General features: G+C 62.4%; 60 protein-coding genes (1 of these 60 only partly in view). 41 read left to right on the top strand and 19 right to left on the bottom strand.

What is annotated here, in order from left to right; translation table 11 throughout:
- The 3 genes from NKJ73_RS25480 to aspS all read left to right on the top strand — a co-directional run.
- Nucleotides 1-468: the 3' portion of a carbohydrate ABC transporter permease gene (locus tag NKJ73_RS25480; protein WP_352571506.1), read on the top strand. It extends 405 nt beyond the left edge of the window; only the last 468 of its 873 coding nucleotides appear in the window; its start codon lies off the left edge, out of view; its stop codon occupies nt 466-468.
- Nucleotides 469-487: 19 nt separating this feature from the next.
- The gene (locus NKJ73_RS25475; RefSeq protein ID WP_352571485.1) at nt 488-1,312 is read left to right on the top strand and encodes a carbohydrate ABC transporter permease; all 825 of its coding nucleotides are present in this window, start codon (nt 488-490) and stop codon (nt 1,310-1,312) included.
- Between the two features lie 214 nt (nt 1,313-1,526).
- A complete protein-coding gene (aspS, locus tag NKJ73_RS25470) occupies nt 1,527-3,317 on the top strand; it encodes an aspartate--tRNA ligase (protein ID WP_352571505.1) in 1,791 nt (596 codons plus the stop codon).
- 80 nt (nt 3,318-3,397) lie between these two features.
- On the opposite strand, the gene NKJ73_RS25465 is transcribed toward aspS, so the two are convergent.
- On the bottom strand, nt 3,398-4,591 hold the full coding sequence (locus NKJ73_RS25465) for an aq_1923 C-terminal domain (protein ID WP_352571484.1): 1,194 nt from the start codon (nt 4,589-4,591) through the stop codon (nt 3,398-3,400).
- A gap of 371 nt (nt 4,592-4,962) precedes the next feature.
- On the opposite strand from NKJ73_RS25465, the gene parC reads away from it, so the two are divergent.
- A complete protein-coding gene (parC, locus tag NKJ73_RS25460) occupies nt 4,963-7,215 on the top strand; it encodes a DNA topoisomerase IV subunit A (RefSeq protein WP_352571483.1) in 2,253 nt (750 codons plus the stop codon).
- 248 nt (nt 7,216-7,463) lie between these two features.
- Nucleotides 7,464-8,684 carry an AI-2E family transporter gene (locus tag NKJ73_RS25455; protein WP_352571482.1) on the top strand — a complete coding sequence of 407 codons (1,221 nt, stop codon included), beginning with the start codon at nt 7,464-7,466 and terminating at the stop codon, nt 8,682-8,684.
- On the opposite strand, the gene NKJ73_RS25450 is transcribed toward NKJ73_RS25455, so the two are convergent.
- The 3 genes from NKJ73_RS25450 to NKJ73_RS25440 form a co-directional block, all read right to left on the bottom strand.
- Complete coding sequence (locus NKJ73_RS25450; protein WP_352571480.1) at nt 8,672-9,568, bottom strand: DMT family transporter; 897 nt, start codon at nt 9,566-9,568, stop codon at nt 8,672-8,674. The two genes, NKJ73_RS25455 and NKJ73_RS25450, sit on opposite strands and share 13 nt — an antisense overlap.
- Before the next feature lie 121 nt (nt 9,569-9,689).
- Nucleotides 9,690-10,454: an arginyltransferase gene (locus tag NKJ73_RS25445; RefSeq protein ID WP_352456566.1), complete on the bottom strand. Its 765-nt coding sequence runs from the start codon at nt 10,452-10,454 to the stop codon at nt 9,690-9,692.
- Nucleotides 10,455-10,592: 138 nt separating this feature from the next.
- On the bottom strand, nt 10,593-11,063 hold the full coding sequence (locus tag NKJ73_RS25440; protein ID WP_023674465.1) for an RDD family protein: 471 nt from the start codon (nt 11,061-11,063) through the stop codon (nt 10,593-10,595).
- Between the two features lie 212 nt (nt 11,064-11,275).
- Here NKJ73_RS25440 and sthA point away from each other — a divergent pair, with 212 nt between their 5' ends.
- The 3 genes from sthA (at nt 11,276) to NKJ73_RS25425 (ending at nt 14,472) form a co-directional block, all read left to right on the top strand.
- Complete coding sequence (gene sthA, locus NKJ73_RS25435; protein ID WP_352571479.1) at nt 11,276-12,664, top strand: Si-specific NAD(P)(+) transhydrogenase; 1,389 nt, start codon at nt 11,276-11,278, stop codon at nt 12,662-12,664.
- Between the two features lie 149 nt (nt 12,665-12,813).
- Entirely contained in the window at nt 12,814-14,022 is a 1,209-nt protein-coding gene (locus NKJ73_RS25430; RefSeq protein ID WP_352571478.1) for an MFS transporter, read from the top strand.
- A gap of 72 nt (nt 14,023-14,094) precedes the next feature.
- Nucleotides 14,095-14,472 (top strand): VOC family protein, encoded by a 378-nt coding sequence (locus NKJ73_RS25425; protein ID WP_352571477.1) that lies wholly within the window; start codon nt 14,095-14,097, stop codon nt 14,470-14,472.
- A 46-nt stretch (nt 14,473-14,518) separates the two neighbouring features.
- Here NKJ73_RS25425 and NKJ73_RS25420 read toward each other — a convergent pair whose 3' ends face one another.
- Nucleotides 14,519-15,361, bottom strand: coding sequence for an alpha/beta hydrolase (locus NKJ73_RS25420; RefSeq protein ID WP_352571504.1), 843 nt, complete (start codon nt 15,359-15,361; stop codon nt 14,519-14,521).
- Nucleotides 15,362-15,389: 28 nt separating this feature from the next.
- On the opposite strand from NKJ73_RS25420, the gene NKJ73_RS25415 reads away from it, so the two are divergent.
- Nucleotides 15,390-16,565, top strand: a complete 1,176-nt coding sequence (locus tag NKJ73_RS25415; protein WP_023674470.1) for an OpgC family protein — start codon at nt 15,390-15,392, stop codon at nt 16,563-16,565.
- Between the two features lie 22 nt (nt 16,566-16,587).
- Here NKJ73_RS25415 and NKJ73_RS25410 read toward each other — a convergent pair whose 3' ends face one another.
- A complete protein-coding gene (locus tag NKJ73_RS25410) occupies nt 16,588-17,667 on the bottom strand; it encodes a LacI family DNA-binding transcriptional regulator (RefSeq protein ID WP_352571476.1) in 1,080 nt (359 codons plus the stop codon).
- A gap of 371 nt (nt 17,668-18,038) precedes the next feature.
- On the opposite strand from NKJ73_RS25410, the gene NKJ73_RS25405 reads away from it, so the two are divergent.
- Nucleotides 18,039-18,182: a hypothetical protein gene (locus NKJ73_RS25405; RefSeq protein WP_023674473.1), complete on the top strand. Its 144-nt coding sequence runs from the start codon at nt 18,039-18,041 to the stop codon at nt 18,180-18,182.
- Nucleotides 18,183-18,251: 69 nt separating this feature from the next.
- Here NKJ73_RS25405 and NKJ73_RS25400 read toward each other — a convergent pair whose 3' ends face one another.
- Together NKJ73_RS25400 and NKJ73_RS25395 are read right to left on the bottom strand one after the other, a co-directional pair.
- Nucleotides 18,252-18,623, bottom strand: coding sequence for a DUF423 domain-containing protein (locus NKJ73_RS25400; RefSeq protein ID WP_023674474.1), 372 nt, complete (start codon nt 18,621-18,623; stop codon nt 18,252-18,254).
- 53 nt (nt 18,624-18,676) lie between these two features.
- The gene (locus NKJ73_RS25395; RefSeq protein ID WP_352571475.1) at nt 18,677-19,936 is read right to left on the bottom strand and encodes a multidrug efflux MFS transporter; all 1,260 of its coding nucleotides are present in this window, start codon (nt 19,934-19,936) and stop codon (nt 18,677-18,679) included.
- 197 nt (nt 19,937-20,133) lie between these two features.
- Between NKJ73_RS25395 and NKJ73_RS25390 the strand changes: the two genes are divergently transcribed.
- Both NKJ73_RS25390 and NKJ73_RS25385 read left to right on the top strand, forming a co-directional pair.
- Complete coding sequence (locus NKJ73_RS25390; RefSeq protein ID WP_352571474.1) at nt 20,134-20,796, top strand: GntR family transcriptional regulator; 663 nt, start codon at nt 20,134-20,136, stop codon at nt 20,794-20,796.
- Between the two features lie 96 nt (nt 20,797-20,892).
- Nucleotides 20,893-21,150, top strand: coding sequence for a DUF982 domain-containing protein (locus NKJ73_RS25385; protein WP_023674477.1), 258 nt, complete (start codon nt 20,893-20,895; stop codon nt 21,148-21,150).
- A gap of 51 nt (nt 21,151-21,201) precedes the next feature.
- On the opposite strand, the gene NKJ73_RS25380 is transcribed toward NKJ73_RS25385, so the two are convergent.
- Complete coding sequence (locus NKJ73_RS25380; RefSeq protein ID WP_352449291.1) at nt 21,202-21,360, bottom strand: hypothetical protein; 159 nt, start codon at nt 21,358-21,360, stop codon at nt 21,202-21,204.
- A gap of 113 nt (nt 21,361-21,473) precedes the next feature.
- Complete coding sequence (locus NKJ73_RS25375) at nt 21,474-22,517, bottom strand: aldo/keto reductase (RefSeq protein WP_352449292.1); 1,044 nt, start codon at nt 22,515-22,517, stop codon at nt 21,474-21,476.
- Between the two features lie 280 nt (nt 22,518-22,797).
- Here NKJ73_RS25375 and ppk2 point away from each other — a divergent pair, with 280 nt between their 5' ends.
- Nucleotides 22,798-23,718, top strand: coding sequence for a polyphosphate kinase 2 (gene ppk2 / locus NKJ73_RS25370; protein WP_352571473.1), 921 nt, complete (start codon nt 22,798-22,800; stop codon nt 23,716-23,718).
- A gap of 49 nt (nt 23,719-23,767) precedes the next feature.
- On the opposite strand, the gene NKJ73_RS25365 is transcribed toward ppk2, so the two are convergent.
- The 3 genes from NKJ73_RS25365 to NKJ73_RS25355 form a co-directional block, all read right to left on the bottom strand.
- Nucleotides 23,768-24,415: a dihydrofolate reductase family protein gene (locus NKJ73_RS25365; protein ID WP_352571472.1), complete on the bottom strand. Its 648-nt coding sequence runs from the start codon at nt 24,413-24,415 to the stop codon at nt 23,768-23,770.
- A 400-nt stretch (nt 24,416-24,815) separates the two neighbouring features.
- Nucleotides 24,816-25,847 carry a porphobilinogen synthase gene (hemB, locus tag NKJ73_RS25360; protein WP_352571471.1) on the bottom strand — a complete coding sequence of 344 codons (1,032 nt, stop codon included), beginning with the start codon at nt 25,845-25,847 and terminating at the stop codon, nt 24,816-24,818.
- Nucleotides 25,848-25,934: 87 nt separating this feature from the next.
- Nucleotides 25,935-26,759, bottom strand: coding sequence for a DUF8605 domain-containing protein (locus NKJ73_RS25355; protein WP_352571470.1), 825 nt, complete (start codon nt 26,757-26,759; stop codon nt 25,935-25,937).
- A gap of 145 nt (nt 26,760-26,904) precedes the next feature.
- Here NKJ73_RS25355 and NKJ73_RS25350 point away from each other — a divergent pair, with 145 nt between their 5' ends.
- From NKJ73_RS25350 to NKJ73_RS25335, 4 genes are all read left to right on the top strand, one after another.
- Complete coding sequence (locus NKJ73_RS25350; protein WP_023674484.1) at nt 26,905-27,948, top strand: enoyl-CoA hydratase/isomerase family protein; 1,044 nt, start codon at nt 26,905-26,907, stop codon at nt 27,946-27,948.
- A complete protein-coding gene (locus tag NKJ73_RS25345; protein WP_023674485.1) occupies nt 27,945-28,367 on the top strand; it encodes a DUF6163 family protein in 423 nt (140 codons plus the stop codon). Before NKJ73_RS25350 ends, NKJ73_RS25345 begins: the two co-directional genes overlap by 4 nt.
- Before the next feature lie 202 nt (nt 28,368-28,569).
- Nucleotides 28,570-29,085, top strand: a complete 516-nt coding sequence (gene ldtR, locus NKJ73_RS25340) for a transcriptional regulator LdtR (RefSeq protein ID WP_023674486.1) — start codon at nt 28,570-28,572, stop codon at nt 29,083-29,085.
- A 338-nt stretch (nt 29,086-29,423) separates the two neighbouring features.
- The gene (locus tag NKJ73_RS25335; protein ID WP_023674488.1) at nt 29,424-30,677 is read left to right on the top strand and encodes a L,D-transpeptidase family protein; all 1,254 of its coding nucleotides are present in this window, start codon (nt 29,424-29,426) and stop codon (nt 30,675-30,677) included.
- Here NKJ73_RS25335 and NKJ73_RS25330 read toward each other — a convergent pair.
- Nucleotides 30,674-30,811, bottom strand: a complete 138-nt coding sequence (locus NKJ73_RS25330; RefSeq protein ID WP_156937265.1) for a hypothetical protein — start codon at nt 30,809-30,811, stop codon at nt 30,674-30,676. The two genes, NKJ73_RS25335 and NKJ73_RS25330, sit on opposite strands and share 4 nt — an antisense overlap.
- Between NKJ73_RS25330 and NKJ73_RS25325 the strand changes: the two genes are divergently transcribed.
- The 13 genes from NKJ73_RS25325 (at nt 30,806) to NKJ73_RS25265 (ending at nt 43,288) form a co-directional block, all read left to right on the top strand.
- Nucleotides 30,806-32,452 (top strand): Na+/H+ antiporter, encoded by a 1,647-nt coding sequence (locus tag NKJ73_RS25325; RefSeq protein WP_352571469.1) that lies wholly within the window; start codon nt 30,806-30,808, stop codon nt 32,450-32,452. The two genes, NKJ73_RS25330 and NKJ73_RS25325, sit on opposite strands and share 6 nt — an antisense overlap.
- Before the next feature lie 116 nt (nt 32,453-32,568).
- Complete coding sequence (glyA, locus tag NKJ73_RS25320) at nt 32,569-33,882, top strand: serine hydroxymethyltransferase (protein WP_352571468.1); 1,314 nt, start codon at nt 32,569-32,571, stop codon at nt 33,880-33,882.
- A gap of 76 nt (nt 33,883-33,958) precedes the next feature.
- On the top strand, nt 33,959-34,537 hold the full coding sequence (locus NKJ73_RS25315; protein WP_502896681.1) for an invasion associated locus B family protein: 579 nt from the start codon (nt 33,959-33,961) through the stop codon (nt 34,535-34,537).
- 153 nt (nt 34,538-34,690) lie between these two features.
- Nucleotides 34,691-35,200 (top strand): transcriptional regulator NrdR, encoded by a 510-nt coding sequence (nrdR, locus tag NKJ73_RS25310; protein WP_352571467.1) that lies wholly within the window; start codon nt 34,691-34,693, stop codon nt 35,198-35,200.
- A 2-nt stretch (nt 35,201-35,202) separates the two neighbouring features.
- Complete coding sequence (gene ribD / locus NKJ73_RS25305; protein WP_352571466.1) at nt 35,203-36,333, top strand: bifunctional diaminohydroxyphosphoribosylaminopyrimidine deaminase/5-amino-6-(5-phosphoribosylamino)uracil reductase RibD; 1,131 nt, start codon at nt 35,203-35,205, stop codon at nt 36,331-36,333.
- A 30-nt stretch (nt 36,334-36,363) separates the two neighbouring features.
- Entirely contained in the window at nt 36,364-36,981 is a 618-nt protein-coding gene (locus tag NKJ73_RS25300) for a riboflavin synthase (RefSeq protein ID WP_352571465.1), read from the top strand.
- 130 nt (nt 36,982-37,111) lie between these two features.
- Complete coding sequence (gene ribH, locus NKJ73_RS25295) at nt 37,112-37,606, top strand: 6,7-dimethyl-8-ribityllumazine synthase (protein WP_352449305.1); 495 nt, start codon at nt 37,112-37,114, stop codon at nt 37,604-37,606.
- Entirely contained in the window at nt 37,603-38,103 is a 501-nt protein-coding gene (gene nusB / locus NKJ73_RS25290; protein WP_352571464.1) for a transcription antitermination factor NusB, read from the top strand. Before ribH ends, nusB begins: the two co-directional genes overlap by 4 nt.
- The gene (locus NKJ73_RS25285; protein WP_352525292.1) at nt 38,100-39,317 is read left to right on the top strand and encodes an MFS transporter; all 1,218 of its coding nucleotides are present in this window, start codon (nt 38,100-38,102) and stop codon (nt 39,315-39,317) included. The genes nusB and NKJ73_RS25285 overlap by 4 nt, the downstream gene beginning before the upstream one ends.
- 159 nt (nt 39,318-39,476) lie before the next feature.
- Complete coding sequence (gene osmF / locus NKJ73_RS25280) at nt 39,477-40,388, top strand: glycine betaine ABC transporter substrate-binding protein OsmF (RefSeq protein ID WP_352571463.1); 912 nt, start codon at nt 39,477-39,479, stop codon at nt 40,386-40,388.
- Between the two features lie 43 nt (nt 40,389-40,431).
- Nucleotides 40,432-41,607: an ABC transporter permease gene (locus tag NKJ73_RS25275; protein ID WP_352571462.1), complete on the top strand. Its 1,176-nt coding sequence runs from the start codon at nt 40,432-40,434 to the stop codon at nt 41,605-41,607.
- Nucleotides 41,604-42,542 (top strand): ABC transporter ATP-binding protein, encoded by a 939-nt coding sequence (locus tag NKJ73_RS25270; protein WP_352571461.1) that lies wholly within the window; start codon nt 41,604-41,606, stop codon nt 42,540-42,542. The genes NKJ73_RS25275 and NKJ73_RS25270 overlap by 4 nt, the downstream gene beginning before the upstream one ends.
- On the top strand, nt 42,539-43,288 hold the full coding sequence (locus tag NKJ73_RS25265; RefSeq protein ID WP_352456588.1) for an ABC transporter permease: 750 nt from the start codon (nt 42,539-42,541) through the stop codon (nt 43,286-43,288). Before NKJ73_RS25270 ends, NKJ73_RS25265 begins: the two co-directional genes overlap by 4 nt.
- Before the next feature lie 27 nt (nt 43,289-43,315).
- Here the strand turns inward: NKJ73_RS25265 and NKJ73_RS25260 are convergent, their stop codons facing one another.
- Complete coding sequence (locus tag NKJ73_RS25260) at nt 43,316-43,549, bottom strand: hypothetical protein (RefSeq protein WP_023674502.1); 234 nt, start codon at nt 43,547-43,549, stop codon at nt 43,316-43,318.
- 79 nt (nt 43,550-43,628) lie between these two features.
- Between NKJ73_RS25260 and NKJ73_RS25255 the strand changes: the two genes are divergently transcribed.
- Nucleotides 43,629-44,129 (top strand): DUF2165 family protein, encoded by a 501-nt coding sequence (locus tag NKJ73_RS25255; protein WP_352571460.1) that lies wholly within the window; start codon nt 43,629-43,631, stop codon nt 44,127-44,129.
- 255 nt (nt 44,130-44,384) lie between these two features.
- Complete coding sequence (locus tag NKJ73_RS25250) at nt 44,385-46,526, top strand: sodium-translocating pyrophosphatase (protein WP_352456590.1); 2,142 nt, start codon at nt 44,385-44,387, stop codon at nt 46,524-46,526.
- A gap of 124 nt (nt 46,527-46,650) precedes the next feature.
- On the opposite strand, the gene NKJ73_RS25245 is transcribed toward NKJ73_RS25250, so the two are convergent.
- A complete protein-coding gene (locus NKJ73_RS25245) occupies nt 46,651-47,184 on the bottom strand; it encodes an outer membrane protein assembly factor BamE (RefSeq protein ID WP_352449315.1) in 534 nt (177 codons plus the stop codon).
- A gap of 114 nt (nt 47,185-47,298) precedes the next feature.
- On the opposite strand from NKJ73_RS25245, the gene NKJ73_RS25240 reads away from it, so the two are divergent.
- The 7 genes from NKJ73_RS25240 (at nt 47,299) to NKJ73_RS25210 (ending at nt 52,233) form a co-directional block, all read left to right on the top strand.
- Nucleotides 47,299-47,838 (top strand): ubiquinol-cytochrome C chaperone family protein, encoded by a 540-nt coding sequence (locus NKJ73_RS25240; RefSeq protein ID WP_352456591.1) that lies wholly within the window; start codon nt 47,299-47,301, stop codon nt 47,836-47,838.
- A gap of 40 nt (nt 47,839-47,878) precedes the next feature.
- A complete protein-coding gene (locus NKJ73_RS25235; RefSeq protein ID WP_352571459.1) occupies nt 47,879-48,427 on the top strand; it encodes a YceD family protein in 549 nt (182 codons plus the stop codon).
- Between the two features lie 123 nt (nt 48,428-48,550).
- Nucleotides 48,551-49,621, top strand: coding sequence for a phosphate acyltransferase PlsX (gene plsX, locus NKJ73_RS25230; RefSeq protein WP_352449317.1), 1,071 nt, complete (start codon nt 48,551-48,553; stop codon nt 49,619-49,621).
- A gap of 9 nt (nt 49,622-49,630) precedes the next feature.
- Entirely contained in the window at nt 49,631-50,602 is a 972-nt protein-coding gene (locus NKJ73_RS25225; protein ID WP_023674509.1) for a beta-ketoacyl-ACP synthase III, read from the top strand.
- A gap of 103 nt (nt 50,603-50,705) precedes the next feature.
- Nucleotides 50,706-51,029: an integration host factor subunit alpha gene (locus NKJ73_RS25220; RefSeq protein ID WP_023674510.1), complete on the top strand. Its 324-nt coding sequence runs from the start codon at nt 50,706-50,708 to the stop codon at nt 51,027-51,029.
- Nucleotides 51,030-51,274: 245 nt separating this feature from the next.
- Nucleotides 51,275-51,817 (top strand): MerR family transcriptional regulator, encoded by a 543-nt coding sequence (locus NKJ73_RS25215; protein WP_023674511.1) that lies wholly within the window; start codon nt 51,275-51,277, stop codon nt 51,815-51,817.
- 74 nt (nt 51,818-51,891) lie between these two features.
- Nucleotides 51,892-52,233, top strand: a complete 342-nt coding sequence (locus NKJ73_RS25210; RefSeq protein WP_023674512.1) for a hypothetical protein — start codon at nt 51,892-51,894, stop codon at nt 52,231-52,233.
- A gap of 126 nt (nt 52,234-52,359) precedes the next feature.
- Here the strand turns inward: NKJ73_RS25210 and NKJ73_RS25205 are convergent, their stop codons facing one another.
- The gene (locus NKJ73_RS25205) at nt 52,360-52,551 is read right to left on the bottom strand and encodes a hypothetical protein (protein ID WP_023674514.1); all 192 of its coding nucleotides are present in this window, start codon (nt 52,549-52,551) and stop codon (nt 52,360-52,362) included.
- A gap of 317 nt (nt 52,552-52,868) precedes the next feature.
- Here NKJ73_RS25205 and NKJ73_RS25200 point away from each other — a divergent pair, with 317 nt between their 5' ends.
- Together NKJ73_RS25200 and NKJ73_RS25195 are read left to right on the top strand one after the other, a co-directional pair.
- Entirely contained in the window at nt 52,869-53,147 is a 279-nt protein-coding gene (locus tag NKJ73_RS25200; RefSeq protein WP_023674515.1) for a helix-turn-helix domain-containing protein, read from the top strand.
- Nucleotides 53,148-53,266: 119 nt separating this feature from the next.
- Entirely contained in the window at nt 53,267-53,725 is a 459-nt protein-coding gene (locus tag NKJ73_RS25195; protein WP_352456594.1) for a YbaK/EbsC family protein, read from the top strand.
- Nucleotides 53,726-53,763: 38 nt separating this feature from the next.
- On the opposite strand, the gene NKJ73_RS25190 is transcribed toward NKJ73_RS25195, so the two are convergent.
- Together NKJ73_RS25190 and NKJ73_RS25185 are read right to left on the bottom strand one after the other, a co-directional pair.
- Nucleotides 53,764-53,958: a hypothetical protein gene (locus NKJ73_RS25190; protein WP_023674517.1), complete on the bottom strand. Its 195-nt coding sequence runs from the start codon at nt 53,956-53,958 to the stop codon at nt 53,764-53,766.
- 167 nt (nt 53,959-54,125) lie between these two features.
- Nucleotides 54,126-54,359, bottom strand: coding sequence for a hypothetical protein (locus NKJ73_RS25185; RefSeq protein WP_352471996.1), 234 nt, complete (start codon nt 54,357-54,359; stop codon nt 54,126-54,128).
- Nucleotides 54,360-54,385 lie beyond the last annotated feature (26 nt).

Below are 54,385 nucleotides of genomic sequence, written 5' to 3'. Positions count from 1 at the left end.
CTCAAGCTCGGCCTGATCAGCACCAAGATCGCCTGGACGGCCAGCGCCGACACGGCGATGGTCGCCGTCCTTGTTGTCGACATCTGGAAGGCGACCCCCTTCATGGCGCTTCTCATTCTCGCCGGCCTCCAGATGCTTCCGCAAGAAATCTACGAGGTCGCCAAGCTCGACGGCGTCGGCGCGTGGAGAATTTTCTGGAAGATCACCTTGCCGCTCATCCGACCGGCGTTGATGGTGGCCATGATCTTTCGCGGTCTCGACGCCCTGCGCATCTTCGATCTGATCTACGTGCTTACGCCAAACAACATACATACCAAGTCGATGTCGGTGTTTGCCCGCGAGAGCCTGTTTGAGTTCGATAAGTTTGCCTACGGCTCCGCCGCCTCGACGCTGCTCTTCCTCATCCTCGCTCTGCTGACCATGCTCGTTCTTTGGCTCGGCCGGATAAGACTGGACAAGGACTATTGATCATGGGGGACTACTGACCATGTGGATCGTCAAGCGCACGGCTTTCTACCTCCTCGTCGCCGTTATCGTCGTCGTCGCGGTGTTCCCGTTCTACTACGCCATCATCACCAGCCTGAAATCGGGGACGGCGCTCTTCCAGATCGACTATTGGCCGACGACGATTACCTTCAGCAACTACAGGACCGTATTCACCGAGGGGACCTTCCTGCGCAACCTCGTGAACTCGCTGTTCATCTCGAGCGCCGTTGTCGTCATTTCGCTGTTCCTGGGCGTCACCGCCGCCTATGCGCTGGCGCGCATCCGCTTCCGCGGCCGCTCGGCTCTGCTCCTCACTATCCTGTCCGTTTCGATGTTCCCGCAATTGGCGGTGCTTGCCGGTCTTTTCGAGCTGATCCGCACCTTCGGCCTCTACAATTCGCCGTTCGCGCTGATCTTGTCCTACATGATCTTCACCTTGCCGTTCACCGTCTGGGTGCTCACCGCCTTCGTTCGCGACCTGCCGATCGAACTGGAGGAAGCTGCGATCCTCGATGGCGCCACGCCCTGGATCATCATCAGCCGCGTCTTCCTGCCGCTCATGTGGCCGGCGCTGGCGACCACCGGGCTCCTCGCCTTCATCGGTGCGTGGAACGAGTTCCTCTTCGCCCTGACGTTTACCTCCAGCAATGAGCAGCGAACCGTGCCGGTCGCCATCGCCCTGCTCTCCGGCAGCTCTCAATTCGAGATCCCGTGGGGCAACATCATGGCCGCATCGGTGATCGTCACCGTGCCGCTCGTCGTCCTTGTCCTGATCTTCCAGCGCAAGATCATCTCCGGCCTCACCGCGGGCGGGGTCAAGGGATGAGTGCATAGTTGAACTGCCGGCACAGAGCAGCGAACTCAGATTGACGCCTCGAGCACAAATTGATGCCGGTGAGATAGGGGCGGGAAGAACGCGAACTCGACCCGGCTGCCGCTCGCCTTGACAAATGCACCCTCTCATGTGCTTTTCGCGCAAATTTTCAGGCTGGGCCATCATGCCTCGGCCGCAACCCAACATCCGGACTTTAAGAATGACAATGCATCGTTACCGCAGCCACACCTGTGCCCAGTTGAGGAAAAGCGACGTCGGCTCCGCCGTTCGCCTGTCGGGTTGGGTGCATCGCGTGCGCGACCATGGCGGCCTGCTGTTCATCGATTTGCGCGACCATTACGGCCTGACCCAGATCGTTGCCGACCCGGATTCGCCGGCCTTCAAGATCGCCGAGACCCTGCGCGGCGAATGGGTCGTCCGCGTCGACGGCGAGGTCAAGGCGCGCCTCGCCGACACCGTGAATCCCAATTTGCCGACCGGCGAGATCGAAATCTTCGCCCGCGAGATCGAGTTGCTGTCGGCGGCCAAGGAATTGCCGCTGCCGGTCTTCGGCGAGCCGGATTATCCGGAGGACATCCGCCTCAAATACCGTTTTCTCGACCTGCGCCGCGACACGCTGCACAAGAACATCGTCGCGCGCACGAAAATCATCGCCGAGATGCGCAAGCTGATGGGCGAGGTGGGCTTCACCGAATTCTCGACGCCGATCCTCACCGCCTCGTCGCCAGAAGGGGCGCGCGACTTCCTGGTGCCGTCGCGCATCCACCCCGGCACTTTCTACGCGCTGCCGCAGGCACCGCAGCAGTACAAGCAGCTGATCATGGTGTCCGGCTTCGACCGCTACTTCCAGATTGCGCCGTGCTTCCGCGACGAGGATCCGCGCGCCGACCGTCTGCCGGGTGAATTCTACCAGCTCGACGTGGAGATGAGCTTCGTCGAGCAGGAGGACGTGTTCAGCACCATGGAGCCGGTAATGCGAGGCGTTTTCGAGACCTTTGCCGCCGGCAAGCCGGTGACGCAGAAGTTTCCGCGCATCGCCTATGATGTCGCCATGCGCAAATACGGCACCGACAAGCCGGACCTGCGCAACCCGATCGAAATGCAGGCCGTCTCCGACCATTTTCGCGATTCCGGCTTCAAGGTATTTGCCAACATCCTTGCCAACGATCCGAAGGCCGAGGTCTGGGCCATTCCGGCCAAGACCGGCGGGTCGCGCGCCTTCTGCGACCGCATGAACTCATGGGCGCAAGGCGAGGGCCAGCCCGGCCTCGGCTACATCTTCTGGCGCAAGGAGGGCGAGAAGCTTGAAGGCGCCGGGCCGCTGGCCAAGAACATCGGCGAGGAGCGCACCGAGGCGATCCGACAACAACTCGGCCTTGCGGATGGCGATGCCGCCTTCTTCGTCGCCGGCGATCCGAAGAAGTTCGTCTCCTTCGCGGGAGCGGCGCGCACCCGCGCCGGCGAGGAGCTCAATCTTGTCGACCGCGACCGCTTCGAATTGTGCTGGATCGTCGACTTCCCGTTCTTCGAATGGAACGAGGAGGAGAAGAAGATCGATTTCGCGCACAATCCTTTCTCGATGCCGCAAGGCGGCATCGATGCGCTTAACGGCGAGGATCTGCTCGGCATCAAGGCGTTCCAGTACGACATGGTCTGTAACGGTTTCGAGATCGCCTCCGGCGGCATCCGCAACCATCTGCCCGAAACCATGGTCAAGGCCTTCGAAACCGTCGGGCTGGACCGCGCGACCATCGAAGAGCGCTTCGGCGGCCTTTATCGCGCCTTCCAGTATGGCGCGCCGCCGCATGGCGGCATGGCAGCCGGCATCGACCGCGTCGTCATGCTTCTGGTCGGCGCGAGGAACCTGCGCGAAGTGACCATGTTTCCGATGAACCAGCAGGCCTACGACCTGTTGATGAACGCGCCGTCGGAAGCCAGCCCGCAGCAGCTTCGCGAATTGTCGCTGCGCGTGGTGGCGACGAAGAAAGAGGTTTAGAAAACGCTCCGAACCGGTGCTGTTGATTCATAAAAAAGCCCGGCATCGCTGCCGGGCTTTTTGCTTGAAGCCTGTCTCGATCAGTCTTCGTTTGCTGTAACCGTCACGCCAAGCGTTTTCGGCAGGTCGAGCGGGTTGGACATGGCGCCCGCCATGATCAGTGCGAACGGCACCGCTGCCGGCGGCTCGGCCGAGACCTCGATGCTTTGCGGGTCGTCGAGGAATTTGTTGACCGCGGCCGAAACCTGCGCGGTCAGTTCCGGATTGTTGAGCTGCGCCATGCCGAAGGGCACGATCGCCTTGGCCTGGTTGGCGATGTCCTTGCCGGACATGCCTTGCTGCTTGCCGGCATAATCGAGCAGCTTTTTGGTCAGCGAATCGTCGTCGAAGCGGATCGAGGCGCTGTTGAACGAAAGCTGCTGCAGCAGCCCGAGCATGGCCATGCCTTGCGCCGAATTGTCGGCGCCTTCGGGCTGCGCTGCCATCTTCTTCTGCATCTCCTGCAGTGATTTGATGACGTCCAGCGTGTAGCCGCCGAGATCGAAGGTCATGCCGAGCGTGCCGGCATTGTCGACCGATATTTCGTATTTCGACAAGTCCATCCTGCCGTCGGTAGGCTGCCAGGTTCCTTCCATCTCAAGATTGCCTGATATGTTCTGGTAGCCGAGCGCGTTGATGACTTCCTTGGACTTCGGATCTTCGACCAGGGTCAGGTCGGCAGCGAATTTTTCCGTAGTGCCGGAAAACGCCATGGCCTTGCCGTCGGCCGGCGGCGTGATTGCGATGGCAAGCCCGTCCATCGAGAAAGCAGTTTTGTCAGCCACTTTGACTGTCATGTTGTCGAGCTCGGCCGATTTGTACATCATCAGCGAGCCCAGCGGACCGCTTGCGCCTTCGGCCGGAACCGTCATGTCGTGGATGACGAAGGGGCTGAGATTGAGCGTGACGCCATCTTCGCTGTGTTCGAACGGCGACGTCGATACGGTCGCGATTTGATAGCCGCCATTGGCTTCGGTCACACCTTCGAGCTTGACGTCGCCGATCTTGAGCGCCTCCTTTTCGGCCGCCGGTTTGACCGCTACGCCTTGCAGAACCATGCTGGAGGTGTCGCCGGTTACTCCGGTCCAGGAGAGGTCGACACCCTGCGCGGCGAGGGCAACCTTCAGCCGGTCGGCGACCGCGGTATCCTGCGCGAACGCCGCATTCAGCGGCAGCGTCAGCAAAAAGGTCGAAAAAGCCAGTCTTTTAATAAGTGTCGAGTGTCTGATCGTCATCGAGAGCTCCCCTGAGAGTGTCCTGAAATTCTTTTCAAATCGTCGCGTCGTCACCATTCGGTGACGAACTGGACCGGAAAAAGGCGGGCCTCGGCACAATGGTCGAAAATCGCGGCCAAAGGCAAACCCGATCCATCAGCCTTGCGATAGAAGCAGGATGTAACGGGTTGATGTTGGCCGGCGTCGTGACGCTTCCAATTCCTGTTGCATAATGGATGTCGCGCAAAAGTGTGCAGCGGGTTTTGCGATAACGGCATGTATCAAAACAAGGACCTAAAGCGTCGCATGGGGCCGGTCGAATGCGACTCGCTTTAGGAGGATGCATACCGGTGCCTCTTGCCGCGAATCACCCGCTCGGCTAGTGCCAGCCCATGGGAAAAAGGCTTTTGCCGCCCGAGAGTGGCGGCGGCGACAATATCGAGCCGGTCGATCTGAAGAAGGCGCTGGAAGAGCGCTATCTCGCCTACGCGCTGTCGACCATCATGCACCGGGCACTGCCAGACGTGCGCGACGGGCTGAAGCCGGTGCATCGTCGCATCATGCATGCCATGCGTCTGTTGCGGCTCAACCCCGACCAGGGCTTTGCCAAATGCGCCCGCATCGTCGGCGAGGTGATGGGCAAATTCCATCCGCATGGCGACCAGTCGATCTACGACGCGTTGGTGCGGTTGGCGCAGGATTTTTCGATGCGCTACCCGCTGGTCGACGGGCAGGGCAATTTCGGCAATATCGACGGCGATAACGCCGCCGCCATGCGCTACACCGAAGCGCGCATGACCGAAGTGTCGACGCTGCTGCTGGAAGGCATCACCGAGGACGCCGTCGATTTCCGCCCGACCTACAACGAGGAAGACGAGGAGCCGGCCGTGCTGCCCGGCGCCTTCCCGAACCTGCTCGCCAACGGCTCGTCCGGCATCGCCGTCGGCATGGCGACCTCGATCCCGCCGCACAATGCGGCCGAGCTCTGCGACGCCGCGCTTCACCTGATTGATCATCCGGATGCGCCCGTCACCAAGCTGATGGATTTCGTGCAAGGTCCGGATTTCCCGACCGGCGGCATCATCGTCGACAGCCGAGCCTCGATCCTCGAAGCCTACGAAACGGGTCGCGGTGGTTTCCGCGTCAGGGCGAAATGGAGCCAGGAGGACCAGGGGAGGGGCACCTGGAACATAGTCGTCACCGAAATCCCCTACGGCGTCCAGAAGGCCCGGCTGATCGAAAAGATCGCCGAGCTCTTGATGGCGCGCAAGCTTCCGTTGCTCGAGGATATCCGCGACGAGAGCGCCGAGGACATCCGCGTCGTGCTGGTGCCGAAGAGCCGCTCGGTCGATCCCGGCATCATGATGGAATCGCTGTTCAAGCTGACCGAGCTCGAAAGCCGCTTTCCGCTCAACATGAACGTGTTGTCGCGCGGCAAGGTGCCGAACGTGCTGTCACTGAAAGGCGTGCTCAAGGAGTGGCTTGAGCACCGCCGCGACGTCTTGATCCGCCGCTCCAAGCACCGCCTCGGCGAGATCGAGAGGCGGCTGGAGATCCTCGCCGGCTATCTGATCGCCTACCTCAACATCGACGAGGTGATCAGGATCATCCGCGAGGAGGACGAGCCCAAGCAGGTGATGATGGCCCGCTGGTCACTCACCGACACCCAGGCCGAAGCCATCCTCAACATGCGGCTGAGGGCGCTGCGCAAGCTCGAGGAATTCGAGATCCGTGAGGAATTCAACGGCCTGAGCGGCGAGAAGAAGCAGATCGAGGCATTGCTCGCATCCGACGCCAAACAGTGGGCGACGATCAAGTGGGAAGTCGCCAGCATCCGTGAGAAATTCGGACCGGAGACCGAGATCGGCAAGCGCCGGACCGAGTTCGCCGATGCGCCCGAACATGACCTGACCGATATCGCCCATGCCATGATCGAGCGCGAGCCGGTCACTGTCGTCGTTTCGGAAAAGGGCTGGCTGAGGGCCATGAAAGGTCATCTGACCGACCATTCGGCCCTGACCTTCAAGGAAGGCGACAGCCTCAAGCTCGCCTTCCACGCCCAGACGACCGACAAGGTGCTGGTCTCCACCACCGGCGGCAAGTTCTACACGATCGGCGCCGACCGGCTGCCTGGTGGGCGTGGCCACGGCGAGCCGATCCGCATCATCGTCGACATGGACAACGACCAGGATATCGTCACCGCCTTCGTCCATGATCCCAAGCGCAAGCTGCTGCTGGTGTCGCATGACGGCAACGGTTTCATCGTGCCGGAAGAAGAAGTCGTCGCCAACACCCGCAAGGGCAAGCAGGTGATGAACGTCAAGGCGCCCGACGAAGCCCAGCGCTGCATAAGCGTCGCCGGCGACCATCTCGCCATTGTCGGCGAGAATCGCAAGATGCTGGTATTCCCGCTGGCCGAGATCCCGGAGATGGGGCGCGGCAAGGGCGTGCGCCTGCAGAAATACAAAGATGGCGGCGTCCTCGACCTCAAGACCTTCACGCTCGCAAGCGGCCTGTCCTGGCAGGATTCGGCAGACCGCACCTTCACCAAATCGCGTGACGAGCTTGCCGAATGGATTGGCGCCCGCGCCTCGGCCGGCCGCATGGTGCCGAAGGGTTTCCCGAGGACTGGCAAGTTCGGGTGAAGCGGTAATCTCCCCCCTTGAGGGGGAGATGGCCGGCAGGCCAGAGGGGGTCCCCGCGCATGAAGCGCCAGCCTCCTTTGTTCGTGGTAAGGTCGCGTCAGGACGTCCCGACCCCTCTGTCGCCTTCGGCGACATCTCCCCCTCAAGGGGGGAGATTAGCAGCTCCACCCAAACATTTGGGATGTCGTCACGATTGCTGCACTATATCAGGGCATAAGCGATACGATGGGCCAGGGAGAGGTAGCCGCTTGAAGGAAGTCAGGATCCAGAAGCCGGAGCGGCAGCAGCGTCTGTTTGGCCTGTCGATGCCGCTCAGGGCCGCTGTCATTCCGCCGCTGTCGGCGGCGCGCTGGCTCCTGGTGCTGATCGTTGCCGCCGGCGTTTATTTCTTCCACGGCTTCCTGTTCCCGGTTCTTGCCGCCCTGGTTATCGCCTTCGCCAGCTGGCCGCTCTATCGGCGGCTGCTCGCCGGCGTCGGCGGCAACCGCACCATCGCTGCGACGCTTGCGATCTTGTTCATCCTGACTTTCCTGGTGGTGCCGATCGCGCTTGCCGGCACCTACGCCATCAATGAGGTGCGCGAGTGGGTCAACTGGGCGATAGAGACCAACCGCTACGGTGCGCCGACGCCGCACTGGATCGCCACCATGCCCGTGGTGGGCGAATGGCTCAATGAACAATGGACGGTCAACGTTGGCCACCCCGGCGGTATCGGCGAACTGATCCAGCTGATCAGTGGCGCCAATATCGGCAGCATCTATCGCGGCGTGCTTGCCGCCGGCGGCAGCGCCTTCGGCCTTTTGCTGACGCTGCTATTCATGATGATCGCGCTGTTCTTCGCCTATCGCGACGGCGAGCATTTCGCCGGACAGGTCGATCGCCTCGGCGAACGCATCCTGCCGGCCAGATGGGAACGGATCTCACGCGTGGTGCCTGCGACAATCTCCTCGACGGTGACCGGCATGACCGTTATCGCCATCGGCGAAGGGCTGGTGCTGGGTATCGCTTACTGGTTGGCCGGCGTGCCGTCGCCGGTGACGCTCGGCGCGCTGACCGGCATCATGGCGCTGATCCCCGGCGGCGCACCGCTGTCCTTCACGCTGGTGTCGATCTATCTCGCGGCCAGCGGCTCGCCGATGGCCGGGCTGGCACTGTTCATCTGGGGCGCGGTCGAACTCTTCATCGTCGACAAGACATTGCGCCCGAAGCTGGTCGGCGGGCCGATAAAGCTTCCCTTCCTGCCAACCTTTTTCGGCCTGATTGGCGGCGTCAAGACGATGGGCTTTCTCGGCCTGTTCATCGGCCCGGTGCTGATGGCGCTGCTGGTCGCAATCTGGCGCGAATGGCTGCGCGAAGTGGAACTGACCGATGAGCTCGCTGCCGCCGAACCGGCGGAGCACGATGACGCACCGCCGCAGATCGAAATTGTCGCCGGACGCGCCGCCGCGAAAAAGAATCAGGCCGGGTGACTGACGGCGAAGGTGGCGCGGCGCTTGCGCCCCTCGTGCAACTGCCAGAGCGAATGGCCGATCAAGGTCATGATTAGGATCGCGCCGCCGATCAGGCTGTTGCGCGACGGTGTTTCGGCGAAGATCATCCACACCCAGACCGGCGCCAGCACGGTTTCAAGCAGGTAGAACATCGCCACCTCCGGCCCGGAGATGTATTTCGGGCCGTTGGCGAGGCAGAAGAACGAGATCGGCATGATGACGGCGCCGTTGAAGATGATCCACCAGGGTGCGTTGACGTGAAAACCCACCTTGGAAACCATCACGGCGCCGACGGCCAGCGGCAGGACGACTCCGATCAGCGCGGTGAAGCCCATATCCTTGCCGCTGGCGCGCGAGATGGTGATGGCCGCGGCGATCATGAAAGCCGAGCATAGCGCCATCAGGTCGCCGAAGAGATGCCCGGTTCCGACGGAATCGCCGACGATGATCACGACGCCGGCGATCATCAATGCCAGCGCTGCGAGCGTCAGCGGCCGTGGCCTCTCCTTCAGGAACAGCCACGACAAAACGGCCGCGAACATGGTGGTGAAGGCCAGGATGAAAACGAGATTGGCGGTCGAAGTGTTGTAGACGCCGGTGATGAAGGCGATCGAGCCGAGCCCGTAGAGGCCGGCAACGATGAGCCCTGACCAGCCCGGCACAAGCTGCGGTGCCTTTGCGCTCAGCGAGCGCCAGGCGGCCCAGATGATAAGCGTGGCGACGAAGGTCGTGCCGGTGCGCAACAGCAGGATCGTCCACGCCTCGCCGTCGGCGAGCCGGATCAGCGGAATGTCGACGGTCAGCGTCAGCCCGCCGATGGCGGTGATCAGAAGGCCTCTCTGGTGGTCGTTGTGGGAAGACATGCGGCAATTCTCGCGTAGGCTTGGAGGCGCAAAATTGACCGCCCGGTTTTCCAGCCGATCGGCCGGAAGCCCAGCGGCATCCTCCTCGAAACAATTTAAGAGTGAATACCGAAAGCGAAGATCAGCGCGAAACCGCTTCGTGATTGTAGCGTTCCCAGCCTTTCGGGCCGAGATGCTCCTGCGGCTGGAAGCGCATCTTATAATTCATCTTGCGCGAGCCGTTGACCCAGTAACCCAGGTAGACATGGGGCAGGCCCATCGCCCTGGCGCGGGCGATGTGGTCGAGGATCATGAAGGTGCCGAGCGAACGGTCCTCGAAGTCCGGGTTGAAGTAGGAATAGACCATCGACAGGCCATCGGCCATCTTGTCTGTGAGCGCCACGGCGATCAGCTCGCCCTGGCCCTTGCCGGTGATGAAGCTGTCAGGTCCGCGGCGACGGTATTCGATGACCTTGGTGTCGACATGGGTATCCTCGACCATCATGGCGTAGTCGAGCACGGTCATGTCTGACATGCCGCCACGGCGGTGGCGGGCGTCGAGATAGCTGCGGAACAGCGAATACTGTTCGGTGGAGGGTTCGGCGTCGTGCATGGCGCCGACCAGATCCGAATTATGCTGTATGACCCGTTTCAAGTTGCGGCTGGCGGTGAATTCCTGCGCCAGGATGCGCACCGACACACAGGCGCGGCAGGTCTCGCAGGCCGGCCTGTAGGCGATGTTCTGCGACCGCCTGAAACCGCCCTGCGTCAACAGATCGTTCATCTCGGGGGCCTTGTCGCCGACCAGGTGTGTGAACACCTTGCGCTCGAACTGGCCCTCGAGATAGGGACATGGCGAGGGCGCGGTCAGAAAGAACTGCGGCGACTGGGTCGGGTGCTGCGTCATCGAGCCTTGGAAACACTCCTGCGAATCGCTCTACCTTTGGCGCGGACGCCGAAAAATTCAACAGGATTGTGAAAGCCTGGTTGATTGGACGTCTTCACATTTGTGCGCAAAGGCTGCGGCCGCGCTTCAAAAGTCTGCTCAGCGGCCGCTGCGGCTGACGACGGTGCCGAGCAGCAGGTCGTGCAGCGTGCGCTTGCGGTCGGAAAACAGGCTCACCAGCAGGACCAGCGGCGAAAGGATGACATTGCCGGCCCAAAACAGCACCGAATGCACGACGGCGGTCAGCCCGTCGATGCGGCTGCCGTCGAGCCGGTCGAGCCGGATGCCCATCATCTTCATGCCGGTGGTGGCCTGGTCTTTACTGCCGAGCGTGTTCCAGATGTAGAGGATGGCGACGGCCGGCACGAGAATGGAAAACAGCATCCAGCCGAGGCCGAGCGTCAACAGCCCGAACAGGAACACCAGGATCGCGAATGGAATGGTGAGCAGCGCGACGATGAAATAATCGATGACAAAGGCGAGAATGCGCCGCGTGCGCACGCCCTCATAGGCGCGGACATCTTCGAGCCTGCTGGTGATGATTTCGCCGTCGAGAACGCGAGCGTTCATGTCATTTCCTCGTAATCGAACCCGGGTTAATGCACGGGGCCGCTTCTTGGTGAAATGGTGAAGGTTCGCGGCGGAATCAAGATCGAGCCTTTCGCCGCCGTGTAGATGGTGACGGAGTGCCTGGGGCCGTCTGACTTGTTGAATTCACGGCGCGGATAGCGTTAGTTTGCTGCGGCGCAACAAAGCGCGCCGAGCCGAGGGGACGGGGCGACATGGACTACGACATGCTGGTCATCGGCAGCGGCCCATCCGGGCGCCGCGCCGCGGTGCAGTCGGCCAAGCTCGGCAAGTCGGTGCTGGTGGTCGACAGAGGCCGGCGTCTCGGCGGCGTGTCGGTGCATACCGGCACCATACCGTCGAAGACGTTGCGCGAGACGGTGCTCAACCTCTCCGGCTGGCGTGAGCGCGGCTTTTATGGACGCGGCTACCGCGTCAAGCAGGACATTTCGGTCGGCGATCTGGTCGAGCGCCTGCACAAGACGCTCGACCATGAGGTCGAGGTGCTGCAGCATCAGTTCATGCGCAACACGGTCAAGAGCGCGCGCGCCGCGGCAAAATTCCTCGGCGCCAACAAGGTCAGCCTGACCACCGACACCGGCGACTACAGCGAGGCTGGCTTCTCCCATGCGCTGATCGCGGTCGGCACCCGGCCGCACCGGCCGCACGACGTGCCGTTCGACAAAACACGGATTTTCGACAGTGATGAGATGCTGGAGCTCGATCGCCTGCCGCGCACGCTGACGGTGATCGGCGCCGGTGTTATCGGTGTCGAGTATGCGACGATCTTTTCGGCGCTCGACGTGCCGGTGACGCTGGTCGAGCCGCGCAATACGATGTTGGATTTTGTCGACCGCGAGATCGTCGACGACTTCATCCATCAGATGCGCGACCGCGGCATGACCATCCGATTGGGCAGTGCCGTCAAGGAGATCGCCTCCAAACCCGACTATGCCGAGGTGACGCTGGCCGACGGCCGCACCATACGGTCCGAGATCGTGCTTTACGCCGCAGGGCGTACCGGCAATGTCGGCAGCCTGGGCTTGGAAACGGTCGGCATCGAGTCCGATTCCAGAGGCCGCATCAAGGTCGATCCGCAGACCTTCCAGACCAGCGCGTCCAACATCTATGCCGCCGGCGATGTTATCGGCTTTCCGAGCCTGGCCTCGACCTCGATGGAGCAGGGCAGGGTGGCCGCCTGCCATGCCTTCGGCGTGCCCTTGCCGCCGCCGCCCGAAACCTTTCCCTATGGCATCTACGCCGTGCCGGAAATCTCCACGGTCGGGCAATCCGAGGAGCAGGTGCGTGAGAGTGGTGCCGCCTACGAGGTCGGCGTGGCGCGGTTCCGCGAGACATCGCGCGGCCACATCATGGGCGTCAACACCGGCTTCCTGAAGCTTCTGTTCTCGATCGAAACACGCCGTCTGCTCGGCGCCCATATTGTCGGCGAGGGCGCGACCGAACTCATCCACATTGGCCAGGCGGTCATCAATCTCGGCGGCACCGTCGACTTCTTCGTCAACAACACCTTCAACTATCCGACGCTGGCCGAAGCCTACAAGATCGCCGGGCTGGACGCCTGGAACCGAATGGGGCGAGGGTAGACCATGATCCCGAATCGAAGGACCGCGTGGGCATCGGTTTTGCTGCGCGGACCTTCGGGATGGGGGCAGGACACTCAGCAGTGGCGCATTGCAACCGACATGGTGGCCGTTGCGTTTCAGCCAAACGGATTGCCGAACAGGGCAAAGCAATGACTGGGGCAGCGCCAAGGAAAACCTTCGCCTGGATTTCCCGAAACACGGTGCTTCTGGCGCTGGCGAGCCTGTTTGCCGACATTTCGACAGAGATGCTTTATCCGATCCTGCCGATCTTCCTAACCCAGACTCTGCACGCAAGCGGGAGCGTCGTCGGTCTGGTCGACGGAATCGCCCAGGCGACGCAGAACATCGTGCAAGGTTTTTCGGGCTGGCTCTCGGACAGGCTTCAGAAGCGGAAACCGATAGCCCTCATTGGCTATTTTCTGGCCTCTATCGCCAAACCGCTGATCGGCGTGGCCACGGTGTGGCCGATGGTCCTGGGCGCGCGGTTTGTGGATCGGCTCGGTGCAGGTTTCCGGTCCGCTCCGCGCGACGCGCTCCTTGCTTCGTCCGTGGCCGACGAGCACCGAGGCAAAGCATTCGGCCTAGAAGGCATTGGCGACAATCTGGGAGCGTTTCTGGGACCACTGCTCGCGGTGCTGCTTCTCATCGCCCTCAAAGTCGATATCCGCTGGATCTTCTATCTCGCGCTCATTCCCGGTCTCCTCGCCTTCCTCATGGTGGTGTTGGTGCACGAGCAGCCACTGGCCGTAGCCGCAAAGGCCAAGATCGACATCAATCTGCGGCAGTTTCCCAAAGCCTATTGGACCTATCTCTTGGTGACAGCTCTCTTCGGCATCGGCAATTCGAGCAATGCGTTTCTGATTCTGCAAACACAGGATATCGGTGCCTCTTTGGAGGCAACCATTCTTATCTATGCAGGCTTCAATCTCGTTGCGGCGCTGATTTCCTACCCGGCCGGCTTTCTATCGGATCGCTTCGGCCGCAAGGGCGTGTTACTGTCGTCCTTCGTCATCTTCCTGATCGCCTATCTCGGCTTCGTCTTGACCCGGAACATCTATCTGATCGGGCTGCTTTTTGCCTTCTACGGGTTCTATCAAGGCATCTTCCGCTCAGTCGGCAAGGCATTCGCCTCGGACTTCGTGCCGCAAGAGCTGCGTGCCAGCGGCATCGGCTGGTACAGCACCACGGTCGGCCTGCTGGAACTCGCGGCAAGCGTTGTCGCCGGACAGCTCTGGGATCGTGTAAGCCATGAGGCGGTGTTCATCTACGGCGCTGTCTTCGCCGTGGTCGGCAGTGCTGGTCTGCTTGCCCTGATCCCCTGGCGAACCGACGGTCATAGTGTGTCGGCGGCGTCGTAGTGCTGCCGGGGCGTTGCCGATGATGAGCAGCCTTTAATAAAACGTTCTACTCAAACTGAAAGGTCCCCGGTCATGACGCCCGTCAGTGTTCGCTATATTGTCGACGATGTCGCCGCTTCCATCGATTTCTACGTGAAGCATCTGGGCTTTGCCATTGAACGGGATGCGCGGCCGGCTTTCTGCTCGGTCACGCGCGGCGATCTGCGGCTTCTGCTGAGCGGGCCGGAGAGCTCGGGCGCACGGGCGATGCCGGATGGCCGCCGGCCGGTGCCGGGAGGGTGGAACCGCATCGTGCTGGTGGTGCCGGATCTGAAGCAAGAGGTTGCGCGCCTGAAGGGCGCCGGGCTCGCCTTCCGCAACGATATCATCAACGGCGTCGGCGGCTCGCAGACCCTGCTCGAAGACCCGTCCGGCAATGCGATCGAGCTATTCCAGCCCGCCGCACACTGACATTCGATGGTCGGGCCCGCGTTGTGCGTGCGCTCAATCCGCTCGTTCAGCGGTTGCCTGACCCCGCCAGCCACTGCCTGACGATTTCAGCATCCGCGTCGCCGATTTCATGGCCGGAGGCAATGGTGTGGGTCTCGACCTTGGCGCCATGCGAGCTCAGTAGAGCGGCCAACACGGGGGCGAAAGGCGCGTAGGTCAGGTCGGCGGCGCCGGCGACGATCAGAGCCCGCGCCTTCGACAGGTCGGCCGGCGGCACCTCGTCGAGCACCGGCATGGGGCGCAGCAATGCAGCGCGCTCGATGAGGCCCGGATGCAGCGGCATGACGCTTGAAACCAGATTGGCGCCGTTCGAATAGCCGAGAAAGGTCGCGCGGCGGAGATCGAGGCTGTGGCGCTTCGCGACGCCGGCGACGAAGCTTGCAAACGCATCTGCCTCCGCGCGGATACTTGCCTGCTCGAATCGCGTCGGGGTGATTCGCGTGAACCAGCGGAAACCGTCCTCCTGAGGGATGCGGCCACGGACCGTAACCAGCGCCGCATGCGGCGCGATTTGCCGACCAAGCGGCAGCAAGGTCGTCTCGTCGACACCCGATCCATGCAACAGGAACAGCCAGTCACCGGGTAAATTGGCGGATCGATGGAGCCGGTAGAAAAAGCCTGAATTCTCCTGCAAAATACCGTCTTCGAGGCTTTGCTCGGCCATAGTCACATCCTTTTGATTCCGCGTTACTTTCGTTAATTTGCCGGCTTCAAAACGGAATATTTTCAAGCTCCGCGAAAGTTGATTGAACCGGGCGCATTTCAGTCCGTTTCTTTGCCGATATAATCCCCGCGGGGGATCGAAGCAGTGTGCGCCGGGTGGTCGCCCGAGGGATCGCATGCCGGGCATGAACAACCAGCTTTAAGGCCTTTTATCGATGACCATGCCAGTTTCGCCGGAACGCGATACGCGTATTGATGTGTTCCGGGCTCTCGCCCTCCTGACCATATTCGTCGACCACGTGCCTGGCACCGTTTTCGAAACCCTGACCTACAAGAATTTCGGGTTTTCGGATGCGGCCGAGGCCTTCGTGCTGATCTCCGGCATGTCCGTCGCTCTCGCCTACGGCACTAAGTTCCAGCCGGGAAACCGGCTGATTGCAACACTGAAAATGTGGCGCCGCGCCGGTGTGCTCTATGTCACCCACATCGTCACGACGATGGTGGTCATGGCTATCTTCTGCGCGGCGGCGGTGTTTGCGAAACGGCCGGATCTTCTGACGCTGATCAACATCGAGCCGCTCGTCAGGAACCCGCCACAAGTCCTGGTCGGCATCGTCACGCTCGGCCATCAGCTCGGTTACAACAACATACTGCCGGTCTATGCGGCGCTGCTGTTGATGGCTCCGGTCTTCCTGCTGTTCATCAGCTACCGGCCACTGGCGGCGCTCGCAGTATCCGCAGCCCTTTGGCTGATTGCCGGAATCTACCAGATCGCGCCGCCGAACTACCCGGAGCCCGGCTTCTGGTTCCTCAATCCGCTGTCATGGCAATTGCTGTTCAATATCGGCATGGCCAGCGTGTTGCATGTGCGGCGCGGCGGCACCATCCCTGTCAATCGCTGGCTGGTCGGCGCGGCCGCCGCCTATGTGCTGACGGCGCTCGTCTGGGTGCACAGCCCGCTGTGGGGGCATGTGTCGTGGCTCGACCTGCCGGTGGTGCTGACCGGTTTCGACAAGACGTTCCTGTCGTTGCCGCGGCTGCTGCACATCCTGGCGATGAGCTACCTAGTCGTCGCCTTGCCTTTCGTCTCGAACCTGTTCCGCACCGGCCGCGACAATCCGCTCGCCATATTGGGCAAACGCTCGCTGCCGGTTTTCATTGCCGGCACGGTGATTGCCATGGCGGCGCAGGTGATGAAGCTGGTCAACCCGGGCGGCTTTGCCTATGACAGTCTGCTGCTCGCCGCCGGCATCGCCATGCAGTTCGCGCTCGCCTTCTATCTGGAATGGCTGTCCGCTATCGGCTGGTCCGGCAAGGGCAAGCCGGTCCGCAACGAGGCGCCGCCGGTCCGTCCATCCTTTGGCATCGGTCCGATGGCGGCCAATCGATAAGATTTGGAGCCGATCTGCCCAGTCAACCTGTGCCTGGCGGCGGCCGGGACGACGCCCTGACGACAAGTTCGACGCCGAGCGTTTCTCGCCGCACCGTGCCGTCGAAGTCGAGGATTCTTCGCGCTGCCCGGCGGCCGATCTCGGCGATCGGCTGGGCGATGGTGGTGAGCGGAGGCTCGCAAATTGCGGCTTCAGGCACGCCGTCGAAGCCGACGACGGAAACATCGCGAGGAACCGCGATGCCCCGCGCGCTGAGCCATTCCAATGCTTCCATCGCGACCCGGTCCGACATCGCCAGGATGGCGGTCGGCGGTTCCGCCGAGGCGAAGAGGGTTTCGAGGCCGGCCTTTGTGCTGGCCTCATCGTTTTCAGTCTCGTAGACCGGCACCTTGGCGGTATCGACGCCGAACCGGGAAAGCTCTTCGAGATAGCCGAGGAGGCGGTCACGGGTTCCTGTATAGACTGCGGTCCGGACCTGCTCGGGCGAGACAAGTCCGGTGCTGTCGTCGGCGAAGGCCAGCGACAGCACGGCGAAGCGGCGATGTCCAAGTTCCGCCAGATGGCGCGCCGCGAGCCGGCCGCCGGCAACATTGTCGACGCCGATCGCGGAGACCGTGGCGTCCTGCGAGCCGAGCTCGAGCGCGACGAAGGGGAGCTTGCGTTCGCGCGTCAGCTCGACGAGGCGCGGACCGCCCTCGATGCAGAACAGGATGAAGCCGTCGACCAGGGCGCTCTGGATATTCCAGGCAAGTTTTTCCTCGTTGCCGGCCGACACGAGGGCTATTCCCGCGCCGGTGGCGTCGCATGCCTCCGAGATGCCGGCCATCATCACGCGCGCAAAGGGGTCGTCGAAGAAATAGGACAGCGGCTCGGTTGTGGCGACGCCGATCGCATTGACCTTGCCGGCGCGCAGCAGGCGGCCCTTTGGATCGGGGCCGGCGTAGCCCAGCGCCTCGGCCGCCGCCTTGACGCGCTCGCGGACTTCCTCACGCACGATTTCGGGACGGCTGAAGACATTGGAGGCGGTGCCGTGTGATACGCCCGCGGCTTTGGCGATGTCCGCCAGCCGGATGGGCCTCCTGCCTTCGGTGAGTGATGCCATTTGTTTGTCTCCGGGACTCCGGTCCAACAGTATCGCCGACTACCTAACACCTTCGTTGGATCGATTCAAATTTTTGCTTGACATTTGTGGTGCGATGCGTATTCTTTGAATCGATCCAAGAGCGTTTTTCGTCCCCAGATTGGATCGATACAAGAGGAGAGCGCCATGCACCCCGTCAATTATCTGTTCGAGGACATTTACCGGAACGACTGGAGCATCCGTTCGAGCGCGGAGGCCCGGAAGCGGCGAGACAGGACCGGTCCGTGGATTCGCGACCTGGGTTTCCTCGTAGGACGCAAGCGGAGCTGATCGGTGGCCTATTTTTGTGCCCGCTGATTGGATCGATTCAAAAAACTAGAGGAGATTAAGCCATGCACCCGATCAAGCATCTGTTCGAAGACATCTATCGCAATTATTGGGGCATCTCGCCGGCCACCGAACGGCCGGAGCGGCGGCGTGTAGTCAAGACGACCAACAGCGATGGCCAAGTCCGGCCCGAACGTCCGCGAGACTGAGCTGGCAAGACAGAGCTCGTGGATCGAGGGCGGCTGGCGAAGGAGCAGCGGCCGCCATTGGTTGCCGCATCAATGGCGGCGCGGGCGCACCAGCGCCGAGGCGGCCATCATCAGCCAGCCGCCGATGAGCAACGTGCCGCCGATCGGCGCCGACATCGGGAACAGCCGCGAGCCAAGGAAGTCGCGGGCCAAAAGATCTCCCGAGAATAGCAGAAGCCCGACGAGAAGGATGAGGCTTCCGGTTCGCAGGATGCTATTGCCACCGAGCAGCCCGACGGTAAGGAAGACCGGCGCATGCAAGAGCAGGAAGGATGCGGCCGTACCGACGAAAGCGCCGCCGAGATGTGCCGCCGCCGCCGAAAGCGCCACGCCGGTTGCGCCGCATAGGCCGCCGGCAAGAACCAGAATGCGGCCGCCTGCCGCGTGTTCATCCGTGCTCATTTCCACGCCTCCGTGATTCCTGGCGACCGCCTGAGATAGTGCCGCGAACCGTGTCAGGATTTGCCGGCTTCCGCCAGCATGTCGCGTTCGCGGCGCGACTGGACCAGCCAGTTATAGGCCGCTCCGCCCGCCATCAGAATGGATGTGCCGAGAAACACCGAGCGCATACCGAAATGGCCGCCGGCGAAGCCGCCGAGCAACGGTCCGGCGACCTGCCCGACATATTGCGCCGAGATCGACAAGCCCAGTACGTTGCCGCCGACCCCGTCGGGCACATTGTGGCGGATGACGCTGGTGATGCAGGGCAAAAGACCGCCAAGCGCCAGGCCCATCAGGAAACGCAGGCCGACGAGTTGCCAGCCCTGGGTAACGAAGGCCTGCGGGATCAGCAGCAGCGCCGAGACGGCGAGTGCGGCAACGATGACGTTCCAGTGGCCGATACGGTCGGCGAGCTTGCCGAGCCGCGACGCCGACAGGATGGCGCCGAGCGCTGCCGCGGACATGACGATGCCGGAGACCAGCGTGACCTGGCTCTGATCTTCGATGAGCTGCTGGACATAGACGGTGATGATCGGCTCGATCGACATGGTGGCGAAACTCAACAGCATGCCGGTCGCCAGCATGGCGACGACGCGGCGCTTGTCGGGAATCTGCGACCAGCCGTCTTTCACTTTTTCTTCTGACGCGGCCTTGGCGGCAACCGGGCGAGGGGCCTCCTTGATCAGCAAGGTGGTTGCCAGAAAAGCCAGGAAAATGACGCCGCCGGCGAGCAGGAATGTGGCGCGGATGCCAATCAGCGGCGGCAGCGCGCCGCCAAGCAGCGGACCGACCAGGGCACCGGCCGTGATTCCGGCCGACAGCACGCCCAGCGCCCAGCCGGAGCGATCCTTCGGCGTCTGCATGGCAACCAGGATGGTCGAGCCCGAAGAATAGCCGCCGGCAAAGCCGATCAGCAGGCGCAAGAGCACCAATTGCCAGACGGTCTGCACCATGCCGGTCAGCGACATACACAGCGCCATGCCGAAACTGGCTCGCACCAGCATCAGTTTGCGGCCGTAGCGGTCGCCTAGCCGCCCCCACAGGGGCGCGACCAGCGCGGCAGCAAGGAAGGTGGCGCCGTAGGCGATGCCCGACCACTGCACGATCGCCGCATGGCCCTCGGCGCCCAGCTGCTCGACGTAAAGCGGCAGGAAGGGCAACAGCAGCGTCATCGCTACAAGCGTGCTGAACGAGCCGGCAAAACACACGGCGAGATTGCGGCGCCAGTGGACGTTGTGCGTGCCTTGCATGGCGAGGGCGGCGTCTTGCGGCATGTCATGTCCTGTCCGGCCAGCTTGCATGAAACTTGCTACGGATACCAATTTGGGATACCAAACTGGTATCTGTCATGAACGCAAGCCCCGTCGCTGTCAATGCGGGCCTCTCAAACATGATCGACAAAGGCCGGCGTGATCGGCCAACGCCGGCCAGTGACCCGATTGCCGGAACAAATGACCTGAACGGAACGCCAATGTCGCAGATGCAGAACGTCGAAAAGCAGCTTCGCGAGATGATCCTCGGGCTCGAGATCGGTCCCGGCGAGCGGCTGACGGAGCGCTGGGTCGAAAGCCGCTTCGGTGCATCGCGCACGCCGGTCAGGGCGGCATTGCTGCGGCTCGAGACTGAAGGCCTGATCTGCCGCGACGGCCGCGGCTGGACGGTCTCGCCCATCAATCTTGCTGAACTCGAGCAGATCGCCGTCTATCGCGAGGCGGTCGAGGTCGCGGCACTCAGACTAACTTGCACCTTGCAGGACAGAAGTGCCGTCGAAATCATCGAGGCGATGCTCGATTCTTGCGACGACAAGACGCCGCGCGAGGAATGGCATCGCGTCGGCAGGGATTTTCATATCGAGTTGGCGCGTCTATCCGGCAACGAGTTCCTGTTCAGAGCGGTTCGCGACGTGATGACACGCCTGTCGCGCGCCCGCTGGCTCGAGGTTCGCGACGAGGCAGCGCTCGGCCGTGCCTGGGCCGAACACCATGCCATTCTGTCGGCGGTGCGGGCCGGCGATGCCGATAGCGCCGCCCGCCTGCTTTCGGCCCATATCATCGGCAGCCGCGACCGGCTGGTGACCTCGCTGCGCAACGACCGGCGCGGCCTGCGCGCCCGGGGATTTGCCGTCGTCGCTTGAGTGAGGATCGGCTGCCATTGATCACGAAAAGAGCAGATGAGCGAAGAATGCTACTTTCGGTCTCGCTTCGCAAATGCCGATGGCGTAAGAGCAGCGATGGAAAACAACCGATTTGACACACCCGTGACCGTCAAGGGCGCGGCGGGAAGCAATCAGCTCTTGCGTACGGCCCGCGAGGCTTCCGACTACCTCCTCAACAATTGGCCCGGCAAGCGCAGCCCCAAGCACCGCGAAGCGTTGCAAGCCTGTCATGATGCGCTGGCCGGCGACAAGCCGGCCATGAACGCAAGACGGGCCTTTATTGCCGCCGCGCGTGAAGTGAACGTCTTCGTCAGCGACAAGGCGCCCGCCTGAGGCATAGCGGGATTTGACCGAGGCCCGGACCGCCTGACAGGCCGGGCGTCATCACTCGGTCGTTTCGGTTTTGGTTTGGGACTCGCTCTCGCCCTCGGGCTTCGATCGCTCCTTGGCTGCGACCTTGGCAGCCTGCTTTTCCGCCTTCTTGGCAGCCTTCTGCCGGTCGCGTTCCTTGCGTTCCTGACCGTAGTTCGGTGCTCGTGCCATATCGTTTCCTTTCATTGTGCTTGGCCTTTGCCTAGGAGCATTGGACCGCAAACACAACACCGCAAGGCACGATCGGGCTCCATATCTCGGCGCAGTCCGGAGAGCCCGGCTTTTCAGGCGCCGTCGCGGTCGAGGACGAGATCGGCCGGCCCGAACCGGTCCTTTGCCGTGAATTGCTGGTGCCAGTAGGGATAGAGCACGGGCGGCCTGCTGACCACGTCGAGCCGTGTGCGCTCCTCATCGGCAAGCACAAGGCTTGCAGCGGCGATATTGTCTTTGAAATGCGCTTCGGTTCGTCCGCCGATCACCAGCGAACTGACAGCGGGCCGGCCGAGTAGCCAGGCAAGCGCCACTTGCGCTGCCGACACACCGTGGTTCTTGCCGATATCGATCAGCACGTCGACGATCCGCCACAGCCGGTCCTCGTCGCGGATCGGCGGTTCCGACCAGCCGCTGAGCTGGCGGGCGGTCGGCTGGTCACGGTGGTATTTGCCGGACAGCAACCCGCCGGCAAGCGGGCTCCAGACCAGCACGCCGAGCCCTTGGTCGACCGAGATCGGCAACAATTCGTACTCGGCCTCGCGCGCTTCCAGCGTGTAATGGATCTGCTGGGTGACGAAGCGTGGCTGGTGATGACGGTCGCTGATCCCCAGCCCCTTCATAACTTGCCAGCCGGAATAATTGGAGCAGCCGACATAACGGACCTTACCCTGCGCGACCAGCGTGTCGAGCGCGGCGATGGTTTCCTCAAGCGGTGTCAGGCCATCCCACTCGTGCAGGAAATAGATGTCGATGACATCGGTCCTGAGGCGCTTCAGGCTCCTCTCGCATTCGCGGATCAGATGGTAGCGCGACAGGCCTTCATCATTGGGGCCTTTGCCGATCCGCATGCGCGCCTTGGAGGCGATCAACACGTCGCCCTTGCGCTTGCCGCCGAGCGCCTCGCCGATGATCTCTTCCGACACCCCGTTCGAATAGACGTTGGCGGTGTCGATGACATTGACGCCGGCATCGATGCAAAGGTCGATCATCCGACGCGCCTCGTCGAGGTCGGTCTTGCCAACCGCCGAAAACGCGCCGCCGCCGCCGAATGTCATGGTGCCCATGGTCAGGGTCGAAACCTTCAGCCCGGAACGGCCGAGAGTGCGGTATTCCATGTCGTATCCTCACGATTTATCGGGAAAGGGCGTTGCAAACGACAGCCCCTCAGTGAACCGGGCATTTGTAGGATAATTCGTTCCGCTTGTCGCCCGCCCCGCAGGGCAAGCTCGATCACATCTTGCGGATTGAACGCACAGCCAGCGCAGTAGTGGCTGCAATAAAACCGTCATTGCCGACCTATACTAACATCGGTCCAGCGCTTCGATTTCCGGCCGCCGGGCCGGGCGGCAGAGCGCCTGACAGCGGCCGACAAGGCCTGTAAGCGGAGCAGCGCAAATGACCGAGATAAAACAGAATTCCCCGGCCAGGGACTGGCTGGAAGCGGAACTCGCCGACACGCTCGACGAAGATTATGAGCTGGAAATCTCGGAGCCGGCGCTGTCGATGGAGATCGCCAAGATCTACAAGAATGCGCATCCGCCATCGATCGACCGCCTGCAGTATTTTCGCAATCTCATCACGCTGCAATCCGAATTGATCAAGCTACAATCCTGGGTCGCCTATCACAAGAAGAAGCTCGTCGTGGTCTTCGAGGGCCGCGACTCGGCGGGCAAGGGTGGTGTTATCAAGCGCATCACCCAGAGGCTTAATCCGCGCATCTGCCGCGTCGCAGCACTTCCGGCGCCGACCGAGCGCGAGAAGTCGCAATGGTATTTCCAGCGCTACGTTCCGCATCTGCCGGCCGGCGGCGAGATCGTGCTGTTCGACCGCTCCTGGTACAACCGCTCCGGCGTCGAGCGGGTAATGGGCTTTGCCCAGCCGGATCAGGTCGAGGAGTTCTTCCGCGACGTTCCGGAATTCGAACGCATGCTGGTCCGCTCAGGCATTACGCTTGTCAAATACTGGTTTTCGATCACCGACGAGGAGCAGCAGATGCGCTTTTTGATGCGCATCCATGACCCGATGAAGCAATGGAAACTGTCGCCGATGGATCTCCAGTCGCGCGTGCGCTGGGAGCAGTACACCAAGGCCAAGGAAGAAACGTTCGCCCGCACCAATATTCCGGAAGCCCCGTGGTTCATCGTCGAGGGCAACGACAAGAAGCGGGCACGGCTGAACTGCATCGACCATCTGCTCAAGCAGATGCCCTATGAGGAGGTGCCGCACGAAGAGATCACACTGCCGGAGCGCGTCTTCAATCCCGAATACGAGCGCCAGGTACTGCCGCGCGAACTGTATGTGCCGGAGAAGTACTGACTAAAGCGGCGAGGAAGGCGGCGCCTCCATGGCGGCGCCCTGCAACAAGCTAGGTGCGCTCGATGATGACATGCGTGGCCTTCGGCGTCGCGACCTGCTCGCTGCAGCGATAGCCGAGCTTGGGCATGTCGATGCCGGCAAAAAGGCTCTCGCCGGCGCCTAGCAGGACCGGTGAGATCGCCAGATGCATTTCGTCGATGAGCTTTTCCTTGAGATATTGCCGGATCGTAGAAACGCCACCGCCCAGCCGTACATCCTTGCCGTCAACCACTGCTTTCGCCTTCTCCAGCGCTGAGTGGATGCCGTCGGTCACGAAATAGAAGGTCGTGCCGCCCTCCATGACAATGGGATCACGTGGATGGTGCGTGAGCACGAAGACCGGCACATGGTAGGGCGGGTTGTCACCCCACCAGCCTTTCCAGCTGTCATCCGGCCATTCGCCGCGGATCGGCCCAAACATGTTGCGGCCCAGGATCCACGCGCCGATATTTTTGAAGCTGCGCGCGGCGAACGCCTCGTCAGTGTCCGTGGTCCCGCCATCCTTGCCGAGGACCATCTTGCGGAAGGTGCGGGTGCCGAACATCCATTCGTGCAGGGCTTCCCCGCCAACACCCAGCGGGTTCTTCAGGTCTTGGTCGGGACCGGCGCCGAAGCCGTCGATCGACAAGGTGAAAGCGCTGACGCGAAGTTTGGACATGAGAGCCTCCTCGATAACCAATTGTGAGATGCAAGCAGTTATCGGGGTAGCTTAACTGATTGCATTTTGCAAGCGGTATTTTGAATCGCCGGCGGGGCAATCGCTTCCAAATCATGTTGGAATAACTAATCTCAATGTCGGCGCCGCCCGTCATCCGCCTGCCGGCAGCTTCTCCCTGTATAGTGACGGGGAGAAGGGGCTGGCCGCAACGTCGATATTTTTGCAACGCTGGAGATTGGTGAAATCTTTTACGAACGCGTCTTTCTCCCTGCCACTTTACGGCGAGAAATGCCCGGCAGGGCAACGAGGGGCAGCGTAAACTTGAAGCGATGTCCTGCGGCGTTCCATGTCGCGCTTTGGACGAACGAACACTACTCGATGTAGACGCTACAAAGGCGCATCACCCCTTGAGCATCGCCGCCACTTCGGGCGCAAAGTAGGTGAGAATCCCGTCGCAGCCGGCGCGCTTGAAGGCGAGCAGCGATTCCAGCATCGCCTTTTCGCCATCGATCCAGCCATTGGCGGCGGCGGCCTTGATCATCGAATATTCGCCCGAGACCTGATAGGCGAAGGTCGGCATCTGCAACTCGTCCTTGAGCCGCCGGATGATGTCGAGATAGGGCAGGCCGGGCTTGACCATCAGCATGTCGGCGCCCTCGGCGAGATCCTGCTCGGCCTCGCGCACCGCTTCGTCGGAATTGGCGTGGTCGATGTAATAGGTCTTCTTGTCGCCCTTGAGCAGGCCGGCGGTGCCGACCGCCTCACGATAGGGGCCGTAAAAGGCGGATGCGAACTTGGTCGCATAGGACATGATCGCCACATCCTGAAATCCATTGGCGTCGAGCGCATCGCGGATGGCACCGATCCGGCCGTCCATCATGTCCGAGGGGGCAATGATGTCGGCCCCCGCCGCCGCCTGGATGACTGCCGCCGCCGTCACCTGCTCCACCGTTTCATCATTGACGATAATGCCCTCGCGCAAGATGCCGTCATGGCCATGCGAGGTGAAAGGGTCAAGCGCGGCGTCGGTGATGATGCCGATCTCCGGCACCGCGTGCTTGATGGCGCGGGTGGCACGGTTGATGATGTTTTCCGGATCGAGGATATGCGAACCGGTCTGATCGCGCAGGCCGAGCTCGACATTGGGGAAAGTGGCGATCGCCGGAATGCCAAGTTTGGCCGCTCGCTCAGCCTCCTTGACGGCGAGGTCGAGCGACAGGCGGAACACGCCGGGCATGGCGGCAATCGGTTCGCGCACTTGTCTGCCGTCGACGACGAAGATCGGCCAGATCAGATCGTCGACCGACAGCCGGTTCTCCTGGACAAGGCGGCGCGACCAATCGGCCTTGCGCATGCGCCGCAGCCGCCGGCTGCCGGTGATCTCGTCGACGCTGCGCGCGCCGGCAGGCTTTGCAGGGGTGAATTTGTTCATCGCAAAAACTCCGGATCGGGCGGCTTTTACCACGAGCTTTCGCTGCTGACCAATGCGACACGATTGTGCCAGCGGTCCTGTCGGGCGCTATTCTGGTTGCCCATTGCCCGATAGGATCTGCGCAGCACCCCGCATGGCGACGCGGAATGCCTCGTCGAAGCTGACGCCGCGCACTTGCCAATTGTAGCTCTTGCCATTCAAGGCAAGCCGCCAGTCGGCTATCCAGCCCAGTTCCTTGTCGCTCCAGACGATACTGCCGGCGAGCGCCTGGTCGGCTCCGGCCTTCCTGGCAAGCTGGTCCAGCGTCGTGATATCGGCATGGCGCAGGGCCTGGTCGTTAAGCTTTGAGGCCGATAGCAGCGACGCTTCGGGAAACACAATCCGCATGACCAGCGGACCGGTGGTGTTGACGAACGATTCGCGCATCGCCGCCCCGCGCTCATCGTCGGCGGTCAGCACGAACTGCCTTGTGCCTTGCTCCGCCGCCAGGAAAATTACCAGGCGTGGCCGCTCGCCAAGCCATGGTTTGCTGCCGAGCGTGGCAAGCACCGGATCGATAACGTCAGGCCTGTACAGACAAGTGAGATCGTGCGGCCGGTCATGGGTGCCCTGTTCGTCATGGACCGGAATGCCTTCGAGACGGTCGCGATAGCGGAATTCGGCAACGAAGCTGCCGGCCTTGTCGCGCAGCGCCGCCATCTCAGTTCTCTTCGGCAGCCGCTGATCGCCGGACACACGAACCAGCACCGCATCGAGGCAGGCCTTGAAACCGATCTGCCTGTTGACCTCGCCCTGGCCGGTGACGATGGTCTGCGATTGATAGAGCTCGTCGACGGTTCCGGCCGATACGGGAGGAGCGTTCGCAGCGATCAGGCCGACCACCACAACAGCAAGGCGCGGCAACCAAGGCATGGTTCAACCTTCCGGTTCAAAGCGCCAGCATTAGCACTGGGTGACGCCGACGACCATGCAGCGGATTGGGCGCCGCCATTGACGCGGCCATGCGCCACGCTTTAGCACTTCACTCCCGGCGGGCGCGGGGAGGGATTCTCTGGCGATGGATTTTGGCGGAGGCGACGAGATTCGCTTCGAAAGATTGGGCAGGGCCGGCGTCGTCACGCTGACGCGGCCGCAGGCGCTCAATGCCGTAACCCACCGCATGGTCAAGGCGCTGGACAAGGCGCTGCGCAGTTGGGAGCGCGACGACGGCGTCGACGTTGTCGTCGTCAAGGCCGAGGGCAGGGCATTTTCGGCGGGCGGCGACATCCTCCACATCTACGAAGCCGGCCGCGCAGGAAGGCCTCCGGTCGATTTCTTCGCCGATGAATACCGGCTGAATGCCCGCATCGCCCGCTTCAAGAAACCCTATGTCGCGGTGATCGACGGCATCGTCATGGGCGGCGGCGTAGGTATCTCCTTCCATGGCTCGCAGCGAGTGCTGACCGAGAACGCCCAGTTTGCCATGCCCGAGGTCGGCATCGGCTTTTTCCCGGATGTCGGCGCCAGCCATCTGTTGCCGGATCTCGGCGGCAGCTTCGGCATGTATCTGGCGCTGACCGGCAACCGCATCCGCTATGGCGATGCTTTGTGGTCGGGCCTCGCCACCCATACGATCAAGGCGGAGGGCCAGGCCGGCTTCCTCGACCGTCTGGCGGAAAGCGGCGACCCGGAATCGGTGCTGCGCGGCTGCTTCGTCCCGGCCAGGCGCGAGACCGACAGGCCGACGCTGGAAGCCATCGCCCGGCATTTCGCGCAGCCGTCGCTGGCCGATATCGTCGCTAGCCTGGAGCGGGCAGCCGCTGCCGACGAGTTCGCGGCAAAGACGCTGGCCACCATCCGCACACGTTCACCGACCAGCTTGCATGTTGCATGGCGCCAGATCAGCGCCGGGCAGACGTTGTCGATGGACGAGTGCATGAAAATGGAGTTCCGTATCCTCAACCGCATGCTTGCCGGGCACGACTTCTATGAAGGTATCCGCGCCGCCATCATCGATAAAGGCTCGACGCCGCAATGGCGGCCGGCAGGCATCGATGACGTCAGCGCCGCCAACGTCGACGCCTATTTCGCACCGCTCGGCGAACGGGAACTGAAGCTGTGAGCGAGGTCGCCTCGAGACGCGTGGTGCTGCAGCCCTCGACGATCGAGGTCATCTTCGCCTGGTTCCAGCGCGTCATCGCCGGCTACTGTCTGCTGTTCGGCATCTTGTACTGGATCCGGCTGATCGGCTTTTACCCCGGCCCGTTGTGGCGCTTCGACCTGATGCCGGTGCACTGGCAGGTGGCGGCGGTGGTGCTGGCGGTGTTTTTTCCGTTCGCTGCCGCCGGCCTCTGGATGCTGGCGTCCTGGGGGCCGGTGATCTGGTTCATCTGCGCGGTGACCGAGTGCGTCATGTATGCCGGCTTCCCCGAGCTGTTCGGCCACCGGCCGCTGATCGTCGCCTCGCACCTTGCGGTGGCGCTGCTCTACATAGTGTTCCGCGTGGTGATCTGGATCCAGAAGCGGCAACCCCGGCGATAGCAATTCCGGCCAGGATCGTTGGCTAAATCTTTAGGTTAATTATCCTTGCTCGGGTGACCGTCCGTTAAGCCTCTTTCGAAACCCCTTACCGGTAAGCTCTTGTTAGCCTTGGCGTTTAAGTCGAATTTTATGAGTATTCGATAGTGTCGCGATCAAGGTGAAGAACAAAAAATCACCGGGCGACAAACGAGAGGCAAAGACAATGATCAATTCGCGTCCGGCGGCGAAGACCGCCAACGTATCCGATGACCGCCGCGAGGCGATCCGTTCGCTGTACATGGAATCGCTGCAGCTGGTCGAGCGGCTGCATCGCCGTCTGCTTGACGTGATCAAGGACGAATTCGACCGCAACGGTCGCTCCGACATCAACGCCATCCAGGCGCTGCTCCTGTTCAACATCGGCAATTCGGAGCTGACCGCCGGCGAACTGCGCTCGCGCGGCTATTATCTCGGCTCGAATGTCTCCTACAATCTGAAGAAGCTGGTCGATCTCGGCTTCATCAACCACCAGCGCTCGCGCATCGACCGCCGTTCGGTGCGGGTTTCGCTGACGCCGAAGGGCAATGAGGTGGCGGAAGTCGTCGCCGGCCTCTACGAGCGCCATGTCGGTTCGATCGAGCAGGTTGGCGGCATCAACACGGAAGAGTTCAAGCAGATGAACCGCGCCCTGCAGCGCCTGGATCGGTTCTGGAACGATACCATCGCCTACCGGATGTAATCGCATCCGCCGCATCAAGATCTGAAGCTGGACTACGGAAATGCTGCCGCGGAGTGGACCAAAGGCCGGTGCCGAAAAGCACCGGTCTTGCCGTTTCGTCAGGCCGGCCGATCCAAATTCGAGCAACAGCCACGTTGCCGCCATATTCCAATGGAACCGAAGATGCGGGTGATGCTGGGGCCAAAGCCGTGCATTTGTCCTGTGCTCAAGTCACTTCCCATGTGGTTTTACACCGAAGTGATGCGGGCAATGGTTGGCTAATTGTTAAGAAGCCAACTCTAGAGTGCGGGCGAGACCGCCCGGTGGGTTGAATTGTAGCAAGAATGTCTGGAACGTCCATGAGAACCAGCCGCCGTTTCTTCCTTTCAGGAGCCTCCGCGCTCGCAGCCGCAATGGTCGCCGGCCGCGCCAGTGCGCAGGATGTGATCGGGGATATCCTGAAATCCTCGGCGCGCGGCAATTGGGACGACCAATTCGATGCGCGTGCCAGCGAAGGCGGCAAGGTTGCCTCGACGCTGCCGATCTTCAGCCTGCAGACGGTGTCCTTCACCGAGCAGGCGATCATGCAGTATCAGAATATCGTCGCGCAAGGCGGCTGGGAGCAGGTTCCAGACACCAAGAAGCTGCAGCTTGGCGTCGAGGATCCCGATGTGGTGCCGCTGCGCAGGCGCTTGATGATATCGGGCGATCTGGCGCAGAGCGCCGGGCTCTCGGAAGCGTTCGATTCTTACGTCGACTCGGCGCTCAAGCGCTTCCAGTTGCGTCACGGCTTGCCGGCCGACGGAACCACGGGCAAATATACTTTCGCGGCAATGAACGTGTCGGCGCCGGTTCGGCTTGGTCAGCTGCAGACCAATCTGCAACGGCTGCGTGAGCGGGCCGGCACGCTTGGCAACCGCTATGTTCTGGTCGACATCCCGGCGGCGCAGATCGAGGCAGTCGAGAACGACCGCGTTGTGCTGCGCCACACCGCAATCGTCGGCAAGATCGATCGCCAGACGCCGATCGTCAATTCCAAGATCAACGAAATCATCGTCAATCCGTACTGGAACGCGCCGGTCTCGATCGTGCGCAAGGACATCATTCCGCTGATGCGGAAGGACCCCAACTATCTCAAGGATAGCCATATCCGCCTGTTTGCGCCGGACGGCAGCGAGGTCGACCCAATGACGGTCGACTGGTCGACCGACGATGCCGCCAAATACCGCTTCCGCCAGGATCCCGGTTCCGGCAACGCGATGGCCTCGGTCAAGATCAATTTCCCCAGCCCGGACGGCGTCTACATGCACGACACGCCGCAGCAGAGCCTGTTCGGCAAGCTGATGCGCTTCGATTCCTCTGGCTGCGTGCGGGTCCAGAACGTGCGCGACCTCGTCACCTGGATTCTGCGCGACACACCGGGCTGGGATCGCCAGCATTTCGAGGCGGCGATCAAGACCGGGGAGAACACGCCGGTGCAGGTCACCAATCCGGTGCCGGTTTATTTTCTCTACGTCTCGGCCTGGTCGACAGGGCCGGGCGTGGTCCAGTTCCGTGACGACATTTACGGCCTCGACGGAGCCAACGAGCTGCAGATCACATCCGCGCTCTAAGCAGCTGAGTTCATTTGCAAAAGGCCGCCGGAAGGGCGGCCTTTTTCGTTGCCGAGTCTTTCGCGGCAAGCTTTGCTGGACTGATCGCCGGCAAAAGAACGCGCGGCGCCGTATTCGGAAATCGCATCATGCATGTCGCAATGTTCATTCTGGTCGTGCTTATCTTCGTCGCCGTTTCGGGCGCGCTGGTCCGGCCGGTGCGGGTTCCGCTACCTGTGCTGCAGATCGCCATCGGCGCGGCACTGGCTTGGCCGGTGCGCGGAATGCATGTCGAGATCGATCCCGAGCTGTTTCTGCTGGTGTTCATCCCACCGCTGCTGTTCAGCGACGCCTATGGTGCGCCCAAGCGCGAACTGATCGCGCTGCGCGGGCCGATCCTCGACCTCGCCATCGGGCTGGTCTTCTTCACCATTGTCGGCTTCGGCTACGCTTTGCACTGGCTTGTCCCGAGCATCCCGCTCGTCGTCGCTTTCGCACTTGCTGCGGTGCTGTCCCCGACGGATGCGGTGGCCGTCTCCTCGATCGTCGACAAGAGCCTGGTCCCGGCTCGGCTGATGCACATCCTGGAGGGCGAGGCGCTGCTCAACGATGCGTCGGGCCTCGTGATGTTCCGCTTTGCGGTGGCAGCTGCCTTGACCGGCAGCTTCTCCTTCGTCGCGGCGTCCGTGACTTTCCTCTATGCCGTCGCTGCCGGCATCCTGGCCGGCATGGCTGCCTTGTTCGTCGCCGCCAAGGCGCTGCAATTGCTGAACCGTATCGGCGGCGTGCCGGCCGAGGTGCAGGTGCTGGTCATGGTCCTGCTGCCGTTCATCGCCTATCTCGGCGCCGAGAATGTCGGCGCCTCGGGCATTCTGGCGGCGGTCACGGCCGGAGTGCTCACCGGCGGCTCCGGGATTTTCCGCTTTCTCGGCGTCTCGGCACGCATACAGACCGTATCGCTGTGGACGACGCTATCCTTCGTCTTCAACGGCGCGCTGTTCATCCTGCTCGGGTTGCAGCTTCCCGAAATCATCGGCAACGTGCCGCCTGAGCTCGGCAGCCGCTATCCGGTCATCCAGCCAATCGCCACGGTGGTCGCGCTGACACTATGCCTGATCGGGCTGCGCTTCCTGTGGATCTGGGTCGGCGACATTGCGACGCGCGTCTCAGCGCGATTACGCGAGCAGAAGGCCGAGCCGTTCGGGCTGCGCGTTCGGATCGCCGGCTCTGTTGCAGGCGTGCGCGGCGCCATCACGCTGGCCGGCATCCTGTCGCTGCCGCTCACCATGCCGAATGGTTCGCCCTTTCCGGCGCGCGACGTGGTGATCTTCCTCGCCGCAGGCGTCATCATCTGCTCATTGCTCATTGCCAGCCTTGCCTTGCCCAAGGTGGCACGGGGGCTGGTCGAGCCGGGCGAGGATCCTGGCGCTGCCGAGGAGCGTCTTGCGCGCGTGGGCGCGGCCAAGGCCGCCATCGCCCGCATCGAGAGCATGGCCGGCGCGACCGACGGCGATGAAGGGGATATACCCGGCGCCCGGCTTGCCGCCGCCGACAGCATCGTCGCTGGCTACCGTCGCCGCATCGCTGCCTCCGACGAGGCCGACGAGGCGCGCGCCGAGGCCCGCGAGGCCGGACGGCTGGAGCTCGAATTGAGGCTGGCGGGCATTGAGGCCGAACGCGCAGCGGTTCGCGCAATGTTTCGCAGCGGCCAGATTAACGACCATACGATGCAGGCGCTGTTCACCGAGATCACGCTCACCGAGGCCCTGCTGAAGGGCCGGCAGGCAAGGAAATAGAGGCTGCCAGTCTCTCTGGCGCAATCCGGCCAGCAAATTTCGCGCTGCAAACGTGGCGGGCCGAAAGCAACTGTGTTAATGGCGCGACAGACTCCGAACCTTGAGGATTTCAGCCCATGGCAACAGCAGCGGCAGTGTCGAACAAATTCGAATCCTTTTTCGAAACCACGCTTGCCGATGCCGACCCCGAGATTTTCGGCGCAATCCGCAACGAACTCGGCCGCCAGCGCCACGAGATCGAGCTGATTGCCTCGGAAAATATCGTCTCGCGTGCCGTGCTCGAGGCACAGGGGTCGATCATGACCAACAAATATGCCGAGGGCTATCCGGGCAAGCGCTACTATGGCGGCTGCCAATTCGTCGATGTCGCCGAGGAACTGGCCATCGAACGCGCGAAAAAGCTGTTCGGCTGCAACTTCGCCAACGTCCAGCCGAATTCCGGTAGCCAGATGAACCAGGCGGTGTTCCTGGCGTTGCTGCAGCCCGGCGACACCTTCATGGGCCTCGACCTCAATTCCGGCGGACACCTGACACATGGCTCGCCGGTCAATATGAGCGGCAAATGGTTCAAGGTCGTCTCCTATGGCGTGCGCCGGGACGATCATCTGCTCGACATGGATGCGATCGAGAAGACCGCCCATGAGACCAGGCCGAAATTGATCCTGGCCGGCGGCACAGCCTATTCACGTGTCTGGGACTGGAAGCGTTTTCGCGAGATCGCCGATTCGATCGGTGCCTATCTGATGGTCGACATGGCCCACATCGCCGGCCTGGTCGCCGGCGGCATGCATCCGTCGCCGCTGCCGCATGCCCATGTGGTCACCACCACGACGCACAAATCGCTGCGCGGGCCGCGCGGCGGCATGATCCTTTGCAATGACGAGGATATTGCCAAGAAGATGAATTCGGCCGTCTTCCCCGGCCTGCAGGGCGGACCGCTGATGCATGTGATCGCCGCCAAGGCGGTGGCTCTGGGCGAGGCGCTGAAGCCGAGCTTCAAGATCTATGCGGAGAGCGTCGTCGCCAATGCCAAGGCGCTGGCCTCCAGTCTGCAGGAAACCGGTCTCGACATCGTCTCCGGCGGCACCGACAACCATCTGATGTTGGTCGACCTGCGTCCCAAGAACGCCACCGGCAAGCGCGCCGAGGCTGCCCTTGGCCGCGCCAACATCACCTGCAACAAGAACGGCATCCCCTTCGATCCGGAAAAGCCTTTCGTGACATCGGGCGTTCGGCTCGGCACGCCGGCCGGCACCACGCGCGGCTTCGGTCAGGCCGAGTTCCGCGAGATCGGCAAGCTGATCGCCGAAGTGCTGGATGGACTGAAGGTCGCCAATTCCGACGAAGGCAATGCGGCCGTCGAGGCAACCGCGAAGGCCAAGGTGGCGGCATTGACGGATCGTTTTCCGCTTTACCCGTATCTTGGTTGACGCAGGGCGTCGTTCCCCCAACTGTGACGGCGCCGATCAACTGGCCACGGTTGCATCTCGGAGACGCTTGATGATGATGCGAATTTTCCGTTTCACCAGTGTTGGCGCTGCCTTGCTCACCTTAGCGACCTCTCAGCTACTCGGCGCGGCGTTGGCGCAGACCGAGCCGACGCCGGCAGCACCCAAGACAGAGACCTTCGGCAGGTGGTCCACCACGGTGGACGAGGTCAACACCGGTGAGGATGTGCGCAAGACCTGCGCCGCCTCGACGGTCTTTTTCGACGCTAACGGCACCAGTGGCACCCTCACGCTGGCCATCTCGAATGGCGACGTACTGCCACCCGAGGGCTATCCGAGCCTCATCATCGCCGTGAGAAACAGTGACTTGCCCAAGGGGGACAACATCCCGGCGGTGTTCCGCGACGTCAACGACAAGATCAAGGCTGGTTTTCATATTATCGCCGACGGACAGTGGATGATGGACAACAAACCCGAGACCACGCTTGCCATACTGCGTGCCATGCGCCGTACCAGCGCCCTCGATGTCAGCTTCGCCGACAAGCCGGTCGCGACCATATCGATGGACGGCTTCACCAAGGCCTATCGCTATCTCGGCACGTCCTGCGGCTTCCCGACCGGCGACGTCGCTCCCTGATTGGCGTATTGCCGTCCAACTGATTGCCGCTCTCGCAATTTTCCTCGTGCCTCGCTATCTCTGAGGCGCGATCGGTCATCGGCCATACTTTGCCATCGTGGCAAAAACCTCTAAGCCGTTCGCACTACGAGAATCGCGAACCGAAGGCTCTCCATGCGCTGTCCCTACTGTCAGTCCGAAGATACGCAGGTGAAGGATTCGCGCCCTGCCGAAGACGGTGCAGCGATCCGCAGGCGGCGCGTCTGCCCGGATTGCGGCGGCCGCTTCACCACTTTCGAGCGCGTCCAATTGCGCGATCTCGTCGTGGTGAAGAAGTCTGGACGCAAGGTGCCGTTCGACCGCGACAAGTTGCTGCGCTCTGTCGAGATCGCGGTACGCAAGCGCAATGTCGACCCGGAACGTATCGACCGGGCGGTGACCGGCATCGTGCGCCAGCTCGAAAGCTCGGGCGAGACCGAGGTGGCCTCGGGGGAAGTCGGCCGGCTGGTCATGGAGGCGCTTAAGTCGCTCGATGATGTCGCCTATGTGCGCTTTGCCTCCGTCTACCGCAATTTCCGCGAGGCCAAGGATTTCCACGACGTGTTGGGCGAACTCAAAGGCGACGAGCTCAAAACCGACGAGCCCAAGGGCGAAGAGCTGAAGAGCGAAGAGGACGCCAGCTGAGCATGGCAGGGTCCGAACGCAGCACGGCTGAGCAAGAGGTCCTCGATCGCCGCTATATGGCGGCAGCCCTCAGGCTGTCGCGCAAGAATGCCGGGCGGACCTCGACCAACCCTTCCGTCGGCACGCTGATCGTGCGCGATGACGGCGACGGGCCGATGATCGTCGGCAGCGGTGTCACTGCCGTCGGTGGCCGGCCGCATGCCGAAACCGGGGCTTTGGCAGAGGCCGGCGAACTGGCGCGCGGCGCCACCGCCTATGTGACGCTGGAGCCCTGCGCTCATCACGGCCGCACGCCGCCTTGCGCCAATGCGCTGGTCAGTGCCGGCGTGGCGCGTGTGGTCGGCGCTGCCAGCGATCCGGACCCGCGTGTTTCCGGCAAGGGCTATGCAATCTTGCGTGCCGCCGGCGTCGAAGTGGTGGAAAAAGTGTTGGCGGCCGAGGCCGCGGAGCAGATGGCCGGCTATTTAATTCGATCTCTGAAAAAACGCCCGGAAGTGATCCTGAAACTTGCGCTTTCGAGCGACAACAAGATCGGCGTGAAAGGCGAGGGACAGGTCTCCATCACCGGCGATATCGCCCGACGCGAAGTCTATCTGATGCGCGCCGAAGCGGACGGCATATTGATCGGCATCGGCACCGCGCTGGAGGACGATCCGGCACTGACGGTGCGGCTGCCGGGACTTGAGAACCGTTCGCCGGCGCGCATCGTGCTCGACCGCCAGATCAGGCTGCCGGAGACCTCGAAACTGGTTTCCGGCGTCGACCGGGTCCCGCTCTATGTCGCCGCTTGTGCCGAGGCCGATCCACGTCGGCGGGCCGCGCTCGAACGCACCGGCGTGCGCTTCATCGGCACTGAGACGTATGAAGGCGATATTGCGTTGCCGGAACTGCTCGAGGATCTGGCGGCGCTCGGCATGGCCAGCGTGCTGGTCGAGGGCGGCGCCGAGGTGGCCAAGGCGTTCCTTGAGGAAGGCCTAGTCGACCGCATCGTGCTGTTTCAGGGGCCGGATGCGATCGGCGGGGACGGCATTGCATCGCCGGTCGATGCCAACCATATCTCGCCGGGGTTTCGTAAATTGCGCGACATGCGTTTCGGCGAAGACACGTATGCCGAATGGACAAGAGACATCTAGGACCGAACTGATGTTCACTGGGCCAAAGTAATGTTTACAGGAATTGTCACCGACGTCGGCACCGTTGCCGCCGTGAAGCCGCTCAGGGAAGGCGTCGGTTTGCGTATCGACACCGCTTACGATCCGCAGACCATTGCCATCGGCGCCTCGATTTCCTGCGGCGGCGTCTGCCTGACGGTGACGGGATTGCCGGAAGACGGCGCCAACGCACGCTGGTTCGAGGTCGAGGCCTGGGAAGAAGCACTCAGGCTGACGACCGCGATGGGCTGGAAATCCGGCACGCGCATCAACCTGGAGCGGGCTCTGAAGATCGGCGACGAGCTTGGCGGCCATATAGTGTCCGGCCATGTCGACGGCGTGGCCGAGATCGTGGCGCGTAAGGAAGAGGGCGACGCCGTTCGCTTCACCCTGGAAGCACCGCGCGAGCTTGCCAAATTCATCGCCCCCAAGGGTTCCGTCGCGCTCGACGGCACTTCGCTCACCGTCAACAAGGTCGAGGGCACCCGCTTCGACGTGCTGTTGATCCACCATTCGCTGACCGTCACCACCTGGGGCGAGCGACAGGTCGGCGACCGCGTCAACCTCGAGATCGACACCATGGCCCGCTACGCGGCGCGACTGGTGGAGGCGGCGAAGGAGGGACTTTGAGGCGCTCGTCCATAAAGCCCATTCCCTGATGCGACCGCCGCCGAGTTGGCCTTGAAAGTTCCTTCGGCAATCTTCCGCTTGCGATCAAACCGGCTTCGGCCTAAGTCACCGGCGATCCCCGGAGACATCTATGGCAGGCACATCCCAACACGGCAAAGCGTTCATCCGTCCGAAGAAGAAGGCCCACCTTCTTGTCATCGAGGCGCGCTTTCACGACGACCTTGCCGACGCGTTGCTCGAAGGCGCGACAAAGGCCCTCGAGGAAGCGGGCGCGACATACGATGTCGTCACTGTTCCGGGCTCGCTCGAAATCCCGGCGGTGATTTCCTTCGCGCTCGACGGTGCCTCCGAAGGCGGGACGAACTATGACGGCTTCGTCGCCCTCGGCACGGTGGTCCGCGGCGACACCTATCATTTCGATATCGTCGCCAATGAATCCAGCCGTGCCCTGATGGACCTGTCCGTGCAGGATGCGGTCTGCATCGGCAACGGCATCCTGACCACCGAAAACGACGAACAGGCATGGACGCGAGCAAGACGTTCGGAAGGCGACAAGGGCGGCTTTGCGGCGCGTGCGGCGCTGACCATGATCGCTCTAAAGGAACAGCTGGGAGAGCGAACGTGAGCGAACCCGCTTCGCCCGGCCAGCCTGCGGTTCGCCATGCCAACAAGCGCGGTGCTGCCCGTCTGGCCGCCGTGCAGGCGCTCTACCAGATGGACGTCGCCGGCAGCGGTGTGTTTGAGATCACCGCCGAATACGAGGCGTTCAGGCTCGGCAAGGAAGTCGATGGCGCGCTCTATCGCGAAGCCGATGCGCAGTGGTTTCGCGCCATTCTTGCCGGCGTTGTCGAGCACCAGAAGACCATCGATCCAGTCATCCGACAGGCGCTGACCGAGGACTGGCCTCTGTCGAGGCTCGATTCGACGTTGCGCGCCATATTGCGCGCCGGCGTCTACGAGCTGATGCAGCGCGAGGACGTGCCGGTGGCGGTCATCGTCTCCGAATATGTCGACATCGCCAAGGCATTTTACGAAGAAGACGAGCCGAAACTGGTCAATGCGGTGCTTGATCGCGTGTCGCGCCGGGTGCGTGGCGAGGGCCGGGGCAAGGACCCCTCATGACTGCTGTCGTCGCCGTTGAGGCGGGCAAGGAAGCGCGTCGCACCGCCTTCATCCTCGCAGCCTCGCAGGCGATCATCGGCTCGGCCGCACCCATCGCCATTTCCATGGGCGGATTGGCCGGGCAGTACCTGCTCGACGCTGACAAGTCGCTGGCAACCGCGCCGATCACCGGCTTCAATGTCGGCGTGGCGCTCGGTTCCCTGCCGGCCGCGGCGATCATCCGCCGGCTCGGCCAGCGCGACGGCTTCATGACCGGCACAGCGGTCACGGCGCTTGGCGGGCTGGTCGCCACGCTGGCGCTGTTTCATGCCAGCTTCTGGCTATTCGCTTTCGGCTTGGCCGTGATCGGCATCGGAGGCGCCTTCGTCCAGCAGTTCCGCTTTGCCGCCGCCGACAATGCGCCGCCTGAATTCAAGGCGCGCGCCATCTCCTTCGTGCTGGCCGGCGGCATCGTCACCGCCATACTCGGGCCGCAGATCGTCATCTTCACCGGCGACCTGTTCTCGCCGGTGAAGTTTGCCGGCTCGTTTGCGTCCATCCTGGTGCTGGCGGCGGTCGGCGCCGCCATTCTCTCTTTGTTGCGCATCCCGGCCAAGGCAACCGACAAGGTGGAAATCGCCGACAGCGACGCCCGGCCGCTCTCGGAAATCGTCACCAGGCCGCGCTTCGTCGCAGCGCTGTTTTGCGCCGTCGGCAGCTACGCGCTGATGAGCTTCGTCATGACGGGCGCGCCGCTGGCCATGGTCGGCTGCGGCCTTTCGACCGACGACGCCACGCTCGGCATTTCCTGGCATGTGATGGCGATGTTCGCGCCGAGCTTCTTCACGGGGTCGCTGATCTATCGCTTCGGCGCTGAGCGGATCGTGGCCATCGGCCTGGTGCTGCTGATTGGCTGCGCCATAGTGGCGCTGTCAGGGTTGGCACTGTGGCAGTTCTGGACGGCGCTGATCCTGCTCGGCCTTGGCTGGAACTTCAGCTTCATCGGTGCCACCGCCATGGTGGCCGACAGCTACCAGTCATCCGAAAAAGGCAAGGTCCAGGGTTTTCACGATTTCGTCCTGTTCGGCTCCGTCGCCTTCGCCTCGCTGATGTCGGGGGCGGTCTACAATGCCTGGGGCTGGGAGATGTTGAACTGGATGATTTTCCCGGTCGTCGTGCTGTGCTTCGTGGCACTGGGCGTGTTGAAGATGACGGGCTTGCGCGCGGCCAACTGACGTCACCCTGTCGGGACGTCGCGGCAGCGGATTCACTCACATCCGAACAAAATTATTGCGCCCATCCCCCCTCTTATGAAACCGTGTACCCCGACGGGGCATCGAAGCCATGCTCATATGCGGCAGCCGTATTCCGGTTCACAGCAAGGGATTTGTGAGATGTTTTCAATCAAGATTCTGGCCGGCGCTGTACTGGCGCTCGGAATTGCGTTGGCCTCGGCGAGTGCCCAGGTGGTGGTGTCGTCGAAGATCGACACCGAGGGCGGTGTGCTCGGCAATATCATCCAGCTGGTGCTGAACGCCAATAATATCCAGACTACCGACCGTATCCAGCTCGGCGGCACACCTGTGGTGCGCAAGGCGATTACAGCCGGCGAGATCGACATCTATCCGGAATACACCGGCAACGCCGCCTTCTTCTTCGAGAAGGCCGACGATCCGGTGTGGAAAGACGCCGCCAAGGCCTACGAGACTGCCAAGAAGCTCGACTACGACGCCAACAAGATCGTCTGGCTGTCACCGTCACCGGCCAACAACACCTGGGCGATCGCCCTGCGCAAGGAGGTCGCCGATACCAATAAGCTCGTCACCCTTTCCGACTTCGGCAAATATGTCTCGGGCGGCGGCAAGGTGGTGCTGGCGGCCTCCGCCGAGTTCGTCAATTCGGCGGCCGCGCTGCCCGCTTTCCAGAAGACGTATGGCTTCACGCTGAAGCCGGACCAGTTGATCACGCTGTCCGGCGGCGACACGGCGGCCACCATTGCCGCCGCAGCCAACCAGACCAACGGCGCCAACGCCGCCATGGTCTATGGCACCGACGGCGGCATCGCGCCCTCCGGCCTCGTCGTGCTTGAAGACGACAAGGGTGTGCAGCCGGTCTACCAGCCGGCGCCGATCATCCGCGAGGCGGTGCTGAAGGAGCATCCCGAGATCGAGACACTGCTGAAGCCGGTGTTCGCCAAGCTCGACCTTGTCACGCTGCAGGAGTTGAATGGCCGCGTGCAGGTCGGCGGCGAGCCGGTCAAGGGCGTCGCCGAGGACTTTTTGAAAAAGAACGGCTTCCTGAAGTAAGGCGATTCCGGCGCTCCGCTTTCGAGGTGCGCCGGATCGGCCGATGGGGGAGGGCGTGCGCATCCGGTTCGACAAGCTCGGCGTGGTCATCGCGGCGATATCAGCCTATGCGGCTTTTGCGGCACCATTCGCCACGTTCCGCGCCAATCGCATCGTACCCGGCGAGGCGCGCTCGATCCTCGAATCTTTGTCTGCGACGGTCGGTCCGCTGTTGATGGCGATTGTTGTCGCAGCGGCGCTCATTGCGCTGCTGAAAACGCCGCTTGCTCTGCGCCTCGCCGCCAGTGTGGTTGCGCTTGCAGCGCTGGCGCTGCTGATCGGCGTCGCCGGCAGTTTCCTGACACCTGCCGGCAACACCTTCGCCCGTATCTCGCCGGCTTCGGGCTTTTGGCTGCTTATCTTCGCCTTCACCCTTCTGCTCGCCGACGTGCTTACGCGGCTGAACCTGTCGCCGCAGGCACGGATCGGCGTGCTTGTTGTCGCCGCCGCGGCGATCGGGCTGCTGCTCGTCTCGGGAAGCTGGAATAGCCTGTCGATCCTCAAGGAATATTTCAATCGCGCCGATAGTTTTTGGGCGGAAGGCTCCAAGCACGTGACGCTGGCGCTGGGTTCGCTGGCGGCAGCGGTGATTATCGGCCTGCCGCTCGGCATCCTCTGCCACCGCGTCGAGAAATTGCGGGCCGGTGTGCTCAACGTGCTGAACATCATCCAGACCATTCCTTCGATTGCGCTGTTCGGCCTCTTGATTGCACCGCTCGGCTGGGTCGCTTCGCATGTGCCGGGAGCTGCCGCGCTCGGCATTCGCGGCATCGGCACGGCGCCGGCTTTCGTCGCTTTGTTCCTCTATTCACTGCTGCCGGTAGTGGCCAACACCGTGGTCGGCCTCGCCGGTGTGCCGCGTGCCGCCAACGACGCAGCGCGCGGCATGGGCATGACCGACCGCCAGCGGCTGTTCGGCGTCGAGTTTCCGCTGGCTTTCCCGGTGATCCTCACCGGCATCCGCATCGTGCTGGTGCAGAATATCGGCCTCGCCACAATTGCCGCGTTGATCGGCGGCGGCGGCTTTGGCGTGTTCGTATTCCAGGGGGTCGGCCAGACGGCGATGGACCTGGTGCTGCTCGGTGCTGTTCCCACGGTGGTGCTGGCCTTCGCCGCTGCCATCATCCTCGATGCAGTGATCGAAATGAGCGCCAGCAAGCGCAGGGTTGAAACGGCATGATCGAGATCGAAGGCATCACCAAGCGCTACGGCGAGACGACAGTCGTCGACGACGTGTCGATGGTAATCGAGCCGCGCAGCATCGCCGTCATCGTCGGCACCTCCGGCTCCGGCAAGACGACGCTGCTTCGCATGATCAACCGGCTGGTCGAGCCGACATCGGGCGTGATCAAGCTCGACGGCGTCGATAACCGCTCGGTCCCGGATTATGAGCTGCGTCGCAGCATCGGCTATGCCATCCAGGGCCACGGCCTGTTTCCGCATCGCACGGTGGCGCAGAACATCGCCACTGTGCCGGTATTGCTCGGCTGGGGCGCCAACCGCATCAAGGCCCGCGTCGACGAGCTGATGACGCTATACCAGCTCGACCCGCAAGCCTACGGGCCACGCTATCCGCATGAGCTTTCCGGCGGCCAGCAGCAACGCGTCGGCGTCGCCCGGGCGCTTGCCGCGGAACCCAACGTGCTGTTGATGGATGAGCCGTTCGGCGCGCTCGACCCGATCATCCGCAACAAGGCGCAGGAGGATCTGCTGGCGATCCAGAAACGCTTCGGCACCACCATCATCCTCGTCACCCATGACATGGAAGAGGCCGTTCACATGGGCGACAAGATCGCGGTGATGGATGGCGGCAAAGTAGTGCAATATGCCGCGCCGGCCGAGATACTGGCGAAACCGGCCAGCGCGTTTGTCGAGACCCTGGTTGGCGCCAGCGAAAAACCGTTCCGGCTGTTGTCGCTTGGCCGGGTGCGCGACGCGGTGGAAAAAGGCACGGCCGAAGGCGAGGCGATCCCCGGTGATGCCAGCCAACGCGACGCGTTGGCCGAACTCCTGTGGTCGGGCCGCCCGGCACTTCCGGTGAAAGATACTGACGGCAAATCGCTTGGCCGCGTCACTGTGGACGGGCTGGTTAAGCGCGCGGCGAGGCCGGCATGAAAGCCTGGCTTCCGTCGCTGCTCAGGCTTGCTTTGGTGGTGGTGCTTATTGCCTTCGTCGCCAATCCCGGCTGGTTCGAACCGCTGCTGAGGCCGCTGACAGAGAACAACGCGCCGGTAATCTATAATCAGGGCAGCCTGTTGACGTTGACGCTGCTGCATCTGCGGACCGTGCTGATCGCGACGGTTGCCGCGACGATCGTTGCGGTCGCGCTCGCCATTCTGGTCACCAGGCCAGCCGGCGCCGAATTCCTGCCGCTGTCGCGCAGCCTGGTCAATATCGGCCAAACCTTTCCGCCGGTGGCGGTGCTGGCGCTTGCCGTGCCGGCCGTCGGCTTCGGCGAAAAGCCGACGCTGATTGCGCTGTTTCTCTACGGACTGCTGCCGATCTTCGAGAATGCGCTGACCGGCCTGACGACGCTGCCGGCCAACGTAGTCGAGGCGGCGCGTGGCGCCGGCATGACCGGCTGGCAAAGACTGGTCAAGGTCGAGCTGCCGCTCAGCGCGCCGATCATTCTCGGTGGTATCCGGCTGTCGGTGGTGATCAGCCTCGCCACCGCGACCATCGGCTCGACGGTAGCGGCGAGGACACTGGGCGAGGTGATCATCGCAGGCCTGCTGTCGAACAACCTCGCCTTCATCCTGCAGGGTGGCCTGATCGTCGCCGCCCTTGCCGTGCTGATCTATGACGGGCTGTCGGCGGTCGAGCGCTATACCGCCCGGCGCATGGGACGCGAGCCCGAGTAGCGTCTCGGGGCGAAGTTCGGTCTTTTTTCAGTGGCCGGTCGACCGCGTCGGATGATCGAGCGTCAGTTCCAGCGTTGTGCCCGTCTCGCCGGTGATCCAGCGGCGGCGGATGATGGCGAAATCGTGCTGTGTGTCGGCTCTAACCACAGAGACCAAGTCGCCCACCGCGCAATCACTGTCGAGATCGAGGGCTTCGACAGTCTCGGCAATGTCTTGCTTGCCGGCATAATGTCTCGCAATGGCTGTGAGCACGATGATCACTGGCCCACCCGTTGCGCGATCTTCGGGACTCGGCGATTGATGAGTGCGATGCCCCGATCTTTCAGCAGGAGTTCTTGCCATGACCGCGCGTTTCTCCAAGATCGTCATGTGTTTGTGTCTGGCGGCTTTCGCCTTCCTCGTCGCCTTCGGCAACATCACCGATTACGGCTCAAACTTCGCCTTTGTCCAGCATGTGCTGAGCATGGACACGACCTTTCCCGGCAATGCACTGATGTACCGCTCGATCACCAACCCGGCCTTGTGGACGGCTGGCTACTGGCTGATCATCATTGGCGAGGCGCTGACCTGCCTGCTTTACCTAATCGCCGCCTGGCAACTCTGGCAGGCGCGCAACGCGAGCGGACAGGCTTTCAACGATGCCAAGAAGTTCGCCATCATTGCCGCCACAATGGGCTTCCTCATTTGGTATTTCGGCTTCATGGTCGTTGGCGGCGAGTGGTTCGCCATGTGGCAGTCTTCGATTTGGAATGGTCAGGAGGCAGCGTTCAAATTCTACATGACCATGCTGGTGGTGCTGGTCTTCGTCGTCCAGCCGGACGGCGACCCACGTAAAGCCTGACCGCCGTTCGCCGATTTCAACCGATCTAACCGGATGGCAGTGTCGACAGGCGCACACTGCCGTCCAGCCTTTTGGACGAAACCCGGGATCTTTTGGGCGAAAGCCGGACAGGAACGGAACAATATCTTGACGTTCCGAGCCCTGTTTCGCATAAGCCGCTGCGAAGGGACGGATTCCGGTTGCGGAAAATTCGTCCCCTGTCTCAACGGCCCGGGGAGGGGTTCTTTTGGGCCACCAATCGAGGAAAATTCGGCAATGACCATACTTTCAGCTGTCATCGCCTGCGGTCTGCTTTCAGTCCTTTACGCCATCTGGGCGACACGTTCGGTCCTCGCGGCCGATCAGGGCAATGCACGCATGCAGGAAATTTCCGCGGCCATCCGCGAAGGCGCGCAGGCCTATTTGGCGCGCCAGTACACCACTATCGCCATCGTCGGCGTCGTGGTCCTGCTGCTCGCCTGGTGGCTGCTTTCGATCACCGCCGCCATCGGCTTCCTGATCGGCGCCGTTCTATCGGGCGCCGCTGGCTTCATCGGTATGCACGTCTCGGTGCGCGCCAATGTGCGCACCGCGCAGGCGGCTTCCAACAGCCTCGCTGCCGGCCTCGAGATCGCCTTCAAGTCGGGCGCCATCACTGGCATGCTGGTTGCTGGCCTGGCCCTGCTCGGCGTCTCGATCTACTACCTGATCCTGACCCAGTTCATGGGTCTGCAGCCCGACGATCGCGTCGTCATCGACTCGCTTGTTTCGCTCGGCTTCGGCGCCTCGCTGATCTCGATCTTCGCCCGTCTCGGCGGCGGCATCTTCACAAAAGGCGCCGACGTCGGCGGCGATCTCGTCGGCAAGGTTGAAGCCGGCATTCCCGAGGACGATCCACGCAATCCGGCCACCATTGCCGACAATGTCGGCGACAATGTCGGCGATTGCGCCGGCATGGCCGCCGACCTGTTCGAGACCTATGCGGTGACGGTGGTCGCCACCATGGTCCTCGCCGCCATCTTCTTCGGTGGCACCGCCGTTCTCGGCGCGGCCATGCTCTATCCGCTGGCCATCTGCGGCGCCTGCATTCTCACCTCGATCGTCGGCACTTTCTTCGTCAAGCTCGGTTCCAGCGGCTCGATCATGGGCGCGCTCTACAAGGGCCTGATCGTCACCGGCCTGCTGTCAATTGTCGGCCTTGCCGTGGCCACCTCGGCATGCATCGGCTGGGGTGAGATCGGCACCGTCGCCGGCATGGCCATCACCGGCACCAACCTGTTCATCTGCGGCCTGGTCGGCCTTGTGGTGACCGGCCTCATCGTGGTGATCACCGAATACTATACCGGCACCAGCAAGCGTCCGGTGAACTCCATCGCCCAGGCCTCGGTCACCGGTCACGGCACCAACGTCATCCAGGGCCTCGCGGTCTCGCTGGAAGCGACGGCGTTGCCGGCGATCGTCATCGTCGGCGGCATCATCTCGACATACCAGCTTGCCGGCCTCTATGGCACGGCGATCGCGGTGACGACGATGCTTGGCCTCGCCGGCATGATCGTCGCGCTCGATGCCTTCGGCCCGGTCACCGACAATGCCGGCGGCATTGCCGAAATGGCCGGCCTTCCCAAGGAAGTGCGCCAGTCAACCGACGCGCTTGACGCTGTCGGCAACACCACCAAAGCGGTAACCAAGGGCTACGCCATCGGCTCGGCCGGCCTCGGCGCGCTGGTGCTGTTCGCGGCCTACTCTAACGACCTGAAGTTCTTTGCCGCCAATGGCGACAAATACCCGTACTTCCAGGGCATGGGCGACGTCTCCTTCGACCTCTCCAACCCTTACGTCGTCGCCGGCCTGATCTTCGGCGGCCTGATCCCGTATCTGTTCGGCGGCATCGCCATGACCGCCGTCGGCCGCGCCGCGGGTGCTATCGTCCAGGAGGTGCGCAAGCAGTTCCGCGAGGATCCGGGCATCATGGCCGGCACCTCGAAGCCGAACTATGCGCGCGCCGTCGACCTTCTGACCAAGGCAGCGATCCGGGAGATGATCGTTCCGTCATTGCTGCCGGTGCTGGCACCGCTGGTGGTCTATTTCGGCGTCCTCCTGATCTCCGGTTCGAAGGCATCCGCCTTTGCCGCGCTCGGCGCCTCGCTGCTCGGCGTCATTGTCAACGGCCTGTTCGTTGCCATCTCGATGACCTCCGGCGGCGGCGCCTGGGACAACGCCAAGAAGTCGTTCGAAGATGGTTTCGTCGACAAGGACGGCCTCAAGCACATCAAGGGCTCCGAAGCGCACAAGGCTTCGGTGACCGGCGACACGGTCGGCGATCCCTACAAGGATACTGCCGGCCCAGCGGTCAATCCGGCGATCAAGATCACCAACATCGTCGCGCTGCTGTTGCTGGCCGTTCTCGCGCACGGCTAAGCTCGGTCGCTATGGCCTTAAGACAAAAACCCGCGGGATCGCTCCCGCGGGTTTTTCATTGCATGAGATATGCCGCTTACAGGGAAGCGAAAGGAACGGAAGGAAGCCGACACCCTCGGGCGGATCAGGAGCCGCCGAGCGTGCTGCCGCCGCTGGCGCCGGGAACACCAGGCGCCAGCTTGCTGGCGCCACTGATGATCTGGCTGAGGAAGTTCTGGTCCTTGCCGCCGGTCGGCGTGGTGCGCGAGATGAAGTCGAACACCTTGCCGTCCTTCAAGCCGTAATTGGCGATCTGGGTGACGCGCCCGTCATCGCCAAAATAGACCGCCAGCACATGCTGGTCGACCAGCCGCGGCTTGTCGAAGGCGACATAGCGCTTGCGCGTCTGAGAAATGTAATAAAAGGCCTCGTTATCGAAGGTCGCCTTGGTCGAGGGAGTGCCGAGCGCCAGCAGCACCTGTTCGCGGCTTGAGCCGACCGGCACCAGGTCGATCGCCTGCTGGTCGATGACGTAGCCTTGCGTCAGCGTCTCGCTCGGATTGAGATCGCCGATCATCTTGGACGAATTGCAGGCGGAAAGCGCCGCAGCGATCACCAGCAGCGAAACCGCACCGCCGGGCCTGGGCAGGAAAGTCGACTTGAATTTCAGCGCGCGCAACTACAACTCCATAAGCTGGCCGCAACTTGCGCTGGGCCGCAAAACCGGTAAACCAGCTTGCTTGCCGATGCAACAAGGCCACTTCAACAAACGGTCCCGGGAGACCACCCTCAAATGTTCCAGCGCCTCTTTGGCCACGAACGACATGCCAACCGCGCCATCACCGAGGCGCTTTACGCACAAATCGTGGCGGCGGCGCGGCAAACGGTGTTTTATTCCGCCTGGAACGTGCCGGACACGCCGCTCGGCCGCTTCGAGATGCTGTCGTTGCACATGTTCCTGTTCCAGCACCGGTTGCGCGGCGAGGGCGGTGCTGCGGCAGAGGTTGCGCAGGTGCTGATCGACGAGTTCTTCATGGATGTCGAACATTCGTTGCGTGAATTGGGCATTGGCGACGTCGGCGTGCCGAAGCGAATGCGGAAACTGGCGAAGATGTTCTATGGCCGTACCGCCGCCTATGATGATGCGCTGCAACGAAATGACCATGATGCACTCGCCGCCGCCCTTGCCCGCAATGTCAGGCCGGATGCCGGCGCCTGGCCGCAAGCGTCGCAACTGGCACTCTATGCCGCCGATGCATCAAGGCAACTCGCGGAACAGCCGACCGAATCGATCGTTTCCGGAACGGTGGCATTTCCCGTGGCCAACGCTTGAGCGACGGCAGGCCGATGAAGGTGGCGAAGTGGAGGCGAAGATGAAACACCCTGATACCCACAGCCCAGTGTCATTCCTGGCAAATGTCGCCCGGCTGCCGCAAAAGGGGCTGCCGGTGGTCATCGATGCCGACGCTGGGCAGCGCGCCCTGCTGGCCGTCGAGCACGAGCTGCTTTCGGTCGAGAACTATCGCGCCGAACTCCTGGTCGAGCCCTGGAAGCGCAACGGGGTGAAAGTCAGCGGCCATGTCGAGGCCGATATAACGCAGGCCTGCATCGTCACCCTCGACCCGGTCAAGGCGCATATCGATGAGCCGGTCGAAGCGCTGTTCCTGCCGGAGCAATCCAAGCTCGGGCGGCAAGGTTTCGACGGCGGCGGTGAGATCCTGCTCGACGCCGAAGGCCCGGACAGCCCGGAAACCTTTTCCGGCGATGCGATCGACGTCGGGGCGCTTGCCGAGCAGTTCTTTGGCTTGGCGATCGATCCATATCCGCGCAAGCCGGGTGTATCGCTGGAGGCCGCCGGCGATGCCGAGCCTGTGGAGAATGAATTCCAGCAAAAGCTCAGATCACTGTTGGGAAAATCCTGATAGCTGACCCAATTTGAGAAAAGTTGGTTGTGCGGCAGCCCAAAACCGTTATTTTCGCCGAACCTTCGCGAGCCCCGCACCTTGGCAAGCCCGCTGGCCAAGCAACCGTGAGATGAACACCGCGTGATCAGGATTTCCATCGATGCCATGGGCGGCGATCACGGGCCAAGCGTGGTCATCCCGGCGCTCATGACTGTCGCCACCCGCCGTCCGGATATACGCTTCGTCATTTATGGGCGCGAAGAAGTGGTACGGCCCGAACTCGCCAAATTCCCCAAGCTGGCGGAAGTGAGCGAGTTCATCCACTGCGAGATCGCAGTGCGGATGGACGACAAGCCGAGCCAGGCGCTGCGCCATGGCCGCTGGAAGTCATCGATGTGGAAGGCCGTCGAGGCGGTCAAGGCAGGCACTGCCGACGCCTGCATCTCGGCCGGCAATACCGGCGCGCTGATGGCAATGTCCAGATTCTGCCTTCGCACCATGGCGACCATCGATCGCCCGGCAATCGCGGCGCTCTGGCCGACATTGCGCGGCGAGAGCGTGGTGCTGGACGTCGGCGCCACCATTGGCGCGGATGCGCATCAACTGGTTGATTTTGCCATTTTGGGCACCGGCATGGCGCGCTCGGTTTTCGGCATCGAACGGCCGAGCGTCGGCCTGCTCAATGTCGGCGTCGAGGAGATCAAGGGCCAGGAAGAGGTCAAGGAGGCGGGTCGTATGTTGCGCGAGGCCAACATGGCCTCGATGAACTACCATGGCTTTGTCGAGGGTGACGACATCGGCAAGGGCAGTGTCGACGTCGTCGTTACCGAAGGATTTGCCGGCAACATCGCGCTGAAGACGGCGGAAGGCACCGTCAGGCAGATCGCCGGCTATCTGCGCGCGGCGATGAACCGGACGCTGATGGCCAGGATCGGCTATATCTTCGCCAAGACCGCCTTCGATCGCCTGCGCGAGAAGATGGATGTCGGCCGCTCCAATGGCGGCGTCTTCCTCGGATTGAACGGCATCGTGGTGAAAAGCCATGGCGGGGCTGATTCGGATGGCTTTGCGGCGGCGATCGAGCTTGGCTACGACATGGTGCGCAACAATCTGCTTGACCGCATCGAAGCCGATCTCGACCTGTTCCATGCCCGCAATCCGAATGCCCAGACAATCCGGAAATCCGACGTCGTCATCGACGCAAAGGAATAGGAAAGAGCATTGATCAGATCAGTCGTGCGCGGCACGGGCGCCGCGCTGCCCCGCCGCATTATGAAGAATGCCGATTTCGAAGGCATGGTCGAGACGTCGGACGAGTGGATCGTCCAGCGCACCGGCATTCGGCAGCGCCACATTGCGGCCGACGACGAGACGACGGCCTCGCTGGGCGAGGCGGCAGCGCGCGCAGCCCTCGACAGCGCCGGCCTGACGGCTGACGACATCGACCTGATCGTGCTGGCGACCTCGACGCCCAACAACACCTTTCCCGCGACCGCGGTCGAGATCCAGAACCGGCTCGGCATGCACCACGGTTTTGCCTTCGACCTGCAGGCGGTCTGCTCCGGCTTCGTCTATGCAGTGACGACCGCCGACCTCTATATCCGCGGCGGCTTGGCCAGACGGGTACTGGTGATCGGCTCGGAAACATTTTCGCGTATTCTCGACTGGAACGACCGCTCGACCTGCGTTTTGTTCGGCGACGGCGCCGGCGCGATGGTGCTGGAAGCAGGCACGGGGGCAGGCGGCATCGCCGACCGAGGCGTTCTGGCGGCCAGCCTGCGCTCCGACGGCATCCATAAGGACAAGCTTTTTGTCGACGGTGGGCCGTCGACCACCGGAACCGTCGGGCACCTCAGGATGGAAGGCCGCGAAGTGTTCAAGCATGCGGTCGGCATGATCACCGACGTCATCGAGGCGACGTTCGCACAGGCCGGCATCGGCGCCGCCGATCTCGACTGGTTCGTGCCGCATCAAGCCAATAAACGAATTATTGACGCTTCGGCCAAAAAGCTCGGGATAGAGGAGCGGAAGGTGGTGGTGACCGTCGATTTGCACGGTAATACCTCGGCGGCTTCCGTGCCGCTGGCACTGTCCGCAGCCGTCGCCGACGGTCGCATCAAAAAGGGTGACCTGGTACTGCTCGAGGCGATGGGCGGCGGCTTCACCTGGGGTGCCGTCCTGCTCCGCTGGTAAGTGCCGAACTATCGGGTTCGGGTCCTTGACCTTGACGGATCAATTACTTAGGTTCTGCCGTTGCTTGTATGATTTATGTTTTTGAGCTGATGGGACGGTTCGTATGGGGGGAAAGACACTTACGCGCGCCGACCTCGCTGAAGCCGTTTACCGCAAGGTTGGGCTGTCGCGTACTGAATCGGCTGAGCTTGTCGAGGCGGTGCTGAATGAGATCTGCGAGGCGATCGTTCGCGGCGAGACGGTGAAGCTGTCGTCCTTCGCGACCTTCCACGTGCGCTCCAAAAACGAGCGCATCGGGCGCAATCCCAAGACCGGCGAGGAAGTGCCGATCCTGCCGCGCCGGGTGATGACCTTCAAGTCGTCGAACGTGCTGAAGAACCGTATCCTGCGCTCCCATCAAAACAGCAAAGTCAAGGGCAGCAAGTAGCCGCCCAATCCCCCTTTGCCAAGAATCATGCCCCAGGCTTCGGTTGAAAAGCGAACCCTGCTTTTGCGCCGGGCTTGAATATTGTTTCATAAACCGCTGAAATAAGATGCGATTCGGTACGCCGGATCGGTATTTGGGTGTGATCCGTTCCGGCGGGACGGAAAGCTGCTCTCCTTGTTAAGCGTGATGTCGCCCGAACCCGGTTCCCGCCTTTCGCGATCATGCTCTAGCGTGAGGATTCGCCCATGGACAAGAGCCCTGATGCTTTCCGCACCATCAGCGAGGTCGCGGAGGATCTGGATTTGCCGCAGCACGTGCTGCGCTTCTGGGAGACGCGTTTCAACCAGATCAAGCCGATGAAGCGCGGCGGCGGCCGCCGTTACTACCGTCCGCAGGACGTAGAACTGATCAAGGGTATTCGTCATATGCTCTACGACCAGGGCTATACGATCAAGGGCGTGCAGAAGCTGTTGCGCGAGAACGGCAACCAGTTTCTGATCGCCGTCGGCAGTGGCGACATGGCGGCGGTCGAGGCGATCTCGCAGCGCCGACAGGCCGACACGGTACCGCTGACGCAAGCGGCGCAGCCGCGCGGCCCGGACGACGAAATGCTGGTTGGCCAGCCGAGGGTGAAACCCAGCCGTCGTTTTTTCGGTATAGGCAAGACCGACGAGGAAGGTCCGGTTCCGCCGGACACGTCAAAACTTTCCCGTGACAATCGCGCATTGCTGCAGGAGGCGCTGTTCGACCTCCTGGAATGCAAGCGCCTGCTCGATCAGGTTCGCTAGAGCCCGCCGGGCTGACCGGAACGGTCTTCAGGGTCATGCGTTAGGCTTCCTTCTACAGATGAAGGAAGCACGTCATGGCATCGCTTTCGAGCATCTCCGACACCGATCTGGACAAACAGGTCGCGGCCCTGACCAGGGAACTGGCCACCTTGAAGAAAGCCGTGTTAAAGCGGGGCGGCGCCTTTTACGAAGACGGGCGCGATACCGCGTCGGATTATTATTCGGATATCACTGAGCGCCTCGGCGACGCCTTGCCGGCAATCAGAAGGCAAGGCCGGGCGATCGAGAAGACCGCCCGGGATCACCCGGCGACGGCGGCCGCTGTCGGGCTGGTTCTGGTCGGGCTCGTCGCCAGTCTGTTCCTCGGCGGCCGGCAGCAACAAGCACCGCGAGCGCGTTCAAGATCGGCACGTTGAGATAAGCAAATGGCGGTGGTCAGCGGACCGCCGCCATTTTTCGCCGACACGGAAAGCCCGGCAAGCGCGCCGCCCTTGATCAAGCACCAGAACGCCTGATTGCGGGTTGTTCGCCCGAGGGTGTTTTCAGTACTTCTTCGCGACAACCTTCTTGTGATGGTGGCGGTAGTGGTGGACGCGGTGATGGTAGTGATGGCGGTGATGCTTCTTGACGGTGGTGTGCATCGTCGTTGCATTCGCGCTGCTTGCGCCGATGATCGGCATCGAGAGGGCAAGTGCGATTGCAAGTCCAAGGGCGGAGAGAAGAGGCTTCTTCATGACATCGTTTCCTTTTTGCGCAGGCGGAATTTGAGCGTCACTGATTCAGGTCGGTGACTCGAGCGCTGCGGTTGGGACTATCGCCTTGGAGTTTTTCGGCAGTTTTTCCGGCCTGTAGAATTTTGTTTCCGAACTGTGTCTGCTGACGAACCGGCCAGATGTCGGCGCGCCGGCATCCGCCATTCATTCCGGCGTCGGTTCACGATGCCGTGACGCTATCTTTGATGCTTGGCAAATCACCGGCGAGCGGGCATTCTCCCGATCGTCTCAGGCAACAACATGATTTGATCTAACTCTTTCATCCCACGGAGTTGCCAATGCCCCAAATAGCAAAACGCGAACCTTACTCCGAACTGGCGGCGAGCGCGGTTACGCCTGAACGCAGTGCCGTCCGAACCGCCCGGGAAGCCCGTGGATACAGCATCGAAGAGCTGTCCCTGGCGTGCGGGCTGGCAGCCTATGAGATTGCCGACATTGAAAGCGGCAAGGATGCCGATCCCTCGAAACGTCGGCGTATTGCCTCCGCGCTTCAACTTCCGGAAAGCGCTCTGTTTGATGAAGCCGTGTTGCCTGCCAAAAGGCGATCCGTGTCGTAGCGACGTGTCATGCTTTTATTCCACGAGCTCGCCATGGGTCGCCCTGGCGGGCTTCGTTTTTTCGGCCACGTAGTGGACTTGCCGGCCGCCACGGCGACGCCAGACGGAAATTGCCGGAGATGAGCCTCGAATCCGTTCGCGCCTTTTTCGCCGCACACGCGCCCGAAATTGATGTCATCGTCACGGAGGCAAGCTCGGCGACGGTGCCTCTGGCCGCCGAAGCGCATGGCGTAGCGCCGGCGCAGATAGCCAAGACGATCTGCTTGCGCGCCGGCGACCAGACGATGCTGATCGTGGCCAGCGGGATCTCCAGGCTGGACAATCGCAAATTCAAGGACCGGTTTGGTGGCAAGGCGCGAATGCTGGACGCCGAGCAGGTGCTCGCCGCGACCGATCATCCCGTCGGTGGGGTGTGCCCGTTCGGCCTACCGGCGCCGCTCCCGGTCTACTGCGACATCTCGCTGCGCGCCTTTGACGAGGTCGTCCCGGCGGCAGGCGCGACGAATGCCGCCGTGCGGCTCAGCCCGCAACGCCTGGCCGAACTCGTCGACGCCGAGTGGGTGGATGTGTGCCAGTAGCCATTTATCCGGGTCGTGGGATCCGCTGAGCGTTACCGCTACTCGGTCTTCTGTGGCTCTTCTTTCTTGATCGTCTGAGCGTCCGTGACAGTCGACATATCTGCCTTCTCGACGCTTGCTGTCTTCGTCTGCGTGTCGACCGATGCCTGGACCTTGGAATGCGCGGGGCAATCCGCAGAGGCAGCTGATATGGACATGGTCAGTGCCGCGGCTATTGCGAGGAATGTCTTCATGATCATTCTCCTCTTTCGTTCGATGGGTAAAGTTAGCCCGTCCGGCACCGACCGCAAAATCACATTTGTTCACACGCGCTCCTGCGCAAACGGAAGCCGATGCTGGGCCAGTGATTCAGACGCTGGGCCAGTAATTCAAATGGCTGCGCGGATAGCCGCTTGCCGTATCAAGGCCCACTGGCTCCGGCCGGAGGATTTTTGGCGTTAAAGATCTCGCCGCTCAGAGCCAGTCTCAAATCTTCGGCGCTGAGCTGACCACTTTCAAATAAATCCATCACCCTGCGGCCGAGCACTTCTCTGCCCGGATCTCCATCAGCGAGGCCTAGTTCACGGCATCGGGCATCAAGTGCCTTGGTCAACATGGTCAGCTCGGCAGGACAGGCAACTCCTTGAAGCGACATTGCATCTCTCCCGAAAAGGGCGAAAG

It is taken from the genome of Mesorhizobium sp. M0074 (assembly GCF_040322975.1).
Taxonomy (GTDB): Bacteria; Pseudomonadota; Alphaproteobacteria; order Rhizobiales; family Rhizobiaceae; genus Mesorhizobium.
Note: the sequence above shows the minus strand (reverse complement) of the source record. Positions and strands in the feature narration are given on the sequence as shown.

Bases quoted from the DNA above. Each gene is read 5' to 3' on its own strand.
- NKJ73_RS25475 (WP_352571485.1), top strand. From the start codon at position 488: ATGTGGATCGTCAAGCGCACGGCTTTCTACCTCCTCGTCGCCGTTATC.
- aspS (WP_352571505.1), top strand. From the start codon at position 1,527: ATGCATCGTTACCGCAGCCACACCTGTGCCCAGTTGAGGAAAAGCGAC.
- NKJ73_RS25465 (WP_352571484.1), bottom strand. From the start codon at position 4,591: ATGACGATCAGACACTCGACACTTATTAAAAGACTGGCTTTTTCGACC.
- parC (WP_352571483.1), top strand. From the start codon at position 4,963: ATGGGAAAAAGGCTTTTGCCGCCCGAGAGTGGCGGCGGCGACAATATC.
- NKJ73_RS25450 (WP_352571480.1), bottom strand. From the start codon at position 9,568: ATGTCTTCCCACAACGACCACCAGAGAGGCCTTCTGATCACCGCCATC.
- NKJ73_RS25445 (WP_352456566.1), bottom strand. From the start codon at position 10,454: ATGACGCAGCACCCGACCCAGTCGCCGCAGTTCTTTCTGACCGCGCCC.
- NKJ73_RS25440 (WP_023674465.1), bottom strand. From the start codon at position 11,063: ATGAACGCTCGCGTTCTCGACGGCGAAATCATCACCAGCAGGCTCGAA.
- sthA (WP_352571479.1), top strand. From the start codon at position 11,276: ATGGACTACGACATGCTGGTCATCGGCAGCGGCCCATCCGGGCGCCGC.
- NKJ73_RS25430 (WP_352571478.1), top strand. From the start codon at position 12,814: ATGACTGGGGCAGCGCCAAGGAAAACCTTCGCCTGGATTTCCCGAAAC.
- NKJ73_RS25425 (WP_352571477.1), top strand. From the start codon at position 14,095: ATGACGCCCGTCAGTGTTCGCTATATTGTCGACGATGTCGCCGCTTCC.
- NKJ73_RS25420 (WP_352571504.1), bottom strand. From the start codon at position 15,361: ATGCCCGGCATGCGATCCCTCGGGCGACCACCCGGCGCACACTGCTTC.
- NKJ73_RS25415 (WP_023674470.1), top strand. From the start codon at position 15,390: ATGACCATGCCAGTTTCGCCGGAACGCGATACGCGTATTGATGTGTTC.
- NKJ73_RS25410 (WP_352571476.1), bottom strand. From the start codon at position 17,667: ATGGCATCACTCACCGAAGGCAGGAGGCCCATCCGGCTGGCGGACATC.
- NKJ73_RS25405 (WP_023674473.1), top strand. From the start codon at position 18,039: ATGCACCCGATCAAGCATCTGTTCGAAGACATCTATCGCAATTATTGG.
- NKJ73_RS25400 (WP_023674474.1), bottom strand. From the start codon at position 18,623: ATGAGCACGGATGAACACGCGGCAGGCGGCCGCATTCTGGTTCTTGCC.
- NKJ73_RS25395 (WP_352571475.1), bottom strand. From the start codon at position 19,936: ATGCCGCAAGACGCCGCCCTCGCCATGCAAGGCACGCACAACGTCCAC.
- NKJ73_RS25390 (WP_352571474.1), top strand. From the start codon at position 20,134: ATGTCGCAGATGCAGAACGTCGAAAAGCAGCTTCGCGAGATGATCCTC.
- NKJ73_RS25385 (WP_023674477.1), top strand. From the start codon at position 20,893: ATGGAAAACAACCGATTTGACACACCCGTGACCGTCAAGGGCGCGGCG.
- NKJ73_RS25380 (WP_352449291.1), bottom strand. From the start codon at position 21,360: ATGGCACGAGCACCGAACTACGGTCAGGAACGCAAGGAACGCGACCGG.
- NKJ73_RS25375 (WP_352449292.1), bottom strand. From the start codon at position 22,517: ATGGAATACCGCACTCTCGGCCGTTCCGGGCTGAAGGTTTCGACCCTG.
- ppk2 (WP_352571473.1), top strand. From the start codon at position 22,798: ATGACCGAGATAAAACAGAATTCCCCGGCCAGGGACTGGCTGGAAGCG.
- NKJ73_RS25365 (WP_352571472.1), bottom strand. From the start codon at position 24,415: ATGTCCAAACTTCGCGTCAGCGCTTTCACCTTGTCGATCGACGGCTTC.
- hemB (WP_352571471.1), bottom strand. From the start codon at position 25,847: ATGAACAAATTCACCCCTGCAAAGCCTGCCGGCGCGCGCAGCGTCGAC.
- NKJ73_RS25355 (WP_352571470.1), bottom strand. From the start codon at position 26,759: ATGCCTTGGTTGCCGCGCCTTGCTGTTGTGGTGGTCGGCCTGATCGCT.
- NKJ73_RS25350 (WP_023674484.1), top strand. From the start codon at position 26,905: ATGGATTTTGGCGGAGGCGACGAGATTCGCTTCGAAAGATTGGGCAGG.
- ldtR (WP_023674486.1), top strand. From the start codon at position 28,570: ATGATCAATTCGCGTCCGGCGGCGAAGACCGCCAACGTATCCGATGAC.
- NKJ73_RS25335 (WP_023674488.1), top strand. From the start codon at position 29,424: ATGAGAACCAGCCGCCGTTTCTTCCTTTCAGGAGCCTCCGCGCTCGCA.
- NKJ73_RS25325 (WP_352571469.1), top strand. From the start codon at position 30,806: ATGCATGTCGCAATGTTCATTCTGGTCGTGCTTATCTTCGTCGCCGTT.
- NKJ73_RS25330 (WP_156937265.1), bottom strand. From the start codon at position 30,811: ATGCATGATGCGATTTCCGAATACGGCGCCGCGCGTTCTTTTGCCGGC.
- glyA (WP_352571468.1), top strand. From the start codon at position 32,569: ATGGCAACAGCAGCGGCAGTGTCGAACAAATTCGAATCCTTTTTCGAA.
- NKJ73_RS25315 (WP_502896681.1), top strand. From the start codon at position 33,959: ATGCGAATTTTCCGTTTCACCAGTGTTGGCGCTGCCTTGCTCACCTTA.
- nrdR (WP_352571467.1), top strand. From the start codon at position 34,691: ATGCGCTGTCCCTACTGTCAGTCCGAAGATACGCAGGTGAAGGATTCG.
- ribD (WP_352571466.1), top strand. From the start codon at position 35,203: ATGGCAGGGTCCGAACGCAGCACGGCTGAGCAAGAGGTCCTCGATCGC.
- NKJ73_RS25300 (WP_352571465.1), top strand. From the start codon at position 36,364: ATGTTTACAGGAATTGTCACCGACGTCGGCACCGTTGCCGCCGTGAAG.
- ribH (WP_352449305.1), top strand. From the start codon at position 37,112: ATGGCAGGCACATCCCAACACGGCAAAGCGTTCATCCGTCCGAAGAAG.
- NKJ73_RS25285 (WP_352525292.1), top strand. From the start codon at position 38,100: ATGACTGCTGTCGTCGCCGTTGAGGCGGGCAAGGAAGCGCGTCGCACC.
- osmF (WP_352571463.1), top strand. From the start codon at position 39,477: ATGTTTTCAATCAAGATTCTGGCCGGCGCTGTACTGGCGCTCGGAATT.
- NKJ73_RS25275 (WP_352571462.1), top strand. From the start codon at position 40,432: ATGGGGGAGGGCGTGCGCATCCGGTTCGACAAGCTCGGCGTGGTCATC.
- NKJ73_RS25270 (WP_352571461.1), top strand. From the start codon at position 41,604: ATGATCGAGATCGAAGGCATCACCAAGCGCTACGGCGAGACGACAGTC.
- NKJ73_RS25265 (WP_352456588.1), top strand. From the start codon at position 42,539: ATGAAAGCCTGGCTTCCGTCGCTGCTCAGGCTTGCTTTGGTGGTGGTG.
- NKJ73_RS25255 (WP_352571460.1), top strand. From the start codon at position 43,629: ATGACCGCGCGTTTCTCCAAGATCGTCATGTGTTTGTGTCTGGCGGCT.
- NKJ73_RS25250 (WP_352456590.1), top strand. From the start codon at position 44,385: ATGACCATACTTTCAGCTGTCATCGCCTGCGGTCTGCTTTCAGTCCTT.
- NKJ73_RS25240 (WP_352456591.1), top strand. From the start codon at position 47,299: ATGTTCCAGCGCCTCTTTGGCCACGAACGACATGCCAACCGCGCCATC.
- NKJ73_RS25235 (WP_352571459.1), top strand. From the start codon at position 47,879: ATGAAACACCCTGATACCCACAGCCCAGTGTCATTCCTGGCAAATGTC.
- NKJ73_RS25220 (WP_023674510.1), top strand. From the start codon at position 50,706: ATGGGGGGAAAGACACTTACGCGCGCCGACCTCGCTGAAGCCGTTTAC.
- NKJ73_RS25215 (WP_023674511.1), top strand. From the start codon at position 51,275: ATGGACAAGAGCCCTGATGCTTTCCGCACCATCAGCGAGGTCGCGGAG.
- NKJ73_RS25210 (WP_023674512.1), top strand. From the start codon at position 51,892: ATGGCATCGCTTTCGAGCATCTCCGACACCGATCTGGACAAACAGGTC.
- NKJ73_RS25205 (WP_023674514.1), bottom strand. From the start codon at position 52,551: ATGAAGAAGCCTCTTCTCTCCGCCCTTGGACTTGCAATCGCACTTGCC.
- NKJ73_RS25200 (WP_023674515.1), top strand. From the start codon at position 52,869: ATGCCCCAAATAGCAAAACGCGAACCTTACTCCGAACTGGCGGCGAGC.
- NKJ73_RS25195 (WP_352456594.1), top strand. From the start codon at position 53,267: ATGAGCCTCGAATCCGTTCGCGCCTTTTTCGCCGCACACGCGCCCGAA.
- NKJ73_RS25190 (WP_023674517.1), bottom strand. From the start codon at position 53,958: ATGAAGACATTCCTCGCAATAGCCGCGGCACTGACCATGTCCATATCA.
- NKJ73_RS25185 (WP_352471996.1), bottom strand. From the start codon at position 54,359: ATGTCGCTTCAAGGAGTTGCCTGTCCTGCCGAGCTGACCATGTTGACC.